45 protein-coding genes and 1 tRNA gene (1 of these 46 running past the window's edge) are annotated in these 57,671 nt (G+C 42.7%); 21 read left to right on the forward strand and 25 right to left on the reverse strand.

Features of this window, described 5'->3' with window-relative positions; translation table 11 throughout:
* Positions 1-41 precede the first annotated feature (41 nt).
* Positions 42-440: a hypothetical protein gene (locus ACVBDY_RS14010; RefSeq protein WP_447173800.1), complete on the forward strand. Its 399-nt coding sequence runs from the start codon at positions 42-44 to the stop codon at positions 438-440.
* A 5-nt stretch (positions 441-445) separates the two neighbouring features.
* Entirely contained in the window at positions 446-1,333 is an 888-nt protein-coding gene (locus tag ACVBDY_RS14015) for an IS3 family transposase (protein ID WP_447173799.1), read from the forward strand.
* 98 nt (positions 1,334-1,431) lie between these two features.
* On the opposite strand, the gene ACVBDY_RS14020 is transcribed toward ACVBDY_RS14015, so the two are convergent.
* Together ACVBDY_RS14020 and ACVBDY_RS14025 are read right to left on the reverse strand one after the other, a co-directional pair.
* Positions 1,432-2,082, reverse strand: a complete 651-nt coding sequence (locus ACVBDY_RS14020) for a sterol desaturase family protein (RefSeq protein ID WP_447176091.1) — start codon at positions 2,080-2,082, stop codon at positions 1,432-1,434.
* A gap of 96 nt (positions 2,083-2,178) precedes the next feature.
* Positions 2,179-2,793, reverse strand: coding sequence for a deoxynucleoside kinase (locus ACVBDY_RS14025; protein ID WP_447176092.1), 615 nt, complete (start codon positions 2,791-2,793; stop codon positions 2,179-2,181).
* A 479-nt stretch (positions 2,794-3,272) separates the two neighbouring features.
* Between ACVBDY_RS14025 and ACVBDY_RS14030 the strand changes: the two genes are divergently transcribed.
* Positions 3,273-4,154, forward strand: a complete 882-nt coding sequence (locus ACVBDY_RS14030; RefSeq protein ID WP_447176093.1) for a GLPGLI family protein — start codon at positions 3,273-3,275, stop codon at positions 4,152-4,154.
* 60 nt (positions 4,155-4,214) lie between these two features.
* Positions 4,215-6,890 (forward strand): carboxypeptidase regulatory-like domain-containing protein, encoded by a 2,676-nt coding sequence (locus ACVBDY_RS14035; protein WP_447176094.1) that lies wholly within the window; start codon positions 4,215-4,217, stop codon positions 6,888-6,890.
* Positions 6,891-6,902: 12 nt separating this feature from the next.
* Here the strand turns inward: ACVBDY_RS14035 and ACVBDY_RS14040 are convergent, their stop codons facing one another.
* Positions 6,903-7,505, reverse strand: a complete 603-nt coding sequence (locus ACVBDY_RS14040; protein ID WP_447176095.1) for an FMN-dependent NADH-azoreductase — start codon at positions 7,503-7,505, stop codon at positions 6,903-6,905.
* Positions 7,506-7,615: 110 nt separating this feature from the next.
* Between ACVBDY_RS14040 and ACVBDY_RS14045 the strand changes: the two genes are divergently transcribed.
* The 4 genes from ACVBDY_RS14045 (at position 7,616) to ACVBDY_RS14060 (ending at position 14,957) form a co-directional block, all read left to right on the forward strand.
* The gene (locus tag ACVBDY_RS14045) at positions 7,616-7,966 is read left to right on the forward strand and encodes a winged helix-turn-helix transcriptional regulator (RefSeq protein ID WP_447176096.1); all 351 of its coding nucleotides are present in this window, start codon (positions 7,616-7,618) and stop codon (positions 7,964-7,966) included.
* An 852-nt stretch (positions 7,967-8,818) separates the two neighbouring features.
* Positions 8,819-12,010 carry a SusC/RagA family TonB-linked outer membrane protein gene (locus ACVBDY_RS14050; RefSeq protein ID WP_447176097.1) on the forward strand — a complete coding sequence of 1,064 codons (3,192 nt, stop codon included), beginning with the start codon at positions 8,819-8,821 and terminating at the stop codon, positions 12,008-12,010.
* Between the two features lie 27 nt (positions 12,011-12,037).
* On the forward strand, positions 12,038-13,543 hold the full coding sequence (locus tag ACVBDY_RS14055; RefSeq protein WP_447176098.1) for a RagB/SusD family nutrient uptake outer membrane protein: 1,506 nt from the start codon (positions 12,038-12,040) through the stop codon (positions 13,541-13,543).
* A 79-nt stretch (positions 13,544-13,622) separates the two neighbouring features.
* Positions 13,623-14,957, forward strand: coding sequence for an alpha-L-fucosidase (locus ACVBDY_RS14060; protein WP_447176099.1), 1,335 nt, complete (start codon positions 13,623-13,625; stop codon positions 14,955-14,957).
* Between the two features lie 117 nt (positions 14,958-15,074).
* Here the strand turns inward: ACVBDY_RS14060 and ACVBDY_RS14065 are convergent.
* A tRNA-Phe gene (locus tag ACVBDY_RS14065) sits at positions 15,075-15,147 on the reverse strand.
* 101 nt (positions 15,148-15,248) lie between these two features.
* On the opposite strand from ACVBDY_RS14065, the gene ACVBDY_RS14070 reads away from it, so the two are divergent.
* The 9 genes from ACVBDY_RS14070 to ACVBDY_RS14110 all read left to right on the forward strand — a co-directional run bounded on the left by ACVBDY_RS14070 (position 15,249) and on the right by ACVBDY_RS14110 (position 25,369).
* Positions 15,249-15,980 (forward strand): type III pantothenate kinase, encoded by a 732-nt coding sequence (locus tag ACVBDY_RS14070; protein WP_447176100.1) that lies wholly within the window; start codon positions 15,249-15,251, stop codon positions 15,978-15,980.
* Positions 15,977-17,278 carry a BamG family beta-barrel-assembly machinery protein gene (gene bamG / locus ACVBDY_RS14075; RefSeq protein WP_447176101.1) on the forward strand — a complete coding sequence of 434 codons (1,302 nt, stop codon included), beginning with the start codon at positions 15,977-15,979 and terminating at the stop codon, positions 17,276-17,278. The genes ACVBDY_RS14070 and bamG overlap by 4 nt, the downstream gene beginning before the upstream one ends.
* Before the next feature lie 105 nt (positions 17,279-17,383).
* Positions 17,384-18,676 (forward strand): hypothetical protein, encoded by a 1,293-nt coding sequence (locus ACVBDY_RS14080; RefSeq protein WP_447176102.1) that lies wholly within the window; start codon positions 17,384-17,386, stop codon positions 18,674-18,676.
* A gap of 8 nt (positions 18,677-18,684) precedes the next feature.
* Positions 18,685-19,302: an LPS export ABC transporter periplasmic protein LptC gene (gene lptC, locus ACVBDY_RS14085; RefSeq protein WP_447176103.1), complete on the forward strand. Its 618-nt coding sequence runs from the start codon at positions 18,685-18,687 to the stop codon at positions 19,300-19,302.
* Between the two features lie 366 nt (positions 19,303-19,668).
* Positions 19,669-20,943, forward strand: a complete 1,275-nt coding sequence (locus ACVBDY_RS14090) for a hemolysin family protein (RefSeq protein ID WP_447176104.1) — start codon at positions 19,669-19,671, stop codon at positions 20,941-20,943.
* A 163-nt stretch (positions 20,944-21,106) separates the two neighbouring features.
* Positions 21,107-23,218, forward strand: a complete 2,112-nt coding sequence (locus ACVBDY_RS14095; RefSeq protein ID WP_447176105.1) for a peptidylprolyl isomerase — start codon at positions 21,107-21,109, stop codon at positions 23,216-23,218.
* A gap of 176 nt (positions 23,219-23,394) precedes the next feature.
* Positions 23,395-23,754, forward strand: coding sequence for a BlaI/MecI/CopY family transcriptional regulator (locus ACVBDY_RS14100; protein ID WP_447176106.1), 360 nt, complete (start codon positions 23,395-23,397; stop codon positions 23,752-23,754).
* The gene (locus tag ACVBDY_RS14105) at positions 23,754-25,154 is read left to right on the forward strand and encodes a M56 family metallopeptidase (protein WP_447176107.1); all 1,401 of its coding nucleotides are present in this window, start codon (positions 23,754-23,756) and stop codon (positions 25,152-25,154) included. Before ACVBDY_RS14100 ends, ACVBDY_RS14105 begins: the two co-directional genes overlap by 1 nt.
* Positions 25,155-25,216: 62 nt before the next feature.
* Positions 25,217-25,369 carry an SsrA-binding protein gene (locus ACVBDY_RS14110; protein ID WP_447176108.1) on the forward strand — a complete coding sequence of 51 codons (153 nt, stop codon included), beginning with the start codon at positions 25,217-25,219 and terminating at the stop codon, positions 25,367-25,369.
* On the opposite strand, the gene ACVBDY_RS14115 is transcribed toward ACVBDY_RS14110, so the two are convergent.
* Together ACVBDY_RS14115 and ACVBDY_RS14120 are read right to left on the reverse strand one after the other, a co-directional pair.
* The gene (locus tag ACVBDY_RS14115) at positions 25,366-26,316 is read right to left on the reverse strand and encodes a GYDIA family GHMP kinase (protein WP_447176109.1); all 951 of its coding nucleotides are present in this window, start codon (positions 26,314-26,316) and stop codon (positions 25,366-25,368) included. The genes ACVBDY_RS14110 and ACVBDY_RS14115 overlap by 4 nt on opposite strands.
* Before the next feature lie 70 nt (positions 26,317-26,386).
* Positions 26,387-27,706, reverse strand: a complete 1,320-nt coding sequence (locus ACVBDY_RS14120; protein WP_447176110.1) for a hydroxymethylglutaryl-CoA reductase, degradative — start codon at positions 27,704-27,706, stop codon at positions 26,387-26,389.
* Positions 27,707-27,952: 246 nt separating this feature from the next.
* On the opposite strand from ACVBDY_RS14120, the gene ACVBDY_RS14125 reads away from it, so the two are divergent.
* The gene (locus ACVBDY_RS14125; RefSeq protein WP_447176111.1) at positions 27,953-30,118 is read left to right on the forward strand and encodes a S9 family peptidase; all 2,166 of its coding nucleotides are present in this window, start codon (positions 27,953-27,955) and stop codon (positions 30,116-30,118) included.
* A gap of 18 nt (positions 30,119-30,136) precedes the next feature.
* Entirely contained in the window at positions 30,137-31,501 is a 1,365-nt protein-coding gene (locus ACVBDY_RS14130; RefSeq protein ID WP_447176112.1) for a peptide MFS transporter, read from the forward strand.
* 2 nt (positions 31,502-31,503) lie between these two features.
* On the opposite strand, the gene ACVBDY_RS14135 is transcribed toward ACVBDY_RS14130, so the two are convergent.
* The 5 genes from ACVBDY_RS14135 to surE form a co-directional block, all read right to left on the reverse strand.
* Entirely contained in the window at positions 31,504-33,540 is a 2,037-nt protein-coding gene (locus ACVBDY_RS14135; protein WP_447176113.1) for a ComEC/Rec2 family competence protein, read from the reverse strand.
* A 44-nt stretch (positions 33,541-33,584) separates the two neighbouring features.
* Complete coding sequence (locus ACVBDY_RS14140) at positions 33,585-34,079, reverse strand: C40 family peptidase (protein ID WP_447176114.1); 495 nt, start codon at positions 34,077-34,079, stop codon at positions 33,585-33,587.
* Between the two features lie 133 nt (positions 34,080-34,212).
* A complete protein-coding gene (gene lpxB / locus ACVBDY_RS14145; protein WP_447176115.1) occupies positions 34,213-35,334 on the reverse strand; it encodes a lipid-A-disaccharide synthase in 1,122 nt (373 codons plus the stop codon).
* 93 nt (positions 35,335-35,427) lie between these two features.
* Positions 35,428-35,709, reverse strand: coding sequence for a hypothetical protein (locus tag ACVBDY_RS14150; protein ID WP_447176116.1), 282 nt, complete (start codon positions 35,707-35,709; stop codon positions 35,428-35,430).
* On the reverse strand, positions 35,702-36,478 hold the full coding sequence (surE, locus tag ACVBDY_RS14155; RefSeq protein WP_447176117.1) for a 5'/3'-nucleotidase SurE: 777 nt from the start codon (positions 36,476-36,478) through the stop codon (positions 35,702-35,704). The genes ACVBDY_RS14150 and surE overlap by 8 nt, the downstream gene beginning before the upstream one ends.
* Positions 36,479-36,864: 386 nt before the next feature.
* On the opposite strand from surE, the gene ACVBDY_RS14160 reads away from it, so the two are divergent.
* Entirely contained in the window at positions 36,865-39,000 is a 2,136-nt protein-coding gene (locus ACVBDY_RS14160; protein WP_447176118.1) for a carboxy terminal-processing peptidase, read from the forward strand.
* Between the two features lie 252 nt (positions 39,001-39,252).
* Here ACVBDY_RS14160 and ACVBDY_RS14165 read toward each other — a convergent pair whose 3' ends face one another.
* The gene (locus ACVBDY_RS14165) at positions 39,253-39,381 is read right to left on the reverse strand and encodes a hypothetical protein (protein ID WP_447176119.1); all 129 of its coding nucleotides are present in this window, start codon (positions 39,379-39,381) and stop codon (positions 39,253-39,255) included.
* 532 nt (positions 39,382-39,913) lie between these two features.
* Between ACVBDY_RS14165 and ACVBDY_RS14170 the strand changes: the two genes are divergently transcribed.
* Positions 39,914-40,102 carry a hypothetical protein gene (locus ACVBDY_RS14170; RefSeq protein ID WP_447176120.1) on the forward strand — a complete coding sequence of 63 codons (189 nt, stop codon included), beginning with the start codon at positions 39,914-39,916 and terminating at the stop codon, positions 40,100-40,102.
* 126 nt (positions 40,103-40,228) lie between these two features.
* Here ACVBDY_RS14170 and rodA read toward each other — a convergent pair whose 3' ends face one another.
* The 13 genes from rodA to ACVBDY_RS14235 all read right to left on the reverse strand — a co-directional run.
* Positions 40,229-41,533 carry a rod shape-determining protein RodA gene (rodA, locus tag ACVBDY_RS14175; protein WP_447176121.1) on the reverse strand — a complete coding sequence of 435 codons (1,305 nt, stop codon included), beginning with the start codon at positions 41,531-41,533 and terminating at the stop codon, positions 40,229-40,231.
* Positions 41,526-43,388, reverse strand: coding sequence for a penicillin-binding protein 2 (gene mrdA / locus ACVBDY_RS14180; RefSeq protein WP_447176122.1), 1,863 nt, complete (start codon positions 43,386-43,388; stop codon positions 41,526-41,528). The genes rodA and mrdA overlap by 8 nt, the downstream gene beginning before the upstream one ends.
* A 498-nt stretch (positions 43,389-43,886) precedes the next feature.
* Positions 43,887-44,717 (reverse strand): rod shape-determining protein MreC, encoded by an 831-nt coding sequence (mreC, locus tag ACVBDY_RS14185; RefSeq protein ID WP_447176123.1) that lies wholly within the window; start codon positions 44,715-44,717, stop codon positions 43,887-43,889.
* 10 nt (positions 44,718-44,727) lie between these two features.
* On the reverse strand, positions 44,728-45,756 hold the full coding sequence (locus ACVBDY_RS14190; RefSeq protein WP_447176124.1) for a rod shape-determining protein: 1,029 nt from the start codon (positions 45,754-45,756) through the stop codon (positions 44,728-44,730).
* A 183-nt stretch (positions 45,757-45,939) separates the two neighbouring features.
* On the reverse strand, positions 45,940-47,466 hold the full coding sequence (gene purH / locus ACVBDY_RS14195) for a bifunctional phosphoribosylaminoimidazolecarboxamide formyltransferase/IMP cyclohydrolase (protein WP_447176125.1): 1,527 nt from the start codon (positions 47,464-47,466) through the stop codon (positions 45,940-45,942).
* A 326-nt stretch (positions 47,467-47,792) separates the two neighbouring features.
* Entirely contained in the window at positions 47,793-49,358 is a 1,566-nt protein-coding gene (locus tag ACVBDY_RS14200) for a hypothetical protein (protein WP_447176126.1), read from the reverse strand.
* Positions 49,359-49,482: 124 nt separating this feature from the next.
* On the reverse strand, positions 49,483-50,994 hold the full coding sequence (locus ACVBDY_RS14205; protein ID WP_447176127.1) for a hypothetical protein: 1,512 nt from the start codon (positions 50,992-50,994) through the stop codon (positions 49,483-49,485).
* Entirely contained in the window at positions 50,987-51,574 is a 588-nt protein-coding gene (locus tag ACVBDY_RS14210) for a hypothetical protein (protein ID WP_447176128.1), read from the reverse strand. Before ACVBDY_RS14210 ends, ACVBDY_RS14205 begins: the two co-directional genes overlap by 8 nt.
* A 6-nt stretch (positions 51,575-51,580) precedes the next feature.
* Positions 51,581-52,510, reverse strand: a complete 930-nt coding sequence (locus ACVBDY_RS14215; RefSeq protein WP_447176129.1) for a hypothetical protein — start codon at positions 52,508-52,510, stop codon at positions 51,581-51,583.
* 14 nt (positions 52,511-52,524) lie between these two features.
* A complete protein-coding gene (locus ACVBDY_RS14220) occupies positions 52,525-54,360 on the reverse strand; it encodes a type VI secretion system Vgr family protein (protein ID WP_447176130.1) in 1,836 nt (611 codons plus the stop codon).
* Between the two features lie 634 nt (positions 54,361-54,994).
* A complete protein-coding gene (locus ACVBDY_RS14225; RefSeq protein WP_447176131.1) occupies positions 54,995-56,359 on the reverse strand; it encodes a DUF5458 family protein in 1,365 nt (454 codons plus the stop codon).
* A gap of 8 nt (positions 56,360-56,367) precedes the next feature.
* Positions 56,368-56,829, reverse strand: coding sequence for a type VI secretion system contractile sheath small subunit (locus tag ACVBDY_RS14230; protein ID WP_447176132.1), 462 nt, complete (start codon positions 56,827-56,829; stop codon positions 56,368-56,370).
* Positions 56,830-56,884: 55 nt separating this feature from the next.
* Positions 56,885-57,671 carry the 3' portion of a PKD domain-containing protein gene (locus tag ACVBDY_RS14235; protein ID WP_447176133.1) on the reverse strand. 254 nt of this gene lie beyond the right edge of the window, so only the last 787 of its 1,041 coding nucleotides appear in the window; its start codon lies beyond the right edge, outside the window; it ends in the stop codon at positions 56,885-56,887.

The following is a 57,671-nucleotide window of genomic DNA, read 5'->3' on the forward strand; positions in this document are numbered from 1 at the left end:
TGTCTCGTCCTGAAATAGCGTTACACTAAAATGAAAGTGTAATGAAAAAAGAACCACAGACGACTTATGTAAAGCGCACACAGAAAGACTATACGATGTCTTTTAAACTTCGAGTAGTGGGCGAAATAGAGCGCGGAGAGCTTACCCGATCACAAGCGTTAAGCAAATATGGGATTCAGGCTAAATCGACTATAGTGGATTGGTTGAAAAAATATGGTAATTTTGATTGGGATAATCAAAGTTATAACCCCATGCCCAAGAGTCCAGAACAACGAATCATCGAGTTAGAGCAAAAAATAAAGCTCTTAGAAAAACAGAAAGCCCGTGCAGAGCATATCGCCGAACGAGCAGACAAAAAGGCTATTTTGTTCGATATGATGATAGAGCTTGCTGAAAAAGAATATAACATTCCTATCAGAAAAAACTCCAAACCCAAGTAATCGATATGTTTAGGGCATATTATGATGAAAGTATCTCATCGACCTGTGAGTTACTTGGGGTCAGCAGGCAGGTGTATTACAGAGCAATTACATCCAGAAAAAAACGGCAAGCCACGGCCGAAAAAGTCCTCGAACTGGTCAAAGAGGTCCGTATGGAACTTCCTAAGGTTGGAACAAGGAAGCTGTACCATATCTTACAAGACCCCTTACAAGATCTGTCCGTAGGGAGGGATCGTTTATTTGCTATACTTAAGGCTAATCATTTGTTGATAAAGCACAAGCGAAGTTACCATATAACCACCAACTCGCACCATCGCTTCAAAAAGCATAAAAACCTGATCGAAGATAAGGTTATTGATAGACCAGAACAACTATGGGTAGCGGATATTACCTATATAGGAACCAGGCAAAACCCCATGTATTTATCGCTTATCACAGATGCATATTCCAAAAAGATTGTTGGATACTCCCTATCCAATACCTTGGAAACAGATAGCTCTGTTAAAGCATTAAAATTTGCTATTAAAAACAGAAGTTACCCTAAAAAGCGATTAATACATCATTCCGACAGAGGTTTTCAATATTGCAGTAAAGAGTACCAGAAAATATTGGCGAAAAACCACATAAAATGCAGTATGACTGAATCCTATGACCCTTATCAAAATGCTGTTGCCGAACGTATCAATGGTATTTTAAAGCAGGAGTTCTTGATCGATATCCAAAAGTTAGATATCAATACCGTGAAACAAATCGTGAAACAAAGTATCGCTATTTACAACGCAAAAAGACCACATCTGTCATGTGCTATGAACACGCCAGAAGACATGCACAAACAAAATGAAGTAAAAATAAAATCGTACAAAAAGAAAATATCCCATCAAACGATCGTTTGATGGGATATTTAGTATTTTTAATCCTGTTAATCCTGTAACGCTTTTTTAGGACGCTACACTATTCGGACATTCGGGTATCCGTGACTTTTAAAAAATTACTATAATCTGTTCACTTCCGCATTTTCTCCCGGATTTCTGGGCATGGTACCGAAAATATGGTCCCATAACGGAGAAGACACGCCAAAGGCCCTGTCCGGCTCCCTGTAATGGTGGATGGAGTGGTGGTACCAAAGTATTTTAAGGAAGTTGTTTGGAACCTTAAATGCGTGTACCGAATAATGAACGGTAAGATAGGCGTTATATCCTATGAGGAATCCTGCAAGGAAACCAAAAGCGTAATCTCCCATCATTGCCCTGTAAAGTACAAAAAACACGGTGGCAATAATAAGACTGAGTACGGGAGGCATGGCCAGCCTGGACTTGTCTTTCGGATAATCGTGGTGTACACCGTGCATGGTGTATGCTATTTTTTTTCGCTTTTCCGTAGTAGCCGGCATATGATAAAAATAGCGGTGCATGAGATACTCTACAAACGTAAAGAATACAGCGCCTGCCATAAAGAGCAATATCATTTCCGGGACCTGGAACCCTTTTTCTACGATTCCGTAGTAAATGAGTACCGCGGCAATCACTGTAAATATGATCAGCGGCATGGAAATATGTGTGTGCGTCAGCTTTTCCAGGACAGGATTGTTAAACAGTTTTGCAGAACCTTTGTTTTTGGGACGTTTGTACTTTGTCGATTCCATAGAAATAAGATTGAAAAGTTATTCATCTGTTGGTTATCGGTCTGTATACAAAACAGCAACATCTGTGGAAATCCTGTAAAAACTGATAACCAATTCCTAAAATAAGCCGTTGAGTTCGGCATCGATCTTTTGGATGACATTACCGAGATCTTCAGGGCTATCTACAAAATTAAGCTTATCTACATCAATAATCAAAAATTTTCCCTTATCATAAATATGTGCCCATGCTTCATAGCGTTCATTGAGCCTGCTGAGGTAATCGATAGATATGGAGTTCTCATATTCCCGCCCTCTTTTATGGATCTGGCTTACGAGGTTTGGAATGGAACTTCTCAGATAAATAAGCAGGTCTGGTGGCTGTACCAGGTTTTCCATGAGCTCAAATAACGACTGGTAATTTTCAAAATCCCGATTGGTCATCAGCCCCATGGCATACAGGTTTGGTGCAAAAATATAAGCATCTTCGTATATGGTCCTGTCCTGGATGATGGTCTTGCCACTTTCCCTTATCTGCAATATCTGCCGGAACCGACTGTTAAGAAAGTAGATCTGGAGATTAAAACTCCAACGTTCCATTTGCGTATAAAAATCGTCGAGGTAAGGATTGTCCACTACATCCTCGAACTGTGCCTCCCATCTGAAATGCTTGGCTAACAATTTGGTCAAAGTGGTCTTTCCGGCACCAATGTTCCCGGCTATGGCAATGTGCATAGTATGATAATAATTGAGTGATAAATATTTTTCTAATGTAAATATACAAGTTATCCTTGTTCGGATAAAATATTTTTGGCCGGGTTCCGGTATAAATATATCGCAACGTCTGCGGTTTAATCTCGTCCTTAAGTATATAAGAAAGCGAATTTGAAAATGTTAAAAAATGACATCTGCTCCTGATTTGTGCATAATGATGTGTTCAAAAAAGAGATTTCCCGCATTCTTTATTATATAGTAACGAAGCCGGTTCCGGTTTTCGTACCCGAACTAAAAACAGTGTTGGAGATAGTGATAACCGGTTGGTCTGCAAAACTTACGCTTTGGTATAGGGATGCCGGTGATTGATCTATTTTATTTTCAAAGGGAAATACAAGCATTTAAATTTACTTTAAAAGACAACCACATACCTCTTCGGAACACCTTTTTGCGTAGCAGCTATGGACAGTACCGGAATCATTAATAAAAAAAGAAAACAGATGAAAAAAATGAAAGAAATAACGGTTACGGGTTTATTATTAGTAGGTCTGTTATGTCCCGTTTCCGCTCAGGATTTCCAGGGAAAAGCAATCTATGAGAGCAAAACCAACGTAGATATGGACTTTGAAGGTATGGATATGTCCGAAGAGGAGAAGAAGAGAATAATGGAAAGGATGAAACAGAATCTTGAAAAAACCTTTATCCTGGATTTTAATCGTACGGAATCATTATATAAAGAAGAAGAACAATTAGAACGACCCGTAGCGGAAAGGGGAGTTATGGGTATGGCGGTTTTTGCAGGTCCGGGAGGAGGGGGGATTTACTACAAAGACGTGAAGAATTCAACGTATTGCAACCAGGTAGAAGTGTTCGGGAAAATATTTCGTGTAAAAGATTCCCTGCCCGGCTTACAATGGAAACTGGAGAATGAAACCAGGAAGATCGGAGAATACACCTGCTATAAGGCTACAGCCATAAGAAAAGTATCCCTGCCCGAATTTTCAGTGCGACCGGCGAAGAGAAAGAAAAGGGAAAAACCGGCAGATTCGCATGAAGAGTCTTCCGGGGCAGCGGATAGGGAGATTGTTATAACAGCATGGTATGCCCCGGAAATTCCTGTCAACCTGGGTCCCGGAGAATATTGGGGACTTCCGGGACTTATCCTGAAAGTAAGTACCGAAAGGACTACCATCACATGTTCGAGGATAGTATTGAACCTACAGGATAAAGAGAAAATAGAAGCTCCTAAAAAAGGGAAAGAGGTCTCTCAATCTGAATTTGATGAGATCATGCGAAAAAAAATGGAAGAAATAAAGGAAATGCACCGGGGTGAAGGAGGAAACCGGAGCGATGGTGGTAGAGTTTTCCGTATCGGTGGATAGATCGATCCGGATGGAGGGATTCTTCCGACACCTTATTATGTTTAAATAGTGATTACGGCTATGAAATACTACATATATTTTTTCCTGGGATGTTTTTGTGTTCCTTCTGTTTGTGCGCAGTCGGTTGCACTGGGGGGGACTGTAAAGGATAGTACCGGTGTTTTTCTGGAAATGGCCAATGTGGTAGCCATAAACCGGGAGACACAGAATCTCGATGCTTTCGGGGTGACAAATAGTGAAGGCAGATACCGGTTACAGCTGAACCGTGGAAAGACCTATGATGTCAAGGTGAGTTATTTGGGAATGAAAACGGAAGAGTTCACCATAACCGCACAGAAAGACATTTTTAAAGAAATTGTTCTTCTGTCCAGGGCCGATCGTTTGGATGAAGTTGAGGTTACTTACGAAATGCCGGTCACCGTAAAAGGAGATACTATAATATATAATGCGGATGCTTTTAATAAGGGAACGGAGAAAAAGCTGAAGGACGTACTGAAAAACCTCCCTGGTGTTGAAATAACTTCAGACGGAGAAATAGAAGTGGAAGGCAAAAAGGTGGGAAGGGTAAAAGTGGAAGGTAAGGATTTCTTTGAAGGCGATTCCAAGCTGGCGGCAGAGAATATTCCTGCTAATGCGGTGGATAAGGTCGAAGTATTGCGCAATTTTAATGAAGTTTCCCAGATGAAAGGATTGACCAATGACGACGATAATATTGCGCTCAATATTAAGCTGAAGGAAGGGAAAAAGAACTTCTGGTTTGGCGAGATTATGGCAGGGGCAGGTCCGGATGAACGCTATCTGGTCCATCCCAAGTTGTTTTATTACAGTCCGGAATACAGCCTGAATATCATTGCGGACCTAAACAATATCGGGGAGTTGCCGTTCACTATGCGGGACTATTTTAATTTTACAGGTGGGTTCCGGACTTTCAATCAAAGGGGAGGTACCAATTTTAATCTGTCGTCCAATGACCTGGGGCTGTCGCTTATGCAGAATAACCGGGCCAAGGAAATAGATACTAAATTCGGAGCTTTCAATTTTAGTTATTCCCCAACCGGTGCCTGGGATGTGGGTGGCTTTGCTATTTATTCCTATTCGGATACGAAAATGCAGACCGATGCGTCGCGAACTTTTATAGAATCCGGAGAGACGGAACATACCTCAACCGGAACCGATCAGAAAAGTAAGCTGGGACTGGCCAAGCTGAATTCCGTTTACAAGCCCAATGCGGACCTGCAGATAGATTATGATATTTTACTGAAAATGTCAGATCAGGAGGAGGTCATGGATCGGGTGTCTGTTTCGGATGTTACCGATGACATCCGGGAATACAAAGAACAGACCCCGCTTACTCTTACGCAGAGCGCCAATATATATTATACCCTGAACAAAAAAAACATTTTTACGGCAGAGATGAGACATATGTATCAAAACGAAGATCCGTTCTACAATGCGATACGTGATCTACAGCCTTTTCAGGGAGTGTTGCCTTTTGACGACGGACAGAGCGAGTACAATATTAACCAGGAACGATTGGTAAAGACCAACAGGGTCGATGCCATGATAGATCATTACCTGATAACCGGAAAGAAAAGCCATTTCAATTTTACTTTTGGGGCTACCTATAGCCACCAGGATTTTAATTCGGATATTTTTCAAATCCTTGATGACGGTGCCATGATGCCGTTGGAAGGGGAAAGTTATGCCAATGATGTTACGTATGACTTTTCGGATGTTTTTCTCGGGTTTCATTATAAGCTGGTAGCGGGCATATTCACACTAAATCCCGGTTTTACCCTGCATAGCTACAGGACGGAAAATAAACAATCGGGTTCATCTGTAACCGATAGTCCGTTTGCGGTGCTACCGGATGTCTATATAAATCTTCAGTTTAAAAAATCGGAAAATCTTAGGTTTAATTATGGCATAACCAGGGAATTTACCGACATCAACAAGCTGGCGCAGGGGTATGTTTTTAATAATTATAATGCCATATACAGTGGTAACAGGGAATTGGAGAGCGCCCTGTACCATAATCTTTCCCTGAATTATTTCAGCTTTAATATGTTTAACTTCACCAATATTTTTGCCGGCCTGTCCTATAATAAACGCATAAATGCTTTGAAGAGCAGTGGAAGTATAGAGGGAATTAACCAGGTGAGTACAACTATAAATTCCGGTTTTGAGGATGATGTGTTTACTGCATCGGGCCGGTATGAAAAACGATGGAATCACTACAAGGCTTCGCTGCGGGCAAACCTATCCTATTCCAGGTTTAACAATATAGTGAATGCAGAGAGACGGATTTCCGAATCGTTTACACAGGATTATCAGTTCAGTATGGCGACCAATTTCCGGGACATCCCCAATGTGGAACTGGGATATGGCTTTAACCGGAATAACTATGACAACGGGGGGAACGCGACAACATATTTTACGGACAAGCCCTTTGTACGGATGGATGCCGCCTTTTTAAAAGGATTTATTTTTACTGCCGATTATACCTACAACCACTACAGGGACAAGGAAAAAACGGTGAAGAACGAATATACTTTTCTGAATGCCGATCTTTCGTATCAGAAAAAAGATAGTCCGTGGGAATATAGTGTGGGAGTGACTAACATATTGAATAACGGAGAGCTGAACCAGGATAGTTTTGATGAACTTTATTTTAATAGTTCCAGGTACCTGGTTCAGCCCCGTTATACGATAATGAAGATAAAGTACAACCTGTAATTGCCGGACGAATTATATGATTTCCGCAGTTTCCAGCGCTTTTTCCAGGGCAACTGCCCTTGTGGTTTCCATTGCGGTCCCCTCGGCACGAAAGATCTCAATGTCTGTCATGCCCAGAAAACCGAGAACGGCTTTCAGGTAACCCGGAATAAAATCATACCCCTGGTTTGGCCCTTCGGTATAAACGCCGCCGGAAGCGAGCGCGATGTAAACTTTTTTACCTTTTATCAGTCCTTCCGGTCCGTTTTCCGTGTAGCGGAAGGTTATTCCGGCCCTTGCAACATGATCAATCCATGCTTTTAACTGTGAAGGAATGTTGAAGTTGTACATAGGGACGTCCAATACCAGGGTGTCCGCTTCAAAAAGTTCCCGAACCGATCTTTCGGATTGTTGTATGGCCCGGATGTCTTCGGAAGTACGATCTTCCTCAGGGGTGAAAAATGCGGTTACCGTTTCGGTCTGCATATGCGGAAAGCTTTCTCGGACCAGGTCCCTTTCTTTAACCCGTATTTCGGGATATGCTTCTTTTAATCTTTCTATAATGGCATTTCCCAGTCGGGTGCTATAGGAGTTTTCTCCCTGGAGACCGGATTTAATGTGCAATATATTTTTCATGTTTGTAAAGTTTATTCAAAAGTATGTATCTTTACTTTACAATTGTGAGTAGTATACCAAAGGTTAGTAGTAACCTTTAGGTTACTTGATGTAATTTTATGTGATAAATCATGAAAACAACCATTTCCAAAGAAACCTGTCAAAAACGATTAAAAGGTATTGACGATGCCTTGTATGCCATTGGTGGAAAATGGCGGCTGAAGATCATCATTGCACTAAAGGAAGACTGTACCAGGTTTAATGAGATACAGCGGACCATTGGCATTTCAGCAAAAATGCTTTCGGTAGAATTAAAAGAGCTGGAACTCAACGGCTTTTTAAAGCGCGAAGTACATACCGGACCCCCCGTAGTTGTGGAATATAAAATAACCGAATACAGCGATTCCCTTGAAGATGTTCTGCAAGCCCTGAGCGACTGGGGAGAAAAGCACAGGGAAAAGATAAGGCAGGAGCGTTCCTGAAAGCACATTGTGCCTGATCCTGATAACCATATTTTGCCAACAAGAAACCCGCTCAAACTTCAAGCGGGTTTCTTGTGGTGGGACTTCCGGGATTATTGTGGAACCCATTTATAGAAGAATCGATGCTTTTTTAAGCAGATCAACATTTCGAAGACACTTTTATCAAAAAATAAAACCGATCTGTTTTCCTGTTTTTTTACCAGATACCTCCTCTTGTTTTTGCATTCTACCTATATTTTAAAGCGTTAAAATTAATTATACGCAAATATTGTACAATATTTTATTAATTATGTACAATTTTAACATGAATTAACTATATATTTTTACCCTGAGATATTGATATGGCCTATCTGATATTTGAATTTTACCGATTTGATTTAAAAGATATAATAACTTAAAAGCTATTTTTTCTTTTGATCCGTGTAAGTGTGAAGCTCTCTTCCGGGAGTGTGGAATCAATTTAAAAACAGTGGTCTTATAGATAAAAAGCCGATAAAATTATACGGTATACCCCCCTTTTTCGTATAACATAGATTCTTTTTGCGAGCCTGATCCGAATAAGAGCACGTCATGATTTGTGATTTGTTTCAATAAGGAGCACTATAGAGTGTACGATAACAATACATATCAGAGGAAAATGCTCAGCAAGGGTGACGATCAAAGGTACTCATAATCCTAAAGGATACTCTATCAATGCAGCCTGCTCTCGAACCTCGGGGGCAGAGAGGATACGAATAAAACAGCCGAAAGTCTTTTAATTACAGTCGGATGCTAAGTGATTGTTAGCTATAACCTAACATGTTTACGCGTGTAATTGACCTGAAAAATTATCCCACTAAAACTATTTTACTTATGAAAACTGAATTAATGGAAAACTGCAATTCCTTTTTGAAAAAAGTGGTCTTGTTTTTTATCAGATTATTTTTTCTCTGGAGTTGCCCTTTAGTATTTACTTTAGCTCCCCAAAGTGTTTTTTCGAAAGATGTAAACAGTATAACTCACACAGAACGGATTGACGAGGATTTGGAATTAAGTCTTTTGCAGGTTGAGGTGAACGGTACTGTTACCGACACCGAAGGAATACCTGTGGCAGGGGCCAGTGTTTTGGAAAAAGGAACGTCTAATGGCACACAGACCGATTTTGATGGCAATTTTTCCTTGGAGGTGACGGATGAAAATGCTGTTTTGGTCATTTCGTATATCGGGCTCACCACCAGGGAAATTCCTGTGAAAGGGGAAAACAATATTACAGTGGCCCTGAAAGAAGATGTGGCCAAATTGGATGAAGTGGTGGTGGTTGGGTATGGGTCACAAAAAAAATCGGACCTCACCGGCTCCGTAGGAACTGTAAAATCGGACGACCTGAAAGAACGTCCGGCTTCATCCTTAAACCAGGGTTTATCCGGGCGGATTACCGGGGTTAATGTCTCCTCAAATTCAGGAAGGCCGGGCGGTAGGGCTAATATTCGTATACGCGGATCTAGTTCAATCAGTGTATCCAACGATCCCCTGTATGTAGTTGACGGGGTTATCCTTAATGCCGTAGGCCTCCAGAACGGGAGTAGTCCTATCGATTATCTCAACCCGAATGATATCGCATCTATCGAAGTATTAAAAGATGCGTCATCTACGGCTATCTACGGTGCAAGGGGAGCCAATGGGGTTATCCTTGTGACGACCAAAAAGGGCTCTTCTCAAGGAGGGAGAGTGACATATGATGCAGATTTTAGTGTAGGGGTAACCCCGAGGCATTTACCCGTATTAAACGCCGAAGAATTTCTAAAGGTCGAGGAAATCATTTATGCGAATGCTGAAAAGTATGATCCTGTGGGCTGGGCAACAGGAACAAAATATACTGATCCCAGGACCAAGAGGACAAACCCCTTGCTCTTTGATGCTAACGGAAATCCATTGTACGATACCGATTGGCAGGACGAAGCCTTCCGGAAAGCATTTACACAAAATCATCAATTAGGCTTTACTAATGGAAACGAAAACGGCAATTATGGTGTATTCCTGAATTATCGTAACGAAGAGGGCGTTGTGTATGGTTCATGGCAAAAAAGATATTCGGGGCGGTTTACATTTGATTCCAATATTAAAAGTTGGCTTAAAGTAGGGGGAGTTTTAGGATATACCGATCAGAACGAGAAACAAATCGATCAATTAGGCGGAGGAGGTATTACAACGATGCGGCAGGTGCTGGAAGCATTGCCGATTATTCCCGTGCGGTATGAAGATGGCTCCTGGGCCAGCAACCGGGATTACCCGGGAATGGAAGGAGGCGACAACCCTATCCGGGTGGCAGATGAACGCTTATATTATCTCCGGACACAAACCATATTAGGTAACGTATATGCCAATATACATCTAACGGATGATCTGGAATTCCGTTCCATGATAGGAGCTAATATGATTAATCAGCGGACAGACTATTTTGCGGCGGCAGGCTTGCAGTATATTTCTAACCTTGGCAATGCTTCCGTTACTAACAATCGTTACAATTCATGGCAGTTTGAAAATTATTTAACCTATAACAAAAATATTTCCGACAATCATTCAATCAATGCCATGCTGGGTTTATCATGGCAACATATAGATCAGTTCGAAAACCTGGCCAGGTCCGAAGGCTTTTCTGATACCTATTACGAGTTCAATAACCTTGGAGCGGGTACTACCGCTTTAACCCCCGCATCTAATAAAACCGCTTATGGTTTGAATTCGTATTTCACCCGTCTGAACTATTCATTTAAAGATAAGTATCTGGTGACATTTACCGGCCGGATCGATGGGTCTTCTAAATTCGGTGAGGACAATCGGTATGCCTTTTTTCCATCTGCTGCACTTGCATGGAAAGTCATTGAAGAGCCGTTTATGAGTAAACAAACAATCATATCTAACCTGAAATTACGAACCAGCTATGGTGTAACCGGGAACTCCGAACTTCCCGCTTATCGTGCCCTGGCAGGTCTGGGTAATTACGAGGTTATTTTTAACGGAGCACGAGAAGTTGGTGTAGGAAAAGGACGTATAGCGAATAATGAACTGCAATGGGAAAAGACCAACCAAATAGATGTTGGTATAGAATTGGGACTTTTTTCAAACCGGGTGAATATGGAGCTCGATCTGTATAGAAGAAAAGTAAATGATATGCTGTTGGATACCCCGATTCCGCGCAGCAGCGGATATAGCAGCATATTTTCCAATATTGGAAGTATGGAAAACAAAGGGGTGGAATTTACGCTGAATACAATTAATATAGATCAGGGAGACTTCTCCTGGAATACCACCTTTAATATTTCAATCAACGAGAATAAGGTGTTGGCGCTTTCCGGCGGCAGTGATATATATTCCGGCTCTACAGTGATCCGGGAAGGGGAACCGGTGGGATCTTTCTTCGGAAGAGTGCACCTGGGAACCTGGTCTACTGCGGAAGCCGAAGAAGCCAAAAAGTACAATATGTTACCGGGAGATGTAAAATATAAAGATTTAAACGGGGATGGCAAGATTAACGATCTCGACAGGGATGTCATCGGAAAAGGTGTCCCGGACGGCTATGGGACATTGCTCAATACATTCAGGTACAAAAACTGGTCGTTAACCGTAGATCTGCAATTTATGTACGGTAATGATGTGCTTGACAGGAGTATTCACTCGGCAGAGGACCGGCAGGGCATAGCCAACAGTTATAAAACTGTTTTAAACGCATGGACAGAAGACAACCAGAACACACCTATTGCGCAAATCAGGCCTATTAATGCGTACTATACGACCAATGACGATAGTCATAAAGTAACAGATGCTTCGTTTATCCGGGGAAGAAACCTGCTTTTGGCATATAGATTTCCCTCTGATATCGCTTCAAAAATAAAACTAAGCAGCTTACGGATTTACGGATCTGTGCAGAACTTCTTTGTAACGACAAAATACAAAGGATATGATCCTGAGGTGTCTAATGGCAATTTTGCTTTCAGCCAGGGATTCGGATTATACGATTATCCTCGTCCCAGGGTATTTATGTTGGGAATTAATGCCACACTTTAAATGAACACTTATTTAAAATCCAGAAAAATGAAAAAAAGAATCTATATAAACGTTTGGATAGTTTTTGGAACGGTATTATTGGGGTTGACCGGCTGTTCCGATTTTCTTGATGAAGAAGATCCCAGTAACTTTACCGTTGATAAATACTTTACCAAGCCTCAGCATGCCAGGAGCTCGGTAAATGCCATTTATGCCAAGATGCGCGATCCGATGAACAGTGGTTTCGGCGGTGCTGCCTGGTCCATGCTGGAATTTGCCACAGGCCTGGCGGGTACCGATTTGGGACAGGCTGTAGACAGTTATTTTGTTAAGGATTTAAATAATACTTCCGACAACAGTTACAGTCTCACTTATTGGACATCATATTACGAAGGAATCGCCAATGCAAACCTATCCATTCAAAAGATCCCGGGTATAACGATGGACGAAAAAGAGAAAAAACAGCTTTTGGGTGAGGCCTATTTTTTAAGAGCATGGTACTATTTCAACCTGGTCAGGATATTCGGACATGTTCCTCTCATTACCGAACCGGTGGCCGCAGTCCAATCAGATAATTTAAAACCTTCCCAGGCCGGCCCCGAAGAAGTCTATGCCCTCATTGTAGAAGACCTTAAAACAGCAGAAAGCGCAGGGCTTTCCTGGTCAGATTCTTCCGGAAGGGTAAGTCTCGGAGCAGTAAAATCGCTATTGGCTAAAGTATATCTTACTATGGCCGGATATCCTTTACAAAAAGGGAATGCATATTATGCCCTGGCAGCCCAAAAAGCCGGGGAAGTAATCGAATCGGGCGAGTTTAAGCTTTTTGACAACTATGATGCCCTGCACGACCCTGCCTATAAAAATATAGAAGAGCATATTTTAATGATTCAATACCAAAGCCAGATACTTCCATCAAACTGGCAGGTATTTATCATACCTTACAATAAAAATATTTCCGCATATTCTTCCGAAACCGGGGGGATTTACGCCACCCAGGATTTTGTGAAGTCTTATGCTCCCGATGATCTACGGGCCGGGGAAGATCAGTTCTTTTTTACTAAGTTTACACACCAGGACGACAGAAGTAAAGAAGTAGATCTGGGAGGATATTTTATCTACAAGCATCTCGATCTTGAAGCCCAACTTTCCACGGGGAACAGTAATCTGAACTGGCCACTGATACGGTATGCCGATGTATTGCTTATGTATGCCGAAGCTTCCAATGAAGTCAATGGTCCTACAACCGCTGCCTACGATGCCTTGAATGCCACCCGCCACAGGGCCGGATTATCCGATTTGGACAATCTTCCCAAAGACCAGTTCAGGGAAGCGGTGTGGAAAGAACGGTGGTACGAGCTATGCTTTGAGAATATGACCTGGTTTGATATGGTGCGTTTGCGGAAAGTATTTAATGTGAGTACCAAACAGTTTGACAATTTTGAAGGTCATAGCTTTTCATACGGACCGACCCTGGGAGAACGGGAACTCTTATTTCCTATTCCTACTTCCGAAATACTTAATAATTCCAACCTGGTTCAGAATATGGGATATTAAGCGTGTAACCATCAAACTATCAGGAAGAAACGTTAATGGAGAGAGTAGACGAAACAATTGTTAACTTTAATTTTTTTATATGAAAACGATAAAAGCACTTTTCCTTTTTTTATTGTGCAACACCATAATGGCACAGGAAAATTATGTTCCCACAGAAGAAAACCTTGAAGCCCGTGAATGGTTTCAGGATGCTAAATTCGGAATGTTCATCCATTGGGGGGTGTACAGTATTCTGGGGGATGGGGAATGGGTAATGCACCACCAGGATATCCCGGTGGACAGGTATGAATTATTGCCTTCCTTTTTCAATCCACAGCACTTTGATGCCAAAGAAATGGTGAGTTTAGCCAAAGAAGCAGGGATGAAATATATCACCATTACCACCAAACACCACGACGGTTTTGCCATGTACGACTCCAAAGTATCCGATTACAACATTGTAAAAGCAACACCGTATGGAAAGGATATTTTTAGGATGCTGGAGCAGGAATGTGAAAAACAGGGAATAAAACTCTTTGCCTACTATTCACAATTGGACTGGCATCATCCCGATTATTATCCCAGGGGATGGACAGGCCGGAAAACCGGCCGGCCTGAATCCGGAAATTGGGAAACCTATCTGGAATACCAGGATGCCCAGATCAAAGAATTGGCAGAAAACTACAACATAGCCGGTTTTTGGTTCGACGGCTGGTGGGACCAGGCCCCTCATAAAAAGGACTGGCACAAGGAAGTGGAGTATAGAATTAAAGGTGCCGATTGGAAATTGGGGAGGACCTATAAAATGATCCACGATATAAACCCGGCTTTGCTGATAGGCAATAATCATCATGAATTGCCTATAGAAGGCGAGGACTTTCAAATGTTTGAAAAAGACCTGCCCGGTAAGAACACTACAGGTTTTGGAGGAGCGGCTATCGGTTTATTACCACTGGAAACCTGTGAGACCATTAATCATTCATGGGGATTTAATTTACAGGATGGCAAGCATAAATCCATAAAAACCCTGATCCGATACCTGGTAAAGGCAGCGGGGAACAATGCTAATTTTTTACTGAACGTGGGCCCCATGCCCAACGGGGATATTCAACAAGAACACAAAGAACGGTTAAAAGCAATAGGGGCATGGATTAAAACTAATGGCGAAACTATTTACGGCACCCGGAAAGGCCCTGTAAATACGGAAGACAAAATGATCTCTACCCAAAAAGGGCAAACAGTATATTTGCATATATTAGATATGGAAGGAGAAGAAGTGGCTATCGACGATTTTGACCAAAAAATAAAAAAAGCGGTCATGTTCAACGATAGGTCTCCTGTAAAGTATCGGTTCAAAAAGGGGGTATTGTATGTAACCATTCCGATAGAAAAACAAAATGACATAGATATCATAGTGGAGATCATCCTTAAATAACCAAATTACTTTTCACACCAGGAAAAGCTGGAAATTCATTTTAGTGTAACGCTATTTCAGGACGAGACATATTCTACAAACAAAAAAACCGCTTGAATTTCAAGCGGTTTTTTGCGGTGGTACCTCCAGGAATCGAACCAGGGACACATGGATTTTCAGTCCATTGCTCTACCAACTGAGCTAAGGTACCGGCTGCTTTATTGCGGGTGCAAATATAGGTGCAAAATTAAATTTTCCAAAACAAAATTGGAAAAAAAACTGTTTTGTAAATTTACGTCCTTATTTTTGATTATGACTATAGCCGTAGATGCCGGAAATACCTTCGTGAAAATTGCTGTTTTTCAATCAGATGTTTTGTTGTATTCCGAAAAATTCCTGTCCGGTGATTTTTTGAAAAAAAATTTGGAGTTACTCAAAAAATACAGTGCGGTAACCGATATTATTGTCGCTTCGGTCGCAAATGTTTTCGAAAAGGACCTGGAGCAATTGCAAAAGATCGTAAAAGTTCATAAGATTGGAGCATTGACCGTATTGCCTTTTGAAAACAGGTACGCCACTCCCCGGACGCTGGGGGCGGACCGGGTGGCTCTTGTTAGTGCTGCATACCGTGAATATCCCGGGCAGAATGTGCTGGTTGTAGATTCCGGTACCTGTATTACATATGATTTTTTGAACGTACGCGGACAGTATCTCGGCGGGGCTATTTCGCCCGGAATACAAATGCGGTATAAAGCATTACATACGTTTACGGCGAGATTGCCGTTAATCGATTCTACCAGGCTGGAAGATTTTATAGGGGATTCGACGGCATCGAGTATATCTTCAGGAGTATTGAATGGTGTTGTAAATGAAATAGATGGAGTTATTGGTCAATACAAGGAACGATTTGAACATTTAACAGTTATTTTAACGGGTGGCGACCTTGATTTTTTGTCAAAACAATTAAAAAGTAGCATATTTGCGAATTCAAATTTCCTCCTGAAAGGGCTGAATTATATTTTGGAACTCAATAAGAACCAATGATCAGAAAGATATTTATTGTTTTAGTATTATGTGTTGTTACCGCCGGTTATGCGCAAAGAGGATCTTCGTCACCTTACTCTTTTTATGGTATCGGGGACCAAAGGTTCAAAGGAACAACGGAAAACCAGTCTATGGGGGGTATCAGTATGTATTCCGATAGTATTCATCTCAATCTCAATAACCCCGCAGCATACAGTGATCTCCAGCTGACCGTATATACCGGGGGGGGAGCTTATACCAATCTCAACCTGAAGAACGAAACCCAGAAAGAAAGCACATCCAATGCTTATCTGGATTACCTGGCTCTCGGATTTCCCGTGATACGGGGTAAACTGGGGGTAGGATTCGGACTTATGCCCTATACCTCGGTAGGATACAACCTGGAACAGCGGGGAGAAACTACACTGAACCAGTATAATGGAGAAGGAGGAACGAACCGGGTATATGTTTCGGCCGGATACAAGCTTACCGATAATTTCAGTATCGGGGCCTCAGCCAATTATAGTTTTGGGAAAATAGAGAACGAATACCGCAGGATTGTGCAGGATATAGAACGCCCGACCCTGGAAAACAATACTTCAGAGCTCGGTGGTTTTGATTTTAAACTGGCGTTGAACTATAAGAAAAAGTTGAACAACAATCTTGTACTTCGTTCATCCCTGACGTATTCACCGGAAGCCACATTAACTTCCGATAATAGCCGTACCCTTTCCGTTGTCACTGTAGACCCTACCAGCGGGGCTATTATAGGAGGTGAAATACGCGATGTGGATCTGGAAGCTTTGGGACTTCGCCAGGTAGATCTTACTATTCCGCAAAAAGCTTCGGTTGGTGTGGGAGTAGGGAAAGATTATAAGTGGTTTGCCGGCGCGGAATATGAATGGAAGAAAAACGGAGATTTTAATAATCCGTTTGTTTCGGTGGCCGGTGTAAGTTATGAAGATGCTACCAGGTTTTCTGCTGGAGGCTTTTTTATACCGGATTATAGTTCTTTTACAAGCTACTGGAAAAGAATCGTTTATAGGTTAGGTGTGCGCTATGAAGAGACCGGTCTGCTGGTGAAAGATATACCATTGAACGACTTTGGCATATCTTTTGGTTTAGGTTTACCGTTAGGCGCCCCGGTTCCTACGACGAATTCCTTGCAATATGCAGGTTTGTTTTCCAATGTTAACGTAGGTTTTGAACTCGGTAGAAGAGGAACAACAACCTATGGAAGAATCCAGGAAGACTATTTTAAAGTGAGTATCAGTTTATCGCTGAACGATAAATGGTTTGTAAAAAGAAAGTATGATTAACCACAAATAAATTCTAAAAAGATGAAAAAGAAGGGTATATTATTTTTATTTGGTTTGGTTGGGGGAGCCGGCTTTGCGTTCGCACAGGCGCAGAACCCGGAGTGTATGACAAATTTGTCCGTATTCGGGGAACACGCTAAAGTAAAGAATTATGACGCGGCTTATGAGCCCTGGAAGATGGTGTTCGACAATTGTCCGGAAATACATCCGGCAACCTATGTTTACGGAGAGCGTATTTTAAAAGACAAAATAAGCAATTCTTCGGGAGAGGAGCACAACGGATACATCAATACGCTGATGTCCATGTATGATAAAGAATTACAATATTTTCCGAAGCGATACAGTAAGGCAGATGTACTGGCAAAAAAAGCCTTGCTGATGTATGATGAAAAAACAGGTACAAACCAGGAGATCTACGGACTTTTGGATGATGCTTTCCAGAATGACAGGACCAATTTCAGTAATCCTAAAGCACTTTACCTTTACTTTTCCCTCATGGTCGATGAGTACAATGCAGGGAACAAAGATCTGCAGGAAGTTTTCGACACCTATGATGCGGTAAACGAACGTATAGATGAGGAGATGGCGGGGCTGTCTAAAATACTTGATGAGTATGTTGAAAAAGAAGAAGCCGGGGAAACGTTGGGCGCCAAAGACAAGCAGAAATTCGGCAATGCCAAGATCAATACGGAATCTTATGGTAAGATAAGCAGTAGTATCGATTCCAAACTCGGAGACCTGGCAGACTGTGATAACCTGATCCCTTTGCTGGAAAAGAACTTCGATGCTAAAAAGACCGATGCGCAGTGGTTGAAAAGGTCCGCAGCGAGAATGGATGGTAAAGAATGTTCTGATGATCCTATGTTTATCAAGTTGGTTGAAGCTTTACACCAGGTAGAGCCTTCTTCCAGGTCTGCATATTATCTTGGAGTACTTAATGATAAGAAAAAGAATTCTGCCGAAGCTTTGAAATACTATAATGAAGCTGTAAGCCTTGAAAAAGATTCTTACAAAAAAGCCGATATACTTTTCAAGATTGGTGTAAAATATAAAAATGCAGGTCAGAGTACAACGGCTTACAAATATTTTAAGCAAGTGTTGGATGCGCAACCTTCTAACGGAAAAGCGTATTTACAGATAGCTACGCTTTATGGTAATAGTGCCAATCAATGTGGTAATACCACTTTTGAAAAAAGGGCGGTATACTGGAAAGCGGCACAAATGGCAAGAAAAGCTGCTGAAGTAGATCCTTCCGTAAAATCTCACGCAGCCCAGACTGCTGCAAGTTACGAAGGTAGAGCACCCAGCAAGCAGGATATCTTTAGTTCCGGTATGGCTGGAAAAACTATTCAGTTCAATTGCTGGGTAGGTGGTAGCGTAACAGTTCCTAACCTGTAAACCATAAAGTGAAACAAAGGTTTAATCATATTTTTATAAACATTGTCACAGTTGCTGCTGTGGCAATGTTTTTTTCATGCGATTCCAGTTTTGAAGACATTCGTAAAATAGATGCTTCCGAACGCTTTCCGGGCGGGATTTCCGAAAATTTTCGTCTTATCTATACGGATTCCGCTCTTATCAAAGCCACCCTTACCAGTCCGTTAAGTGAAGATTACTCCAATCAGGAATTTCCTTACCAGGAATTTCCCAAAGGGCTCAAAGTAGATTTTTTTGATAAAGAAAAGAACAAAAGCACCGTCATTGCCGACTATGGTATCATATACCAGGCCACAGATATGAGTGATCTTCGTGGGAATGTAGTACTGCTTACCCACGACGGAAAGAAACTGGAGACATTACAACTCTATTGGGACCAGAAAAACCAATGGGTTTTTACCCGGGAGAAATTTACTTTTACCAATCCGGAAGACGGCACTATAATGAACGGGGAAGGGATTGAGTTTAGCCAGGATTTTGAGAACGGACGCGGTCAGATAAGGGCATATAAAGTTGATGGTGTTAAAGATATAGAGGTTCAGGAAGAAGAACCCGGAGCAGAACAGCAAACAGAGATTAAAGAATAAATACACAATCAGGATATTTCGTAACCCACGTTTTTCCTGTACAATGGTCCACTTTGTGTATCTTTGTGGAAACGCTGTGTATTTTTTATACATTAGCCTGTAAGGAAATCAGAAAGACCGAAATGAAGTTTTTTAGAATAAGTGAAATAATTTACCTGGTAGTAGCTATTTTATCTGTTATAGAAACTATAAGAAGATGGAATGCAGATAGGAATATGGCCTATATTTTTATCATTTTTGCCGCAGTATCCGTCTTCATGTTTTTTTTTCGGAGACATTACCGTAAGAAATTCGAACAACGTAGAAAGGACGATAGATAATTATCAATAAAAGTTCCGGGATATCGGGGCAGTGTGATTTGTGTTTATGGACTATTCCATTATGATCATTGTAGTATCCTTATTATTTTCCGCTTTTTTTTCGGGGATGGAAATTGCTTATGTGTCTTCTAATAAGATACATATAGAACTGGAGAAAAAGCAGGAGGGCTTGCTTGCCAGGGTGCTTACCCGGCTTACGGCCAAACCTTCGAAGTTTATAGCCACCATGCTGGTGGGGAATAATATAGTGCTGGTTATTTACGGTTTTTACATGGGGGAGCTTATTATTAACAAGCTGTACCCGGACCACATGAATGCCGGGGAATTGCCGCTGCGGATTATTTTTGTACAGACACTGATTTCAACCCTGGTGATACTGGTCACTGGAGAATTTCTTCCCAAAGTGTTCTTTCAGGTGTATGCGAACAAGTTGCTGCGGATATTTGCCTTTCCCGCATACGTTTTTTACATGCTTTTCTCCTTTATTTCGGAACTGGTTATCCGGGTGTCCGATTTTATCCTGCGTACTTTTTTCAAGACCAAGGGAGATGAAGTACAGCTCACTTTCAGTAAAGTGGAGCTGGGCGATTATATTTCGGAACAAATGGAGTCCATGGAAGATGAAGATGAGATCGATACGGAAATCCAGATATTTCAGAACGCCCTGGAATTCTCCGATGTAAAGGCCAGGGAAGTAATGGTGCCGCGAACAGAGATTGTGGCTGTGGAACTTCACGAATCCCCCAAAAACCTGGTAAGGATTTTTACGGAAACAGGGTATTCCAAGATACTTATTTACAAAGACACCATAGATAATATAATAGGTTACGTGCACTCTTTTGAGTTGTTTAAAAAACCGAAGGGGATCAAAAATGTAATGCTTCCCGTAGAGTTTATTCCGGAAACCATGCTGATCAATGATATACTCAGTACGCTCACCAAAAAGAGAAAGAGTATAGCCGTAGTGCTCGACGAGTATGGAGGGACATCCGGTATTCTCACTATAGAAGATATTGTAGAAGAACTTTTCGGGGAAATAGAAGACGAGCATGATACTATAGCTTTATATGAGGAAAAGATCGGGGAGAAAGAATTTAAGTTTTCCGCACGCCTCGAAGTAGATTATATTAACGAAGAATATAAACTCAACCTTCCGGAAAGCGAAAATTATGAAACCCTCGGAGGACTTATAGTTAATCATATCGGTGAAATTCCCGAAAAAGGGGAGGAGGTTATCATAGGGGATTATCGTTTTGCCATATTGGATGTCGGCAGTACCAAAATAAACCTTGTGGAACTCAAAATTGTAGAAGAGGAGTAATTATTATTCCGGGATTTTGTCTGTGGACCCATTGGGATTGTTACGGGTTTTAACTTTTATGCATCAGCTTTCGTGTTAACTTCCAATAAAAAAGAATACCGGGTTTTAATTATTGTAAAAAATTGGTATTTTCGCCAACTGAATTTTATAACTTTAACGACAAATGGCAGTTCTTGAAAAAATAAGAAAGCGCTCACTGATACTTATCCTTGTTATCGGTCTTGCATTATTTTCTTTCGTTATTTCCGACCTTTTCCGAAATGGCGGAGGAATCAACAGCAATACCTCTTCCATAGGAGAAGTGAACGGAGAAGCATTGCCCAGGGCGGATTTTGCGGATGAGGTAGAATATTTTTCACGTCAGTATGGTGAAAGAGCATCCACCGTACAGGTGGTTAACCAGGTATGGGAAAGACAAGTTCGGAGCAAGTTGCTCGATCAACAATGCGAAGAACTGGGAATACATATAGAAAAAGACCAGATCATCAATGTTGTAAAGGCGAATCCCGCTTTTGCCCAGGATTCCACATTTCTTAACGATGCCGGAGTTTTCGACGAGGGAAAATTCATTGAGTTTATTGCTGATCTCAGGCTGAACAATCCTGCCGCTTACGAACAATGGAAATTACAGGAGGACGCTCTTATCAAGTCCTCTATGGAGCAGACGTACTTTAACCTGGTAAAAGCCGGTGTAGGAGCTACCGTTAAAGAAGGAGAGTTGGCTTATAAACTGGAGAATGACAAAGTAGACATTAAATATGTTAGGGTGCCTTACAATTCTGTGGCGGATAGCCTGGTAAGCGTATCTGCAGGTGAGGTACAGAAATACATAGACGAACATCCGGAAGAATACAAAGACGAGGCCTCAAGAGATATACAATATGTGTTTTTTGAAGAGAAACCTTCCGAAGAAGATGAATCCGAGATCAGGAACAGCATATCCGCTTTGCTCGATAGTCGCGTAGAATATAATAACACTACGGAGAAAAGTGATACCCTGCCAGGATTCCGTACGGTGGCTAATGTGGAAGATTTTGTAAATGCCAATTCCGATATTCCTTTCGATTCTACTTATGTAGCTAAAAAAGACTTGCCCTCTGCTGTTGCGGACACACTGTTTAACCTTGAGGTAGGACAGGTATACGGGCCCTACAAAGAAGGGAATTACTACAAGCTTTCCAGGATGCTCGGTAAAAAATCAGGAGGAAGTGTAAAGGCCAGCCATATTCTTATACAATACGAAGGTGGTATGAGGGCCAACCCTGATGTAACCAGAAGTAAAGAAGAAGCGGAAGCGAAGGCTAAGGAAGTGCTTGCGGAAGCTCAGAAAAGCGGTGTTGACTTTGCACAACTGGCCAGGGAAAACTCAGACGGACCTACAGCTTCCCAAGGCGGAGATCTGGGATATTTTGTCAAAGGTAGAATGGTTAAGGAGTTTGACGATTTTGTATTTGCCAACCCTGTAGGGAAAATAGATATGGTAGAGACCGATTTCGGTTATCATGTGATTAAAGTAGAAGACAAGCAGGATGTAGTACAGATAGCTACCATAGCCAGGGAAGTGGAGCCGTCACAAAATACGATAAACGATCTCTTTACCGAAGCGACCAAGTTTGAAATGGAAGCCCTGGATAAAAACTTTACTGATGTAGCCAAAGAAATGGATTACCGCATTCGTCCGGTTAATAATCTGAAATCAATGGATGAGTTGTTACCCGGTATTGGTAGCCAGAGAGCCGTAGTGCAATGGGCGTTTAACGGAGAGACAGGCACGGGAGATGTAAAACGATTTGATATACCCACCGGATACATTATTGCACAGCTGACCAACAAAAGAAAAGAAGGAGTTGCCAAGGCGAAAGATGTCTCTGCTCTGGTAACACCAATATTGAGAAAACAAAAGAAAGCTGAACTCATTCGTGAAAAAAGTAACACTTCTTCACTGGAGGAATTTGCTAAATCCAATAAAGTGACTGTGGCTACTGCTACAGGCCTGAACATGAAATCACCTACCATTTCCGGTGCCGGAAGAGAACCTAAAGTAGTCGGAACCGCATTTGCATTGGAAGATGGAGCAACTTCGGGAGTGATAGAAGGACGTGACGGAGCTTATATGGTAACTGTAATTAAAAAGTCTGAGGCACCTGCCCTGGATAATTACAGCACCTATGCCAACACCTTGAAATCGACTAACAGGAACACGGTTAACAATCAGCTCCTTACTGCTCTGAAAGAAGCAGCTGAAATAAAAGATAACAGGGCACTGTTCTACTAAGAACAACATAATAGCAAATAATATAAAAAACCCCCGGGCAGATTCATAGCCGGGGGTTTTTGTTTGCTTTTTTTACATAAAACTATTTTTTTAGTTCGTAAACTGTTTTTATAGTTGTTAAACTAAAAAAATAGTTTATATTTGTTTCATCCATCAGTAAGATAAAGACTAAGGCTATGCAAAAACTTACGAATAAAGAGGAGGAAGTGATGAAAATGCTCTGGAAGCTGGAAAAAGCATTTGTCAAAGATATCCTTGCAGAGTTCAGGGAAGAGAAACCTCATTATAATACCCTGTCCACGATGATACGGAACCTGGAGGATAAAGGCTATGTGAGCCATATAGCCTATGGTAATACACACCAGTATTACCCGGTGGTAGAAAAGGAGGAATACCGGAAGAGATTTATTCACAACGCCATTACCGATTACTTTAATAATTCGTATAAAAATCTGGTGTCTTTCTTTGCGGAGGAAGATAAGATAAGCGTCGAAGAGTTGAAAGAGATTATAAACCGGGTAGAAAATAAAAAGTAATGGAAACATTTCTGATCTATACGGCAAAAAGTGCGGGATTTATAACGCTTTTCTATGGATGCTACCGGTTGTTCCTGCACCGGGAGACATTCTTTCGGTGGAACCGCTTTTTTTTATTGTCAGGAGTGTTGCTGTCTCTCGTATTGCCTTTCTGGATCATAACAAGGACCATAGAAGCTGTCCGGATGACTTCTCTTCCCGATGAGAACGCAGAAAATATAGTTTCCGATACCATCCCCAGGGAGATTGATATGTGGAATATGGTCTTTTGGATCTATATTTCCGGTGTAGCTCTCTTTACCGTGAGGTTGATTGTACAACTGCTTTCCCTGAGAAAATGCCTGTCCTCCTGCAAAAGAAGAAAAGAAGGAAACATAATGATCATGGAGACCATTAGAGAGATAAGTCCTTTCTCCTTTTTTAACTTTCTGGTGTATAACCCCGGAATGCATCCCGATAGAAAGGAATTGGAAGCGATATTACTCCATGAAAAAGTACATATAAGGCAGTTGCATTCCCTGGATGTTATACTGGTCCATGTATTTACGGTGTTTCAATGGTGTAATCCGGTTGTGTGGTTGTACCAAAAAGCAGTTGTAAGAAACCTGGAATACCTGGCAGACCGTTCCGCTGCCGGAACAGACAAGAAAGATAAGAAAGACTATCAGCTATTGTTACTCCGGCAGACAACAGTATATAAAGAGCATATGGCATTGACCAATACATTTTTTAATTCATCAATCAAAAATCGAATAGTTATGTTACACACAAGTCATTCAAACCAAAAACAATTGTGGAAATACGGGATTGTAATCCCCGTGCTAACCTTATTTCTGTTTGCCGTAAATACCCGGGAGGTAGCGGCGCAGGGAGAAAATGATAAAGAACTAAATATTGATGTCAGCATAGATAAGAATGCTACGGATAATTATTTAGAAGCAAAATCAAAAGCACTGAAGTCCTCTCATGGTATTGAATTGGAATTTAAGCGTATTAAGAGAAATTCCCTGGGAGAGATTATAGCGATCTCTTCAACATTTAAAAAAGGGGCATCTACAGGATCTTGGGCAGTTTCCGGAGATAAATCTATAAAACCTTTTCATTTCTTCGTAGACAGTTCTGATGAATTCGGGTATGCAACTATAGAGAAAACCGAAGTCTATGGGTTAACGGTTCCCGCCTCTCAAGTTGTTGAGGGAATAAATGTTAGAAATACGAAAAATACCCCCCCTCCGTTATATGTTATAGACGGTGAGGTCAAGGATAAAGATTTTGATATGAATTCTGTTTCACCTTCTTCAATTACTGCAATTCATGTATTAAAAGGCGGAAATGCTAAGAAGAAATACGGAAAAGACGGCGTTAACGGAGTTATTGAAATAACGACTATGAAAGAATAGGTCTGAATAGCATATTTTTATTAAAAACCGCATTAGTGTGGTTTTTTTAATATATTGTAGGTATGAAAAAGAGTTTTTTCAAACTTCTGGCTAAGCTGAACAAACTGTTCCTACCTTCTTTCAGTAAGCGGCAACTGGATATTGCCAAAGCCCAAAAGTGGCAACTGGCCATTATAGGGTGGCGGGCCTACGTAACGAAAAATGCCGTGGATTAATTTTCGGGATTCCCGGAAGATTTTTCCGGGTGGATTACCATGTCGGTATAAGGGATCACAGTGTTGTATCCTTTGCCTTTGAAATATGTACCGGGATGGTTATGGGAGGCGACCATGATAAAATCTCCTCCCCATGCCCCGAGGCTCTTCATTGCCCCGGGAAAGTCAGGGAAAAGCTTTTCCTTTACCGTCGGAAGTTCTACTAACGAAGCTATGATCTGTTCGTGGCGTACCAGAAGAGATTCAAATTCTTCCTGTTCCCGGCATACCAGAAGCCGGTCGGTAATTTTAGAAATTTCCCATATTGCTTTCTCGTTCGTACTTCTGTTTTTATATCTTCTGATGCCTTCCCTGCTGTCCTGCTTCTGGTTGAGGTGCACAAAGAACAGGTTACGCTTAAAAGGAGGATCAAAAAGTACGGGAATGACTTCCGGACCCTTCTGCTCTACCTTGTATAGAATGGGTGAACTATGCCTGGCACAGGCGATGTCATATCCGCTTCCTGTAAAGGTTCGCCACAGTAGCTCAAAAGGGTCTATACAGGCCCATGCGGCCAGGTTACTGACCAATGTGGAAGAAGATCCCAGTCCCCAGTCGCGGGGAAAACCGAGTTTTGCGGTTACGGTAAACCCTTCGGTACTGTTTAAAAATCCAGGATTCATTTCTTTGGCTACCCGGAGCAGTTCGGTCAGTCTTTGAATGGTTCCGTCTTTTCTATGGGCATTGTGATCAGCCAGGTCAATATCCGCTTTAATGTCAAAAGTATAAGAAAACCAGGTATGCCCTTTTTCGTCCTTGCTTGTCCAGGACAGTTTCCCCGTATCTCCTTTTTCTACAGCGAGAGATTGTCCGTAGGCAGTAGGAACGGCCAGACATCGTGCCCCGTCCAGGACCACATATTCTCCGGTGAGCAATAGTTTTCCGTTACTGTAAAAATATCTTTCCACGATGCGAGGTGATCTTATACCGTTGTACACTTCCGGGAATACCGGTATGTGCTTTCATTAGAGTCTTTTGTCATGCTTTTTCCCGTAGGCGGTAAAACGCTTCCGTTACCGAGCGGTGTGTAGCGGTCTTGTCTTTAAAATACCGGACAAAATATTCTTTTTCTTCTTCGGTGGCATGCAATTGATTGAGTATGTTCAGCAAGTGCATTTTCATATGTCCTTTCTGAATTCCCGTAGTTACCAGAGAACGTATTGCGGCAAAATTCTGCGCCAGTCCCGCTACGGCCACAATCTGCATCAACTCCGGTGCGGAAGGATTGCCCAGCATCTCCAGGGACAGCTTTACCAGGGGATGCAGGCTGGTAAGTCCGCCCACGGTACCCAGGGCCAGGGGAATTTCTATTTCAAACAGGAATACCCCATCCCTTACCGAAGCCTGTGTAAGACTGGTGTATTTACCATCTTTTGCCGCGTAGGCATGGACACCGGCCTCTACGGCCCGGAAATCATTCCCCGTGGCCAGGACTACGGCATCAATACCATTCATTATCCCTTTGTTATGAGTCACGGCCCGGTAAGGTTCTATTCTCGCTATTTCCACGGCCCGGACAAACTTATCTGCGAACTCCTGCGGGGGCATGTTGTCTTCGTTAAGCGCATCCACGTTACAGGATACCGTTGCCTTAACCCTGCAATCCGGAACATAGTTGGAGAGGATACTCATTATGATCTGTATATCCTTTTCTTCTGCTCCGAAATCCGGATATTTCAATGCGCCTTCCCTGAAGGTTTGAGCAAACTGTTCCAGGCAGGAATTGATAAAGTTGGCCCCCATCGCATCCAGGGTATTAAAGGTGCAGTGTAGCTGGTAATAGTTTTCGAGTTCGTCGGTTTTATCCCGGAGTTCGATATGGATAATGCCACCGCCCCTTTTTTTCATGTTTCCCGTAATGGCTTCGGTGTCTCTGAAAAGTTCGGGCTTAATATGTGAAAAATAATTCCGTAACGTATCGGTATTTCCCTTGTAGATAAAGTGTACCTGTCCTATCTTTTCCGTTGCAATGACTTCTGCTTTAAACCCGCCTCTTTGAGACCAGAACTTGGCAGTTTTTCCGGCAGCGGCAACCACCGAACTCTCTTCTATGGCCATTGGTATGGTGTAAAGCCTGTCGTTGATCAGGAAATTTGGGGCTATGCCCAGGGGGAGATAATAGTTGGTAATGGTATTTTCTATAAATTCATCATGGAGCTTCTGTAGCTTTTCATCATCGTTCCAGTATTTTTTAAAAATAGCGACAGCCTTTTCCGGGTTTGCAAAATAGGCTTTGGCAAGCCAGTCTATTTTCTGGTTTTTGGTGAGTCTGGAAAATCCTTCAACAGGTTGCTTCATCTTAATATACACAAAATTATGACACGCGGAAGCCGGATTCGGACAGTAATCCCCGATTGCCGTGCCCCTGTATGATCTATCGCGCAAAGATACTAAAGAAATCCGGGTATTCCGTGTGTTAATATTTACTTCCGAAAGACGAAAAACCTTGAAATGTCACAGTTTAACTGAAAAAGTTTATATTTTCGCAAAAAAAACAGTATACTTGGCAGATTTTTTTGTTTGCTGATAATAATTTAAACCTTAATGAAAAAATATTTCATCTTGTCCGTTTTACTTGCAGGATTGACAACTTCGCTTACTGCACAGGATCGTCAAATTACTTTAAAGGAAATCTGGAATGGTGCTTTTAGCACGGAAGGTATGGATGTTCTCCATTCCATGAAAAACGGAAAACAGTATTCTATTTTGAATATGGACCGTCAGTCCAAAGTGATATCCGTAGATAAATATGATTATAATACCCTGGAAAAGATAGAGACCATAGTGTCGACCAAAGACCTTGAAGATATCCCTTACTTTACTTCCTATACTTTCAGCGATGATGAATCCAGAGTATTGCTGGCCACAGATGTGGAACCTGTATATCGCCATTCGAAATTAGGCATATATTATATGTACGATATAGAGCGTAAGAAAACCCGGAAAATTTCAGACAATAAAATTCAGGAGCCCACTTTTTCACCGGACGGTAATAAAGTGGCTTTTGTTTATAAGAACAATATCTATATAAAAGACCTTGTGTCGGGAGAAACCGAACAGATCACTTCAGATGGTGAAAAAAACAAGATAATAAACGGTGTGACCGATTGGGTTTATGAAGAAGAATTTGCTTTTGTCAGGGCTTTCGAATGGAATGCAGACGGAACGGATATAGCGTATATCAAATTCGATGAAAGTGAAGTGCCGGAGTTTTCTATGGATATTTACGGTAACGAACTTTATCCTGTACAACAGGAATTCAAATATCCGAAAGCAGGGGAGAACAATGCCAAAGTATCCCTGTTTGTTTATGATCTGGAAGGAGGGGATACCAAAGAAGTTAAACTGGAAAACGCTTATTATATTCCCAGGATAAAATGGACCAGTGATGCGGATGTATTAAGTGCCCAGGTGCTTAACCGTCACCAGAACAACCTGGAGCTGGTTTTCTATAGTGTGAAAAAAGCTTCTGTCAAAGTAGCGCTTAGCGAAAAAGATGAAGCATACATAGATATTACGGACAATCTTACTTTTCTCAAAGACAACAGTTTTATCTGGACAAGTGAGAAGGATGGATACAATCATATCTATCATTATGGGAAGGATGGGAAACTGATTCGTCAGGTCACTAAAGGGCCATGGGAAGTCACCAATTATTACGGTTATGATGCCAAAACCGGTCGTATTTTTTACCAGTCTGTAGAAAACGGTTCTATAAACAGGGATGTATATGCGATTGAACTGAACGGCAAAGGCAAGCAACGGCTTTCTTCTCAGGAAGGCACAAACAGCGCTACTTTCAGTGCTGACTTCAGTTATTTTATCAACGCTTACTCCAGCGTGTCCGTACCGCCGCGCTATACACTTAACAATGCAAAAAACGGTAAGGAAATTAAAGAGATTGTAAACAATGACGTGTTGTTACAGAAACTGGCAAATTACAATCTGTCCGAAAAGGAGTTTTCTACGATCCATATCAATGGTTATGACCTGAACATGTGGATGATTAAACCCACGGATTTCGACCCGAATAAAAAATATCCGCTTTTTATGTTCCAATACAGTGGTCCCGGATCGCAACAGGTAGCCAACCGATGGGGAGGAGCCAATGATTATTGGTACCAGATGCTTGCTGAACAAGGGTATGTTGTGGCCTGTATAGATGGACGCGGAACCGGATTTAAAGGTGCGGATTTCAAAAAGATGACCTATAAGGAACTAGGCAAATACGAAGTAGAAGACCAGATAGAAGCGGCGAGGGAACTCGGTAAAGAGTCTTATGTCGATGCGGAAAGGATAGGGATATGGGGCTGGAGTTACGGTGGCTTCATGTCTTCTAACTGTATCCTTAAGGGCAATGATGTATTTAAAATGGCCATAGCGGTAGCTCCGGTAACCAACTGGCGGTTTTACGATACCATTTATACCGAGAGATATATGCGTACCCCCCAGGAAAACGCTTCGGGCTATGACGATAATTCACCGATAAATCACGTGGAAAAGCTCACAGGAGCTTATCTCCTCGTTCATGGCACGGCAGACGACAATGTACATGTACAGAATACCATGCGTATGGTAGAAGCCCTCGTGCAGGCCAATAAACAGTTTGACTGGGCTATCTACCCGGATAAAAATCACGGTATTTACGGGGGAAATACGCGGCTTCATCTTTACACAAAAATGACGAACTTTATTAAAGAAAATCTATAGAAACATAAATATACTTTCATGGCAATGACATCCAAACCAGCACATCAAAGGGAACTTTTCGGACACCCGGCGGGATTGTACATCTTATTTTTTACGGAAATGTGGGAACGCTTCAGTTACTATGGTATGCGGGCACTGTTCACCCTGTTCCTGGTAGCCGAGACCACTTCCAAAAACCCCGGTTTTGGCTGGACAAACGGGGAGGCACTTTCGTTGTACGGATGGTATACCATGTTAGTTTATGTCTCGTCTATCCCGGGAGGCTGGCTGGCAGACAGGATACTCGGTCAAAAAAAGACCGTGATGCTCGGTGGAGCGCTGCTATGTGTAGGGCATACTATCCTGGCACTTAATTCCGAAATATCTTTTTATGTCGGTTGCTTCTTTGTTATATTGGGAGTAGGTTGCCTGAAACCCAATATATCTTCTATGGTAGGAGGCCTGTATAAGCCCAAGGACGAGCGAAGGGATCTCGGCTTCTATATCTTTTATATGGGGATTAACATAGGAGGCTTTACGGCGCCTATCATCTGTGGATACGTAGGAGAAAAAATAAACTGGCACTACGGATTCGGACTGGCTGCCATAGGAATGTTCCTGGGACAGATCGTATATGTGTGGGGGCAAAAATATCTAAAAGGAGTAGGGGACCTTATATCCGCAAAGAATGAAAAGGATAGGGAAATACTTGAGAAACCACTCACGTCAGTGGAAAAAGACAGGGTAAAGGTGTTACTGCTTTCTTTCCTGCTTATTATACTTTTCTGGGCCGCATTTGAGCAGGCAGGTGGGTTAATGAACCTATATGCACAGCAAAAAACGGATAGGAATTTCTTCGGAATGGGAGTGATCCCCGCCTCTGTTTTCCAGTCGGTCAACTCTTTCTTTATTATAACCCTGGCAACACTGGTAGGGCTGTTTTGGTTTAAGTGGAGACGGAAGGGAAAGGAATCCTCTTCCTTGTTTAAGATGGCAATTGGAATAATTGTCATGGCGCTTGGTTTTGGTTTCATGAGTGCTGCCGCAACAGAATACCAGAATACCGGTTCTTCAGCTATGTACTGGCTGATCCTGGCCTACCTTTTTCATACCATTGGAGAATTATGCGCATCACCGGTTTCTCTCTCGTTTATAACCAAACTGGCCCCTTTAAAATATGCTTCCATAATAATGGGACTTTATTGGGCAGCTACCGGATTTGGTAATTACGCGGCAAGTAAACTTGGCGTACTGGCGCAGTCTTTGGGGGACTTTGAAGTGTTTACCGGAATTATGATCATATGGACGCTTATCGGTATTGTAGTCATTCTGTTATTGAAACCATTAAAAAGGCTTACACATGGTGCCGAGGATGGAGAAGGTGCTATTGTGGTCGAAGTGTAAAACTAATCCTTACTTAAAATATAAGCTCCCTTTTCATATGTGCTGTGAAAAGGGAGTTTTTCTTTTTTACAGGTTGCCTGCCATTGCCGGATGTAAGACTTATAGTTACTGCCATCCGCTATGATCATTTCCGGATGATATACCTGTATTGTTCTTTCCAGGTTGATTTTCGGTGAATTTCCCAGGAGTATATAACGGGGTTTGAGTTCCGGCATCGGGGGTACTTCTTCACTGTTAATGTACAATAAACGTTTACCGTATATCTCATACAAGTTTTGTATGTTTTCTGCTTTTATATGGCCTATTCTTTCCGAGACTGCATAGGGACGTATGATATTGTCGTTTACTATATCATTTTCCGGAGCAGGAGCGTATAGGGTAAGTTCATTTCCATACTGTCGGGCAATACGGGTATCCCGGTTTTTGTGAAGGATAACCCATTGTTCCCGGACGGAGGTCTCATAACAATTATAGAAAATGGATAGTTGTATGCACAGAACGGATAACAGTAAGGCCGATGCCCTTCGGAAAGTAGTTTTTTGAAGACATAAAAAGAGGAATATGAGGAAGAGATAAAACAATACGAGCAATTTACCGTCGAAGGAAATATCGCGAAAAATAAAACTTTCCTGCCGGGCGATCCAGGACACCACCCGGTTCATGGAGATAATGATGAATGCATAGGCTTCGGCAAGGAATGGGGGGAGGCTGTGCAAAAGAGCAAGAGCTATTATAAAGATTCCTCCGCCGAGGATAATACCGAGTGCCGGGACAATAAGAAGATTGGACAGGAAAAATAAACCGGGAAACTGGTGAAAGTAATACAGGCTCAAAGGTAAAACACCCAGTTGTGCTGCCAGCGATACCGTGGTCAGTTTCCATAAAAAGTCCGCCGCTTTCCATTTCGGTCTCCACCACGTGTATAGTAAAGGCTGTATCCACACAATAGCGAAGACAGCCGTATAACTGAGTTGAAATCCTACATCAAACAGAAAATCGGGCTTTATAAGAAGAAGAAAAAACATGGAAACCAGCAATACGTTACCGATGTTTGTATTCCGCCTGAGCTGCATAGCCAGAGCGACAAACGAAAACATGCATACAGCTCGTACCACAGATGCTGACATTCCCGCAATAAAGGCAAAGGCCCACAATGTAGAAAGAGTGAGTATCAGGCTGAAAAAAACACCGTATTTCAATCGTCTGAGAGGACGGAGCAGGAAATGTAGCATAAAGAGAATAATACCTACATGAAGGCCGGATATGGCCAGGATATGCAACGCGCCGGCAGCAGCATAGTCCTCATAGATGTCTTCGGGAATATCCTGTTTCTGTCCCAATAGAAGAGCCCGGATAACCGCAATGGATTCTTCCGGAAAAGAATATTGCTCCAGGGCTTTCGATATTTTATTCCGTATTTGCTCCGCATATGTATACAAGTTTTCCCCCGACCCGGGTATACGGTATAATTCTCCGGGTTTTAAGGAAAGGTTGTGGTATACATATTGCCTTCGAAGGTAATTTTTATAATGGAACTGATGGGGGTTACGTGGTGGAAGAATATCATGGAAAGTCGTTTTTGCACAATATTCGCTGCCTGCAACCAGTTCTTTTGTCGTGCTGTCGCGGCTTAGGTGAAGAAGGACTTTTCCGGAAGCTTTAAATCCGTTGACCTTCCTGATGTTGGCAATATATCTGTAGGAGTAGTTGTTCGGTTTCAATGTCTTCCGGGGTGTAAAAAAGATCTCGGCTTCCCCTTTTGTATAATGAGTATAATGATCCGATTTAAGTTCCGGTTTTTCCGAGCTAGCTACCAATACGCCAATACCAAAGGTAAGGCCTAAAGCAGTGATGCTGAAATATTGGATAGCTGGAAATCCCGGTCGGGAAGAATAATAATACGACAGGCATAAAAGCAGCAGCAGGATAGCTATGGAACCGTATATAATAGCCCGGGGAATGTCGGTATAAAAACCCGTTAAGATTCCGGCTATGAGAAAAACGAGCAATTTTAAAATGTTGGAATTCCGTAATTGCATGTTTAAAAATACAAAAAAACATGTAAAATAACAGGGAAGATATGCTAGAGGACACGTCTGGCCTCGGTAAAGGCATGATTCCAGTATCCTTCTTTCAGGGAAGAAATAAGAACTCCCCTGGAGGTGGTGGAGTGGATAAAACGAATCTCCTGACCTTTTATATCAACCACAAGACCTACGTGATTTATCCTGTTCTTCCTTCCGGTTTTAAAGAAGAGAAGATCACCTTTGCGGACTTCTTTGAGCTTGACTTTTTCGCCCTGTGTTGCCATCATGTAAGAAGCGCGTTGCAATGCTATATCGTGCTCCTGGAAAGACGTGTATACCAGGCCGGAACAATCCATACCCTTCCGGGTTGTACCTCCGTAGCGGTATCTGGTGCCGTTGTAGGAAATTGCGGTTTCTATGATCTTATTTGCCTGGGCATTGCCTTTGGCCGGGGGAGGAGTTTCTGCCGATTCACTGCCCGGCCATGCCTCTACATCTACAGTGCGGTTGGGGGGTGCCCCTTCAATCGTAACAGATCTTGGTGTCTCCAAAACCGACTTTTTGGATTTACACGCACACAGGGATAAAAGCAGACAGATGGTAAAATAAGCTCGCCGCATGAACAGAAACTGGTTTAGGCTAAAGTAATAAAAAAAGTGTTTCCCCCGGCAGCGGGATGTTAAACTAGTCATTTCGGATAGCAGCAATAATAAGACGGGCAGTCTGTTCGCTTGCCCCTCTTCCCCCCAGTTTCTTTTCCAGGTCGTGATAATCACTGAATATCTGTCTGCGTTTTTTGCCGTCCAGAATTTTTGCGAGTTCTTCTCTCAGGCGATTGCGGTTGAGCTCTCCCTGGATGAGTTCGGTAACCACTTCTTTATCCATAACGAGATTTACCAGGGATATAAATTTCAATGTTATGATCCTCTTTGCGATCTGGTAAGAAAACCAGTTGCCCTTATAGCACACGATTTCCGGAACTTTGAACAAGGCGGTTTCCAATGTTGCTGTGCCGCTGGTGACCAGGGCTGCCGTGGCAACACTCAGCAGGTTGTATGTTTTGTTGCGGATAAGACTTATGCTGGAATTTTTAATAAAAGGATCGTAAAACTCGGCATCCTGTCCCGGCGCCCCTGCAATGACAAACTGGTAATCCGGGAATAAGGGGGGCATTTCCAGCATTACGGAAAGCATTTTTCGTATTTCCTGTTTCCGGCTTCCCGGTAACAGGGCGATGATAGGTTTTTCCGGCTCCAGCTTGTATATTTTCCGAAACTCGGCTTCGTTTACCTTGGGATATTGGGCTATGGCATCAATAAGCGGGTGGCCGACAAAATGCACCGGATACTGGTGTTTTTTTTCATAAAAATCCTTTTCAAAAGGGAGGATAACATACATTTGATCAATGTCTCTTTTGATGGCTTTTATCCGGTTCTCTTTCCAGGCCCATAGTTGTGGCGAAATGTAATAGTGGGTCTGGTATCCCGCCTCTTTTGCCCATTTGGCGATCCGCATATTAAACCCCGGGTAATCCACAAAAATAATGACATTGGGTGCAAAAGAAGCAATGTCCCTTTTACAAAAGGCAATGTTTTTAAAGATGGTCCTTATATTCATCAGTACCTCGGCAAAGCCCATAAAGGCCAAATCTTTGTAATGCCGGACCAAAGTGCCGCCTACAGCCTGCATAAGATCCCCTCCCCAGAAGCGAAAATCCGCGTTTGGGTCCTGTTCTTTCAGGGCTTTCATAAGGTTGGAGGCATGCAGGTCACCCGAAGCCTCACCGGCAATGATGTAATATTTCATTTGACTGATCCTTTTTTAACGCTGCGGTGCAAACCGTTTTGTATATTCTTTATTTTTTATCCCTTTTTATTCGGTTAATGCCATTTCACTATATCAGGATATTTTGTAAATGAGGGTAATTACGGCTGTGAAAATAGTGGCCAGCAACACGCCCTTTGCCCTGTGGTCCCTTCTTATTTTTAAAAAACCGAAAAAGGCTACCAGGTTGAGTAATGCCCCAAGTGCCAGTATACTGCCAAAATGACCTACCTGGAATGCGTCTTTTAATGTCTGTTCGATTCCTGCCTTGGAAAACAGCAAAATATAAAGCAGAGAGCCGAATATATTCGCTATGATCCCCACGGCAAACCCTATAGCTATTTCTTTTTTAATCATTCAGATCCCAGGTGTTTAAAGTTTGTATGGCATGGTGAGCGGTGAGATCGAACTGTACGGGGACTATGGAAATATAACCATTGGCCAATGCCCATTCGTCCGTATCTTCCCCTTTGTCCTCATTGATGAATTTTCCGGTAAGCCAGTAATACTCCCGGCCCTGCGGATTGGTGCGTTTATCAAATTCCTCCACCCATCTCGCGTTGGCCTGGCGGCATATTTTTATGCCTTTGATGTCTTCTTTTTTTAGTTTCGGGAAGTTGACATTTAATACCACTCCTTTAGACAGGCCGTTGCTCAGTGCATTCACGGTTATGGTTTTGACATATTCTTTGATCGTTTCAAAGTCGGCATCCCAGGAATAATCACACAGGGAAAAGCCAATGGCCGGAATACCTTCAATACCGGCTTCTACTGCCGCACTCATCGTACCTGAATAAATGACATTTACAGAAGAATTGGAGCCATGATTAATGCCGCTTACACAAATATCGGGTTTCTTTTTTAGTAATTCGTTTACCGCCAGCTTCACACAATCTACAGGGGTCCCCGAACAACTGTATTCCTCGGTGACCTGGTCATCTATATTGATCTTATTACAAAAAAGGGTAGCATCTATGGTAACCGCATGTCCCTTTCCCGATTGCGGGCTTTCGGGGGCCACGACTATAACATCTCCCACTTCCTTCATAACCTCTATCAGTGCCCTTATGCCTGGCGCAGCTATGCCGTCGTCGTTGGTTACCAGTATCAGGGGTCTCTTTTTCATAGTGCCTTATCGTTAAAATATGTTGCTAAAATAAGCATTTATCCTTAGGTCTTTTTGAAACTCGTCTTTACTTTTTTAGAGCAGCTACTCCCGGAAACTTTTTCACTTTCTGCTTTTTCAGATAGACAAAACAGATCGGAATAAGATGACTGTATTATGGAGACGTTATCCGTTTAACAAAAAATTAGTATCATTGTAGCTAACTGGCATGGTTTTTTCAGTAATTTAGAGGTTCCAAAGAAATAACCGGGACGGACGCTATGGGATTTGCCGTTCATTTCTGCAAAAGGGAAACTTGGTTTCCCGGGGAGAAAAAGATAATTGTGGAGAGGCCCCCTGTAAGTGCGGTTTGATTTTGCGTTCCGGAATTCAAAAAAAGTTGACAGATGAAAAGAAATTTTGTGTATGTACTGGCAGCATTACTTATATCAGTAGCTTCCTGTAGTTTTACGAATACGAATAAAACATTCGATAACCCGGATAAAGATAAGCTTCTTATACAGCTTATTTCCTATGTACTGGAAAAAGGTCATTACGATCCTAAAGAGATGGACGATACTTTTTCCGAAAAGGTATTTGACCAGTATATTTCAATGCTGGACCCTTCTAAACGCTATTTCCTGAAAGCGGATATAGAAGAATTTGAACAGTATCGCGACCAGATTGACGATCAGATCCGTGATTCGGAAATTACCTTTTTTGACCTGGTACAACAGCGTCTGGTGCAACGTATGAAGGAAGGACAGGAGATATACAAGGAAATTCTGAAAAAACCTTTTGACTTTTCCGAAGATGAAGATATCGATATGGATTATGAGAACCTGTCCTTTGCAGCTTCCGAAGAAGAACTCGGGGAAAGGTGGCAGAAATACCTGAAATTTTCCACACTTTCCGGTTATGTGACCAGGCTGGAAGATGAAGAAAATAAAAAAGAGGAGGATTCCGGGTATAATATGAAATCCGAAGCCGAACTGGAGCAGGAAGCAAGAGAGTCAACCAAAAAAATGCAGGATGAATTTTATGACTTGATTGACGATCTGGAGCGCAAAGACTGGTTTGTGATGTATCTGAACGCGATTGTAACAGAATTTGACCCGCATACCTATTATTTTGGTCCGGAGGAAAAAGACCGTTTTGATACCAGTATGTCCGGGAAATTTGAAGGCATCGGTGCAAGGCTGCAAAGAAAGAACGACAGGATCAAGATCGTGGAAGTGATTTCCGGAGGTCCCGCCTGGCGCGGTAATGAAATAGAAGTAGGAGATGAGATAGTACGTGTGGCACAGGGCGATGAAGAGCCCGTTGATGTTATCGGCATGCGTCTTGATGATGCCGTAAAACTTATCAAAGGACCTAAAGGTTCGGAAGTGAGGCTTACATTGAAGAAAGTTGACGGTACTACAGAAGTCATATCCATTGTTCGTGATGTCGTAGAACTGGAAGAATCTTATGCGAAATCCTCTACCGTAGAAAAAGACGGCAAGACATTTGGTATTATCAACCTGCCTAAATTCTATATAGATTTTGATAACTATGATGACCGTAACGCGGCATCGGATGTAGAAAAAGAAATAGAAAGGCTTAAAGAACAGGGAATGCAGGGACTGGTTCTGGACCTTCGGGGTAATGGCGGAGGTTCTCTGAAAACCGTTGTGGATATGGCCGGATTCTTTATCGAGAAGGGGCCTATAGTACAGGTGAAGTCCTCCGGCAAAAGAAAAGAAGTTCTATCCGATACGGATGAGCGTGTACAATGGGACGGACCGTTGGTAATCCTTGTCAATGAATTGTCGGCTTCGGCTTCCGAAATATTGGCGGCAGCCATGCAGGATTATAAAAGGGCGGTGATTATAGGGAGCAAACAAACATATGGAAAGGGTACTGTGCAGAATGTGGTGGACCTGAACCAGTTCCTGGGACAGAAAAACGATTTTGGAGATGTCGGGGCGCTCAAAATTACCACTCAGAAGTTCTATCGTATCAACGGAGGTTCTACACAGCTGGAAGGTGTAAAAAGCGATATAACCGTGCCGGACAGGTATAGCTATATTGATATAGGAGAGAAAGACCAGGAAAATCCGTTACCATGGGACAAAATAGATCCGGCCGATTACAGGACTTGGGATGGTTATGTAAACTATGAATACACCCTGAAACGAAGTAAGGAAAGGATGAGCAAAAACCAGCAGCTTGCCCTTATTGACGATAATGCCAAATGGGTGAAGAAAAAGCAGGACGAAAACAAATACCCGCTGAATTATGAAGCATACAGGAAAGCGGTAGATAAAGATGAAGAAGTAGCGAAACGTTTCGATGTCCTGTCTGATTATAAGACCGATCTGACCTTCCGTTCTCCACCCTATGAGGAAAATTTAATGGCTCAGGATACGGTCTTGCGGGACAAGCGTGAGCGCTGGCACGAAAATCTGGCCAAAGATGTATATGTGGAAGAAGCATTGAATGTTCTTGAAGACCTGCAGGCAGGCCAGGTAAAGAAAAGAGTAGCTAATATCCGCGATTAACGGAACGGCAAAACCAAAGAAAGTTATGATCAGAATAAAAGGAACCCCGGAATTTTTCGGGGTTTTTTACATTTGATAGTTTGAGTTTCCCGTCAGAATTATTGTAAGATGGTTTCCGGCTTATTGAACCAACTTAAACTTTTTGGGTTGAAGCAAAAAAGTTTTATGAACTGTCGAAGTTTTATTCTCCAAAATCTTCTCTTTCAGTGCGATGCTGGTAGATATGTAACCGTTAAACGGGAGGCATCACTGCTAACCTCCGGGCAACTTCGGGATGGGCAGTTTCCCTGCAAAGAAACGCCTGCCTTTGCCACCGGACCGGCATATCGTATTCCCTGCCGGATGATCCGGGGCCTGTTTTTGCCATTTAAGGGATTGCATATACACCGAACCGGTTTTGGGTAGCGGTTAACCCATTCCCTTTAGGGGTCAACGTAACCCGGTTAGCCGCTTAAGCAATTGCGGGTGATTTCACAAGCAACCCGTTTAGCGGTCAACCGAACTCCTTCCGCCGCTTACCCATTCCCTTTAGGGGTCAACGTAACCCGGTTAGCCGCTTAAGCAATTGCGGGTGATTTCACAAGCAACCCGTTTAGCGGTCAACCGAACTCCTTCCGCCGCTTACCCATTCCCTTTAGCGGTCAATGTAACCCGGTTAACCGCTTAAGCAATTGCGGGTGACTTCACAAGCAATCCGTTTAGCGGTCAACCAAACTTCTTCCGCCGCTTACCTATTCCCTTTGGCGGTCAACGTAACCCGGTTAGCCGCTTAAGCAATTGCGGGTGATTTCACAAGCAACCGGGTTAGCGGCTAAAGGGAATGGGTTTGCTGCTAACCGGACCCCTTCCGGCGTCAAAGGGATTGTGTTTATGGCCGTTTTCCGGACATTAAAGCAGAAAGAAACGGAGGTGTATGGAAAAGAAATACGCTTATCATGAGTACCCCGGTCTTCTGAAGATAAGCAGAGCTTTAAAAACCTTCTGTACCTTTCGGGAGGAATACCTTGAATACCAATTCAGATCGTCACATCATAAAAAAATAGTGAAAGCTATGGGGTACAGGGAGTTCAAAGAACGCATATTCTTTTTTAGCGGACATTAGTGAAATAACCTATTAACGTAACAACCGGCAAAGTTAAGGCTGTAGAAACTAAGGTAGCTGCGCCGGATCCGGATATCGGGAGCAGGGTTTTAAACTTTACCCCGATAATAAGTTTAAAACAGTTTGTCAATGGAATTCCGTTAAGTCCTCCCATTCGTTGATCTGGTTGGCATCCAGTTTTACAAAAACAAATAAAAGAAGTGTAAAGGCCCAGAGTCCAGAGCCTCCATAACTAAAGAACGGCAGAGGAATGCCCACCGTAGGGAGTAACCCGATAACCATACCGATATTTATCGTAAAATGGAAAAAAAGAATTGCAGCCACCCCGTACCCGTATATACGGCTGAATTTGGATTTTTGCCGTTCTGCCAGAAACAAAAGGCGTAACAGCAGAAAAGTAAATAGTAATATTACCGCGGCACTTCCAATGAAGCCCCATTCTTCTCCTACGGTACTAAAAATATAATCCGTATGTTGTTCCGGAACAAAGCCTCCTTTGGTACGGGTGCCTTCCAGGAATCCTTTTCCGGAGAAACCGCCGGAAGATATAGCAGATTCTGATTGGTACGTATTATATCCTATCGATTTTCTGATCTCCCTGAGCTTTTCAGGGTCGTGTTCAAGTTTTAACCACAGGTTTATCCGGTCGCGATGATGTTGTTTAAAAATATTATCAAAAGTAAATCTCACGCTGGAAGTTACTACTATGGTAATGAGGAGGAGAGTGATGAACGGAAGCAGGGAGACCATCTTCTTTTTTCTTTTTCTCCACAGATAATACAGGGTGAGGAAAAGAAAAACCGCTACACAGACCCATATGACTCCGAATATCAATGTGGTTACAAACAAGGTAACAAGGCCCAGGCCGGAAAGAAGATATATGGAAGGGAGCCCTTCGCGATACATTACGGGCAGGAATGCCAGAAATACCATAGCACTTCCCGGATCGGGCTGTAAAAGGATAAAAAATATAGGGAGGGCAATGATAAGAAAAGCTTTTAACTGGTATTTCAGATATTTGATGTTGGTTTGCGAATCACTCAGGTATTCGGCCAATGCTAGGGCAGTCCCGGTTTTGGCAAATTCAGCCGGTTGTATGCTCATAAATCCCAGATCGTACCATGCCGTCTGCCCGGCAATGGTCTTACCGAAGATAAAAACCCCTGCCAGAGATACTACGGAGAGCAAATAAATAATTCCCGAGAATTTTTGATAGAACTTGGCATCTATGGCCAGGATAAGTGTTATGAATAAGCTGCTGAGCCCTATAAACGTAAGCTGCTTTCCGTAGTATGTGGAAAAATCGAATATGGAAGTGCCGGTACCTTCGGTAATACTGCTGGAATAAATATTGACCCAACCTATGAACACCAGGAGAAAGTATAAAATTACCGTCAACCAGTCTATTTTACTTATAAAGGAATTATTCATTAATCCTAAAAGGTTTACCGCTGTATGGTTTAGCGTATTCTTCTTTTAAACTTGCTTCGAGCATGCGTTTTTCCAGGTCTTTTCTTGTAACTTCTCCCCTGAGGTATTTTTCAATCATAATAGAGGCAATGGGGCCTGCATATCTGGATCCCCAGTATCCGTTTTCCACGAAGACCGCAATGGCTATTTGAGGGTTTTCCACCGGGGCAAAGGCAACAAAGATGGAGTGGTCCGTAAGCTGTGTCCTTTTACCATCAATACGGGTAAAGTTCTCCGCCGTGCCGGTTTTGCCGGCGATATCAATACCGGGTACCTGGAAGGATCTTGCCGTACCGTTTCGGTATACTTCGGCCATCCCCTCTATTACAGGGCTAAAGTATTTTGAATCTATGGTAGAATATTTTTTTTCCGTAAATTTTTTATCCGGTATGGGCCGGTTTTCCACACTTTTGAGGATATGAGGGGTGTAATAATAACCTTTATTGGCAATAACAGCAGTAAAATTGGCAAGTTGTATGGGAGTGGTCAGTATTTCCCCCTGTCCTATGGCATTGGATAGGTTGGTAGTGGAATACCACCGGTGTTTGCCGTACACACGGTCATACCATTTTACATCAGGTATCCTACCCGCTTTACCGATAGGCAGGTCGTACCCGAGATAATCCCCGAGGCCAAAGCTGTTCATATGTTTTTCCCATGCAGTCATTCCTTCGGCCGAGGTCGGGTATTTGTCTATAATACGGCGATATACATTGGCAAAATAACCATTACAGGATAGTGCCACTCCACGGACAAGATCTCGTGATCCGCCCCCGCAATGACATCCCATTAACCTTCTTCCCTTATAGTAGTAACCGTTTTGACAGGCAATGTGTGTAGAAGGTTCTATAACACCTTCCTGTAATGCCGCGAGAGCATTAAGAGCCTTAAACGGTGATCCTGGCGGGTACATGGCCAGCAGGCTGCGGTCATATAGCGGATTGGCTATAGAGTCGTAATACAATTGTGTATAATTTCTGGAACGTTGTCTTCCTACCAGGAGAGAGGGATCGTAACTCGGAGCGGTCACCAGGGCCAGAATTTCGCCGGTCTTAGGGTTCAGCGCGACAATACCACCGCGTTTGTTGACCATCAGTTCTTCTCCGTAGGTCTGAAGATCTATATCGATAGTTAACTGTATATCCTTACCCTGTTCCGGAAGGGTGTCGTATGTACCGTTTTTGTAAGGACCTATATCCCGGTTAAAACGGTCTTTTTGAATATATTTTATTCCTTTTCTTCCGCGGAGGACATCCTCGTAATACTCTTCAACGCCTTGTATTCCTATGAGTTCTCCCGATTGGTAGTTAGGGTTGTTCCTAAGATCGTATTCGCTTACTTCCCGGATATAACCGAAAATATTGGCTCCGTGGTCTGTCTGGTAATGGCGCAGGGAACGTTTTTGAATGTAAAATCCCTCATATTTACGCATTTTCTCCTGCAGGGCTGCATATTCTTCTTTGGAAAGCTGAGGCACAAATACCGAAGGAAGCCTGGGAGAATAGATATAGGCCTTTTGGTACTTCCGGATAAAATCTTCTTTGGTTATATTGAGTAACGAGCAGAACTCCAGGGTGTCCAAAGGAATGACTTCCCTGGGGATAACCATAACGTCGTAAGAGGGTTGGTTGGCAACCAACAGCTTTCCGTTCCGGTCATAAATGTATCCGCGCTCGGGATAGTCGAAAACCTGTTTTATTGCGGTATCATTGAGCGGACTGTCCTTATTTCCCCATATTAACTGCAAATAGGAAAGCCTCCCTATGTAGATAAGGGCAATAAAGATGATAATGGATGAAAGTAATAGTTTTCTCATTGATTTTTAGTCCTGAACAACGGGATTAACAAAAAACAAAGTACCAGGGTAAAGGCCCCGGATAATAACGTTTTTTTTAAGGTTGTAAGTATATGTGTAAAACTAAAAATCTCTAAGGAAAAAAGTATGATATGATGTGTTAAAATCATAATAAACAAGTACATGAACCGCTGTCCGAGGTTAGTATTGTTTATTTTCAGGGTTTGATACTCATAGGCACTTCCGAAAGAAAAACGTAATACTACCGGGCGTATATAAGCAATACAAAGCGATGAAGCCGCATGAATACCGCCGCTATCACTGAAAATATCAACACATAGTCCCATTAGGAATGCAAGGAACAGGAAAAGAGCGCGGTTTTCATTTTTAAGGGGATAGAGCAGAATAAACAATACATATATATAAGGATTTATATATCCCAGAAAGTGGATATGGTTACATATAAGTACCTGCGCCAGTATCAGCACTATAAATCTTATACCATTTGCCAACGTATTGTTATTCATTTACCGATTGCTCTAATTCGAGTATTTCTTCCTTGTTAGTATTTTCAATGATATAAACATGGTCCAGGTTGCGCATGTCATTAAAGAGTTGCACATTGATAATATAATAATTCTCGGAAATATCCAACGCAAAGTTTTTTATGGTTCCTATAGGGATACCTTTCGGGAAGATCATAGACATGCCTCCTGTGATTATCGTGTCTCCCTCTTGCAGTGGGGCTATGCGGGAAATATCAATGAGCTGAACGGTATTTTCCGATATTCCGTCCCATTGCAACGTGCCGAAATGTCCTGTGCTTTTAAGCTGGGCATTGATGCGGGTAAGGGTATTTAATACAGATTGAACTGTGGCGTAATGGCGGGATGTATTATCGATAATTCCCACAATACCGTTCGAGGTAATGACTCCCATATCCTGGGCAATACCATTTTCTTCGCCCTCATCTATGGTGAGATAGTTTTTTGGGGAATGATAACTGTTTTTTATGACCGAGGCGTCCCGTACCACATACCCTGGGTTTTCAGGAAGAATGATGGAATCTTGCAGAATGGAATCAGGGTAGGGGTTAGCCCGGTTGAATAACAAGGAGCGGAGCCTTTTGTTCTCTTCGACCAGTTGATGATTATACCTTTTAAGCCCGAAATAATCTGAAATATGACTTGCGGTTTCGTAAATACCACCGGTAACCCAGTTGGCAGAATTGATAAACTTGCTTTTGTGGTAACTGTGCGACTGGATGGTCATAAACAGGGAAAATGACAGCAAAACAAAGAAAAGAAAGAAGAACCTGTTCTTTAAAAAAAAATTAATTATGTTTTGCATAGCATTCTACCTATCTTACCAGGATACTTTTAAATCTTCCGATATTTTTCAGGGCTATTCCGGTACCTCTGACTACAGCGCGAAGCGGGTCTTCGGCAATGTATACGGGCAAATCCGTTTTTTGGGAGAGCCTCTTGTCCAGTCCTCTTAGCATAGAACCACCCCCGGCCAGGTATATTCCGGTATTGTATATATCGGCGGCAAGTTCGGGTGGGGTTTGTGACAGCGTTTCCATTACGGCGTCTTCTATACGAAGAATGGATTTATCCAAAGCCTTGGCGATTTCCCGGTAAGAAACCTGTACCTGTTTCGGTTTTCCGGTTAAAAGGTCCCGCCCCTGCACACTCATTTCTTCCGGCGGGGTTTCCAGGTCTTCGGTTGCGGAGCCTATTTGTATTTTGATGTTCTCTGCGGTCGCTTCACCTACGTATAAATTGTGTTGTGTACGCATGTAGTACACAATGTCATTGGTAAATACATCCCCCGCGATTTTTACGGATTTATCACATACAATACCGCCCAGGGCGATTACTGCAATTTCGGTAGTACCTCCTCCTATATCCACAATCATGTTCCCTTTCGGTTCCATAATGTCGATGCCGATACCTATAGCCGCAGCCATAGGTTCGTGGATGAGGTAAACTTCTTTACCGTTTACTCTTTCCGCCGATTCTTTTACCGCACGCATCTCCACTTCGGTAATACCGGAAGGAATGCAGATAACCATACGTAAGGCCGGTTGAAATAATTTGCGCTTCAACGCCGGGATGTTCTTAATGAACATATTTATCATTTTTTCCGAAGCGTCGAAGTCGGCAATAACCCCATCTTTCAGGGGGCGTATTGTTTTGATATTTTCATGGGTCTTTCCCTGCATCAGGTTGGCTTCCTGGCCTACAGCTATAATTTTTCCCGATATCCGGTCTCTGGCAACTATGGAGGGGCTGTCCACAACAACTTTGTCATTATGGATAATCAGCGTATTTGCCGTACCGAGGTCCATTGCGATTTCCTCTGTTAAAAAGTCAAAAAATCCCATGTATTCGTATAATTAGTCAGTTCGTTCGTTTTAAAACGGTTATTACCAGGCGGACATCTTTCAAATGTAACAATACTTTAGCACATTTTATTCCCTTTAACCCTATAAAGTATTCTGAGGTGCCGGAATAGTCCTGAACACATGCCGGGCAATCTTCGCTTTATAACGAAAAACAGGGTGTAATTAGTGTTTAAAATGTCTCGTTCCTGTAAATACCATAGCTATTTCATGCTCATTGCAGTAGTCTATGCTCAGTTGGTCTTTTATAGATCCTCCCGGTTGTATCACGGCTTTTATACCGGCTTTATCCGCTATTTCCACACAATCGGGGAATGGGAAGAAAGCATCGCTGGCCATAACAGCTCCATTGAGGTCAAAGTCAAAAGACCTTGCTTTTTCAATAGCTTGCGTCAGGGCATCTACCCGGCTTGTCTGGCCCGTGCCACTGGCACAAAGCTGACGGTTCTTGGCGAGGACAATGGTGTTGGATTTGGTGTGTTTGCATATTTTTGAAGCAAAGAGCAAATCTTCTAACTCCTTATCCGTGGGTTTATTGTTTGTTTGGTAAGTTAAATCCTCAAGAGTATCGGTTTTGGCATTTTTTTCCTGAACCAATAGTCCGTTCAAACAAGTCCGAACCTGTGTTTTTGCCAGTTCGGCATTTTTTTGAACGAGAATTATCCGGTTCTTTTTCTGTTTGAGTACCTCCAGGGCTTCTTCGGAATACGAGGGAGCAATAACCACTTCACAGAAAAGGCTGCTGATTTCATTGGCGGTTTCCGTATCTATTTCTGTATTGGCGATGAGAATACCACCAAAGGCGGAGATAGGGTCTCCTGCAAGAGCATCGAGATATGCTTCTTTTAATGTGTTCCTGGTAGCTACACCACAGGCATTATTGTGTTTTAATATGGCAAAAGTAGGCGCTTCTCCCCTGAATTCTTCCATGAGATTAACGGCGGCATCCACATCGAGAAGGTTATTGTATGACAATTCCTTACCGTGGAGCTTATCGAACATGGCATCCAGTTCGCCGAAGAAGTAACCTTTCTGATGCGGGTTCTCTCCGTAACGCAGTTCCTGTCCTTTTGTTTGGCTGGTTTTAAAAACCAGTTCTTCTTCGTTGAAATAATTGAATATAGCCGTATCGTAATGGGAAGAAACATTGAATGCCTTTGCAGCGAAACGCTTACGGTCTGCAAGTGTGGTATTACCGTTACCATCGGAAATGACCGTTAAAAAGTCGTTGTAGTCTTCCATAGATGCGACGCAGAGTACATCCTTGAAGTTTTTTGCGGCAGCCCGTATCAGGGAAATACCGCCGATGTCTATTTTTTCGATAATATCTTGTTCGGAAGCGCCACTGGCTACTGTCTTTTCAAAAGGGTAGAGATCTACGATAACAATATCTATCTGGGGGATTTCATAAGATGTCAGTTCTGTCTGGTCGGTTTCGTTGTCCTGTCGGTTGAGGATACCGCCAAATACTTTGGGATGTAGTGTTTTTACCCTGCCTCCCAGAATAGAAGGATAACCGGTTACGTCTTCTACGGGAACGACATTTACGCCAAGGTCGCGTATAAATTTTTCCGTACCCCCGGTGGAATAAATGGTAATGCCAAGATCATTTAGTTTTTGGATAATGGGCTCCAGACCCTCTTTACTGAAAACAGAAATTAAAGCGGATGTAGCTTCTTTTGTGGTACTCATACTGCTGTGTTGTTAACGCTTGATACTTTTCGAAAAAATGATAGCCGGAATGTTCTGAATTTCTACGGAATCCCTCTTTTTGTACCCGGGGTATCCCGGTAAAACCATAAAATAAGAAAAAAACATCCCGATCAGATGCCGGATTAAAACAAACCGGCTTAATTTGACTGCAAAAGTAGTTTTTTTGTAGCAATGATTTGACCGTCACAGGGAAAAATGTTGGAAAAGTACCGGAAACGGGGAAATACATAAGGGCAGGCGCTGTTTTTGTACCTGCCCTTTTAAAGAAGATAAGAGGGGCGGGGTCCCGAAAATGCCTTTCGGGCTTAATGTTCTTTTGACATGATACTTATACCGTTGGACATGTCGGCTGCTGCGGCGTCTGCGGCTATCTGCATGGTTTTTTCGCTGAAATAGTTGGTAACGAACGGAAGTGCCAGTCCTGTAATACTGATCCCAGCCATACGATTGTTGGCCTGGATAGTGGCCCGGTTGTTGTTAAGGGCGGATTGATGCTGTCCCAGGGTATTCCGCTGGTTTTGTTGATTTCGTTGCAAGACATCCCTGGCATTTTGATATAATAGTGCCCTGTTTGCCCCTTTTACTCTTTCTTTCTTTTTGCCATCTTCGGAGCGGCGTGAAAAAATCCTTTGAGCTTCCGGCCCATAGGCACCTCGTTGTATTGCTTTCAAGACCTGGCGTCCATACGGATTTTTTTTGCCGGCGAAGGATTTGGTGACCCGGGCCCGTTCTAGGGCTTTGTCGATAGCTGCAATCTGGGCGCTTAACCGTGCAATTTCCCGTGTGGATCCACTAACCTTCCGTAGGTTCTCCATTTGTTTTAAGAGGTGTTCCATGACTTTATTCATCCGATCAAAGGGGTTTTTGAGGTTCCACGAGGATTCTGTTGTATCAGGTAAAAAATCGATGTCATCAACCATGTCTATTGCTGGTCCTACAGGTGCCGGGATGGAGTCCACTACGGGGTCCCAGGCAGGGTTGTGATCAGACATTTGATTCATGTTGTCCACTATGTCTACTGTTGTTCCTGCCGGTGCGGGAAGCCCGAACGAGGGGTTTTCCAGAAGGAGGCCGGGGTCCTCCCAGAGAATATCAACTTCCCCTGCCATATTGTTGTAATAAGGGTTGTTGTCATTGTCATATCCTTCTCGCATATGTCGTTGTTGCAGTCCGAGGAGGGGTTGCAGTATGACTGCTGAAAAGGCTCCCCCGTATAGTACGGATTGAGTGAGTTTATTTACAGCAGCAGCAGCTCCCCCGGCTGTACCCCCGGTAAAACCTGCTGCCATACCGCCGATAAAGGAAGTCACTGCTGTAAGGGTGATCTCCCCCCGGTTCATCCACCCGATATCCGAAGCGGCCTCTGCGGCTGCCGATTCACTGATGAAGGGGAGCAGGAAGCCTCCTTCCTTGCAGGAGATCATGGATTGCTTGGTCACGGCGGCATGCCCGTTGAAGGTAACCAGCAGATGGGGATTCAGCCAGGACGATTCGTCAAAGCTTATCATTTCGCTACAGGTGGGTTTGGGCTGAAGCATATTAAAAAGGCCGATCCCGACGCAAATGAGAGCTATTGCTCCTCCGACTATCCATCCTGCTACGGGTATGACGGCAATAGTGGCAGCCATGGCCATTCCGGCTATGATCCCGCCGCCAAAGGCTATACTCCCGAAGCCACTGCTCCAACCGGTTTTACAGGAGAACTGTCCGTCCAGTTTGCGGTCTGCTTCGGTCAATAAAGGTTTGTCCTGGCCTTTGAAGCGTACGGTAAACTCTGCCCGGCGATCCGGGTTGGTCAGTAACTTGCCGTAGTTGGTTGCAGAATTAAAGGTACATACGGTAAATACCTTTTCCGGTAGATAACTACTCATGATAAATTTGGAGTTTACAGGTTACTCCAAATTTAGGCTGCCGATGTTACGTGAAGTTTAGGGGTGTAATAAGGAATTGTTGGGTTAAAGTTAAGTTTGAAGAAAGAATGATTTGTGTTAATTTCTAATGATCTTGTGCTACTATACTAATGCCATTGGCCATATCTGCCATAGCGGCATCTGCAGCTGCCTTAAACGTTTTTTCACTCAGCCAGGTACTTACAAAAGGCACACTTAATGCGGGAATATTACCAAAGAGCCCCAAACCTGCATTAGCAAACACCCTGTTTAGCCCTTTCGATTTTTCCTTTTGTTGTTTTTCCGAGTCACTGTTTTTTTCATCTAATGTGGTAGTCGCATTCTCCCTGGTATTTTTATAGCTATTTGGGTTATTCTTCCCTTTTCCGGATGCATTAGTAAAAAAGTTTTTTACCTCAGGGCCATAAGCCCCACTTCGGGCCTGTTGGAAAATTATTTTTGCATACGGATTATTTTTCTGAGCAAGGCCTATTGGTTTCCCTGTTTTAGGGTTTATTTTTTTTGCTTCGGCGAGAGCCCTGTCAATAGCTGCAATTTGAGCATTAAGCCTTGCAATCTCTCCTTGAGAACCTGCTATACCTTTTATGGCTTCCCTTCGTTCCTTTAAACCTCTGTTTATTCCCTTGAATTTATCCGTAAGTCCTTTAGGGTTCCAGGGATCGGTTATATCGTCGGCTTCTACATCAGTATGATTTAATAAGACCTCTTTAGTTGGCTTGTTCGGCACAGGAAAGGGGTCGATAAAGGGAAAGTCAGAAGAAAACGGATTTATATCTGTATCTTCTACTTTTTCACCGGTAATGGTGTCATAAATAGGATTATCACCATTGCCACTGCCATAATGTTCTCTAAGCAGACCTGTTTCTTTAGATAATGCCATTCCAATAGGGATACCGAATGCCATTCCGTAAGCAGTAAATTCTAAAATTTCTTTGGATGCCGCTTTTGTTCCTGCAAACCTTCCCGTACCTACGGCCGCGCCTCCGACCGAACCTGCAGCCCACCCGGATAACACCCCGGCCAAAAAGCTGGCACCTATTTCCGCGCCAACCTGCCATCTATTCGTACTTGCAATTTCTGATGCGGCTTCCGCGGCGGCGGCTTCATTCATAAATGGCAGTAACATGCCTCCTTCTTTACAAACTATCATAGATTGCTTGGTTACCGCATAAAAGCCGTCAAAAGCTACTGAGGAATGTTCGTTTGTCCAAAAGGATTCCTGATAGCCGATCATGTCACTACATGAAGGTTTGCTAAAAAAACTAATGAGGCCCCAGGCAAGACATCCAAGAGCAATGAGCCCTCCTACAACCCATCCGGCGAAAGGAATGGCAACTACTGTCGCTGCGATGGCCAATCCTACCATGATGCCGCCGCCAAAAGCTGCCGTGCCTATACCACTGCTCCAGTTTGTTTTACAAGCGAACTGGCCGTCTAATTTTTTATCGGCCATGGTTAGTAGTGGTTTGTCTTTAGACTTGAACAATACTGTATATTTGGTCCTGACATCGGGATCCTTTAATAACTTTCCATAACCACCATCTAAATTGTGTGTACATACGGCAAATACTTTTTCCGGCAAATAGCTACTACTCATGATAATTCGGGTTTTTGTATTCTACATATTTTATACCCTGCCAGTTGTGTGTCCATATAGAGAAGGGCACATCGCCTTCCACAAACCCCAGTTTCTTCTGGCAATACAGGCAAAACGCATCTAACTGCTCTTTTCCGGTATGGTTTATGGCAGAGGTGAGGTTGATCTTTTTGTCCCTGAAAAATAATTCCGCCTGTATATCCCCTTTTCTGTTAGAATGGTGGAGGGTCCGGACAGCCTTGAGATCGTCTATGGGCCTGATATATTCGTCAACATCGTTATAAATGACCTTTACACTGTCTTTGCTTATAAAAAAACGAACGCTTTTTTTGATATATTTTTTTTGTATCAGACGAATACCCACAAAAAACAGGGCAAGCACCAGGACAAAACTATAAGACGATTGTATTATCCGGAGGACGTCTCCCAAAAATACCTTGATCCCGAAAAATGATATGATCACCACGATCCCCCACAATATGTACCATTTACCTATCTGGATGGTCATGACGTTGTTAAGGGTAAAGCCTGCGGCGTACTTCTCGTTTTCACTTTCTGTATGAGATAGGGCTGTGTTCATTTTGTCCTATAATTTTCGCATTTTAAACTCGCAAAAGCTCTCTACATTGTCTTTTATCGCTTCACTCCATATCAGCCTCGCTTCGTTGACAAGGCGGGTGACCGGGTCTACTTCGTAGGTCTGCCTGAATTCGAGCTTGTATTCCGTAAAGTTGTACTTGATTTGCGGTTTGTAGTACTGATCGTGTTTTTTGACGATCTGCTCCAGCAATTCATCGTTGAGCTTTGCAGACCCGACTTTTCTCAGTTTTAGGATATGGTCGTCTTCCTTTAATATATCGCACCTGAAATCCATCGGGATGATAGTGTCCGGCAACAGTATGGAGCGATACAAAAATTCCTGCTGCTGGACCACTGAGTTGTCGTTAGATGTAAGCTGCCAGTCAAAAATGGCTGAATAGAACATTTCCCTGCGGTACTCCTCTTCCGAGTCGTGAGAAAGGGAAAACTGCCGGTTTCCCGACTTTATGATCTCCTCGAGGCCTTTTTCGTTGGTATCTCTCATCTTGGTGATGAATTCCGTTTGGAACTCTTTGGAATTTTTAAAGGCCCTCCACTTTTCTGCCTGCTCCTCTTTGTTTAAAACTTTAGCGATCTTGCCGTCTTCTCCATAATTGAGGGACATGTCGTGGCGAATAGATTCGGTTTTGGTGATAAAGTCAAAAATATTGTTCAGAACGGGAGGGTTCATATTGTAGTAATGGTCTTCTAACTTTACTCTGGCTGTTTTTTTGGCGGGGGAAAGCTGCAGGGAGTATTGGAATTTCTGCTGGGAGTTACTGGTGAGCTTACCGTCTATTTTGGTGGTATTTACCTGCTCGCAGCGATATTTTGCCGAAATATCATGCACAGGCGGTTTTACTGCCGGTCTTTCTTTTTCTTCTACCGGTTTTGAGTATTCTTTATCTCCTGTATAAAAGCTATACTTGTCTGACATGGTTTTGTTGGGGGTTAATTGATGTCTACTTCGGTTCCTTTGATAATGACGCTGCCTCCGTCGGGCTGAATGGTAACATCACCCAAGGGGTCAATAGTAACGACTCCATCACCGCCTAAACTCGTCGTCGTATTTCCTGTAATGGTGTTCGTTTTGCTTTCTAAAGTAATTTTATCTCCCCCTGTTACCTTAATGGACTTACTGTCTATGGTGATCTCCTCTTTCATAATACTTATCTCACTGCTGCCAACTTTTAATTTTACATTGGTATTTCCTTCTATTGTGATATTCCCGGAACAGTCCATAGTAACTTTGGCACTGCCACCACCTACATCAAGGGAAATGTTGGAATTGGCATTTACAACGAGGTTTCCAGCGCCATCGTAGAAGGACGATGCCCCTCCCTGGTCGGAAATAAGGGTAGATCCGTTGTTGTCGTCCATCACGATCTTGTTGCCGCTCCGGCTCTGTATGGCCTTGAGGTTGTTGTTGGGATCGGCATAGCCACTGTTGGCATTTCCGTGCTGAACGCACCCGGTAACATAAGGCATTTCGGCATTGCCGCTCTGAAAGTCCACCATAACCGTTTCCCCGATTTCAGGAATGAAGTGAAACCCTTTCCCCGAACCTCCGTTTGGTGTGGAGAGGGGAATCCAGTCTGTAGTCTGCGCATTTTCTTTCTGCCAGGCCATTTGTACTTTTATGCGTCCGAGTCCCCTGGGGTCATTATTATCCATAATTGTGGCGGGCTGACTTTCGCACCTGGGGTAATTGCCTGGATCGGAATAGGGGGAGATGTTTACCGCTACAGGAACACCCTTAAATGAGTTCTCATAGTCTCCGGTATCTGTGCAGTGGTGTGTAGTGGCTATTATCCTGAACGATCCGGTGATATTACCGTTTTCGTCCAGTATCTTTACCAGTGCACCCGGGCGTAATGCCGGGTTTTCGCTTTTACCGTAGACAAACAACATATTGGCCACCTTTTTCCGGAAGTTCAATTGCGCGTAATGGTCCATATCTGTCTGGCCGCTCCCTTCGTTTACCAGGAAATTGTGTTGTACGATGGTTTCTTTGTCAAATACCCTGGCTGAAGATTTTATCAGTTCTCCGGTAATACCGTTTATGGAGTTTTCCAGGGAACGGGTGGAACTATAGTGCGATGCACCTTCGGAAAGGTCATTGCCGTGGTACTTGAAGCGCGTAGGTTGCAGTGTCATCTCCAGGTCGAATTCCACCAGGTTATAACCGTAATACAACTCAATCTCTTCCTGGCTGTCTTCCCGACCTATAACAAGTTGAACGCCATTGTAGTAAAACCATTCCCCCTGCCTGGAGCACATGCGTTTTAAAAAATCGTAGTCGCTTTCGTTGTATTGTGCGATATAAGGGTAACTCTGGTTTTGAGCAGGTTTTGTGCTTATTTTAAGCATATCACTGTCATATAGCCTGGTGGTATTGTGCGTGATATGAACAAAGTCTTTTTTCAGATAAGAGAAGGATTCTGGGCCATTGTCCATTAGAATAGTGGGACTGTGCGCCATAAACTGGATACGTTTCCCGTCGTGTTCATCCGAATTTTTTGATTTTACCCTGGTCACTACTCCTTTAAAGTATCCTGTGCTGGTAGAAAACATTCCGTCGGTGGCCTGCATGGTAACCAATATTTTCTCCCCGATCAGTTTTTGGTAATTTCCATGCAATTCCGGATTTTGAAGATAGATCTCATCTTCCCGGCATTCTATGGTAAGTTCGTGATGGTCATCAATGTTCTGTGTAAGTTCCATGCGAAGAAAACTCATCATTCGCAGTTCTCCTATTTTTATACTTAGATCGGTTTGTAATGCCATGATAGTCTGATTTTAAGTTGTATATTGTTTTTAATCAGCCCCGAACAATGTTTCAGGTGTGTTTCCGCCAGGTGTACAGTTTTCTTCTCTGGTGATGCCGGATCTCCAGGTGTATTTGTCACCGGGAAAAGAAGCTTCGGACACCGTATGTGATGTCACAGATCTCTAATAGAAAAGGAAAGTCCATAGCACATATATAGGTTTATATTGTTTTTCTGTTCTCTTTACGGGGAGGGAAAAGAGTTGTTCTCTGTCAGATAGGGATGTCTGGTTATAAGGTCAGGGCATATTTACCGGATGTATTTTATTTTTCCGGTAAAGAACGGGCGTATCGAAGAATTTGCGATAAAGGTTGTGCCGGATATCGGGGGGATGTCCTGTCGAACCGGCCGGGACGAAAGTTGTTGTTAAAAATATCATGTTGCGTAAGCAGATTTAAGGGTAAAAGAAATGAAACACCGAAATTTATAAAAAAATATGCATTAAAAGTAAGAAAAAGAGACTGTTAATCAAAGAAGAGGGCAGAGATATTTGAAAGGAAAGTGTTTTTTTACGTTAGGATAAAGATTAGATAACATAAAAACGCCGGTTTGTGCCGGCGTTTTTATGAATAGTATTGTATTGTTATGACGGGTTACTGCTCAGCATATTCGGTATCCCATTCAGTACCGTCGTCGCCTTTTTGTCCGTCCATTTTGATCAGGAAGTTTTTGGCGGGGAAGTACGGTTTCAAACGAATATCCAGGAAAATCCTGTCTTTCTGGTTCGGGTCCTGTTCGAACTTGGTAATGTCGAAATCTTCGATGAGTTTGTCCGGTCCGGATACACTGTCCAGGAATTTGATCACCTGGTTGAGTATTTGTTTACGGGTTTTGGCATTGAAGTTTTCAAAAGCCCTCCGGTTAAGGAAGTCCATCATTACTTTGGTCACATAGTCGAATACCCGTACTACGGAATACGTTTGCAATCCGAGGTTATCTCCGTTAAACAGTGTTTTACCGGAGAATGCCATTACTTTGTTGTACTCGTTTACCATAGGAACAAGTCCGAGGTGTTCCAGGTCGGCAATTTCACTTTTCTTAAGGTCGAATTTAACCCCGTCCACTTCGTTTATGCCACCGAATTTTTTACCGGCAGTGATCTGTGACATGAGGGTGTTGTATATTTTTCCTGCCAAGGCTGTGGAAGGGGGGAGATACAGGTGGTCTTCTTCGTCTATTTCCTCGTTTTTACCTCGTCCTACGAGCCAGTTACAGGTCATAATTACGTTAGATCGGTATATGTCTCCTCCCGTAAGATTGGCCATTTCGAACATTTCGATCACATCATCCGGTTCATCCAGGTGCTGGAAATCGGTAACGAGCATCACTTTGTTGTTGTGGGCTATTTTGGCCCATTTTTCCAGTACTTTGTTGGAGCCGAGATAACCCGGGACCACCAGAAGGGAATAGTTATTTCTCAGATCGAGGCGGTCGTAATTGTTTACCAGTTCCTCTTCGATATGATCTATAAATCTTGTGTTGTCCAGGTCCTTGAGCTGATCGAGTTCTGCATTTATAATAGCAACGTTCTTTACTTTACTCTCTTCGGTATTTTTAAAGAACAAGGCCAGGGTACGATAAGACTCTTCGAGTTCTTTGGTTTCGTTTACAGCCGATGCAAGGTTCTTTTTAAGCGTTTTTTCAGCCAGTTCTGCCTTTTCCTGGGAGTCGTTAACCAGGTCTACCAGGTTATCGGATGATTTCAGGGATTCCGCCCACAATTTTAAGACCCTTTTCAGGTTTTGTCTCTCCGCTTTTTTTCCCGCTTCATTGAGGAATATATTTCTTCTCGCTTTTCTGTCCGGGCTTAAATTCTGTACACCTTCAATAGCACTTTCCAGCAGGTCGAAACCTCCGAACTGGATAAACGATTCCAGTTTTTGCTCCAGACTTACCTTTTTGCCTTCTTTTACCTGCTCCTTTACTGCTGAAGGGGTTGTTTCTTTTTGGTTCTTCATGAGTAGATCTATTTATCGGTTTCTTCAATTTCCCGGACCAATGCCTCAATGGTTTCGATAATGGACTTTTTGGCTTCCGGATCCTGGAGTGCGAGCTTCAGAACCTTGTTGGTCTTCAGCTGTTTTATCATTTTGTTATATTGTTCTTTTTTCGTCTGCAGGTCGGTAAGGAATTCACTTTGTTCGGTAATTCCTTTTGCAGAGAAATCGGAAACGTTTTTAAATTTTAATTCTTCCCGTACGGTCATTCCCTGTTCGTCTTCAAAGTTGACGTTCATTTTCGGAGAAAAATGTTCGAAAATTTCATCCATATTTTTAAGACCGGTCACTACTTCCGGGCGTACCGGAGTATTGGGGGTCAGTTTCTGGGCTATCAGTGTTTTGTTCTGAGGAATGTCAACAATGCTCTCTTCTCCTTCCGGTTTTACCTCATTTCCTCCTATTCCATAACTATTTGAAAGATTTGCCATAACGTTAATTTTAGTTAAATATAATAAAAATTACTTATCGAGTATACTTTTCTGATCAAAACAGGCCTTTTCGCTTATAATCCACGATGATCAGGCTTACACAGTTGTTTTCTTTGTTGCGTACCATGGATACGCTTTTCAGTTCTATTTTCTTCCCCCGGATACTGTTGTTTAGGTAGTGAACGGAAACGACCTCGTCTTTCAATTGTACGGATGGAAGGTGGTCTTTGCAAAAGTACCGGACAAAGTTGTTGAAAGAAAGCTTGTCCTCTGCAATACCTGCGATCAACCCTGCAAGTTTAGCTTCATCGAGTTCGGGGACTTCTATAACTTCTTCCGGTTTTTTGCTTTTTCTTACCGTCGTGGCCGGTTTTTCTTCCAGTTCTGACGCAGGTGCTTCCGGTATGCGGTCCAGAAAATCGTTTACCACACTGGTCCTGGTTTCGCGCATGATCTCTGCTCTTGAAATGGGGGTATTCTCTATCCTGGCCGGTAAAACGGTGATCTTGCGGAAACCTACATATTTAATGTCGTCATTTACAAAAAGGGACACCGTTTTTTCCCCTGTGTTTTTATAGGTGTATGAAGGGTTTTTGTCTATGGCGTCTATTTTTTCTCCTTCGCCGAAACGCCATTCCCAGGATTTGGCATGCGAGGTGCTGTCCGTAAATGAAACAGGCTCGTTTACATAAGCAATTTTAGGAGCATAAAATCGGGGTAATAAAGTGGAGTCGATAATATCCTCTGCGGGTTTTATGTCCACAAGCTTAGTGATATTACAGTTTTTGTTTACCCATAGGTTCACCAGGTATTTCCCCGGTTCCTTATATTGGTGTACTACT

The sequence above is a fragment of the Sinomicrobium halophytocola genome (assembly GCF_052983395.1).

Coding starts and splice junctions, on each gene's coding strand:
- ACVBDY_RS14010 (WP_447173800.1), top strand. CDS start 42: ATGAAAAAAGAACCACAGACGACTTATGTAAAGCGCACACAGAAAGAC.
- ACVBDY_RS14015 (WP_447173799.1), top strand. CDS start 446: ATGTTTAGGGCATATTATGATGAAAGTATCTCATCGACCTGTGAGTTA.
- ACVBDY_RS14020 (WP_447176091.1), bottom strand. CDS start 2,082: ATGGAATCGACAAAGTACAAACGTCCCAAAAACAAAGGTTCTGCAAAA.
- ACVBDY_RS14025 (WP_447176092.1), bottom strand. CDS start 2,793: ATGCACATTGCCATAGCCGGGAACATTGGTGCCGGAAAGACCACTTTG.
- ACVBDY_RS14030 (WP_447176093.1), top strand. CDS start 3,273: ATGAAAAAAATGAAAGAAATAACGGTTACGGGTTTATTATTAGTAGGT.
- ACVBDY_RS14035 (WP_447176094.1), top strand. CDS start 4,215: ATGAAATACTACATATATTTTTTCCTGGGATGTTTTTGTGTTCCTTCT.
- ACVBDY_RS14040 (WP_447176095.1), bottom strand. CDS start 7,505: ATGAAAAATATATTGCACATTAAATCCGGTCTCCAGGGAGAAAACTCC.
- ACVBDY_RS14045 (WP_447176096.1), top strand. CDS start 7,616: ATGAAAACAACCATTTCCAAAGAAACCTGTCAAAAACGATTAAAAGGT.
- ACVBDY_RS14050 (WP_447176097.1), top strand. CDS start 8,819: ATGAAAACTGAATTAATGGAAAACTGCAATTCCTTTTTGAAAAAAGTG.
- ACVBDY_RS14055 (WP_447176098.1), top strand. CDS start 12,038: ATGAAAAAAAGAATCTATATAAACGTTTGGATAGTTTTTGGAACGGTA.
- ACVBDY_RS14060 (WP_447176099.1), top strand. CDS start 13,623: ATGAAAACGATAAAAGCACTTTTCCTTTTTTTATTGTGCAACACCATA.
- ACVBDY_RS14070 (WP_447176100.1), top strand. CDS start 15,249: ATGACTATAGCCGTAGATGCCGGAAATACCTTCGTGAAAATTGCTGTT.
- bamG (WP_447176101.1), top strand. CDS start 15,977: ATGATCAGAAAGATATTTATTGTTTTAGTATTATGTGTTGTTACCGCC.
- ACVBDY_RS14080 (WP_447176102.1), top strand. CDS start 17,384: ATGACAAATTTGTCCGTATTCGGGGAACACGCTAAAGTAAAGAATTAT.
- ACVBDY_RS14090 (WP_447176104.1), top strand. CDS start 19,669: ATGGACTATTCCATTATGATCATTGTAGTATCCTTATTATTTTCCGCT.
- ACVBDY_RS14095 (WP_447176105.1), top strand. CDS start 21,107: ATGGCAGTTCTTGAAAAAATAAGAAAGCGCTCACTGATACTTATCCTT.
- ACVBDY_RS14100 (WP_447176106.1), top strand. CDS start 23,395: ATGCAAAAACTTACGAATAAAGAGGAGGAAGTGATGAAAATGCTCTGG.
- ACVBDY_RS14105 (WP_447176107.1), top strand. CDS start 23,754: ATGGAAACATTTCTGATCTATACGGCAAAAAGTGCGGGATTTATAACG.
- ACVBDY_RS14110 (WP_447176108.1), top strand. CDS start 25,217: ATGAAAAAGAGTTTTTTCAAACTTCTGGCTAAGCTGAACAAACTGTTC.
- ACVBDY_RS14120 (WP_447176110.1), bottom strand. CDS start 27,706: ATGAAGCAACCTGTTGAAGGATTTTCCAGACTCACCAAAAACCAGAAA.
- ACVBDY_RS14125 (WP_447176111.1), top strand. CDS start 27,953: ATGAAAAAATATTTCATCTTGTCCGTTTTACTTGCAGGATTGACAACT.
- ACVBDY_RS14130 (WP_447176112.1), top strand. CDS start 30,137: ATGGCAATGACATCCAAACCAGCACATCAAAGGGAACTTTTCGGACAC.
- ACVBDY_RS14135 (WP_447176113.1), bottom strand. CDS start 33,540: ATGCAATTACGGAATTCCAACATTTTAAAATTGCTCGTTTTTCTCATA.
- lpxB (WP_447176115.1), bottom strand. CDS start 35,334: ATGAAATATTACATCATTGCCGGTGAGGCTTCGGGTGACCTGCATGCC.
- ACVBDY_RS14150 (WP_447176116.1), bottom strand. CDS start 35,709: ATGATTAAAAAAGAAATAGCTATAGGGTTTGCCGTGGGGATCATAGCG.
- surE (WP_447176117.1), bottom strand. CDS start 36,478: ATGAAAAAGAGACCCCTGATACTGGTAACCAACGACGACGGCATAGCT.
- ACVBDY_RS14160 (WP_447176118.1), top strand. CDS start 36,865: ATGAAAAGAAATTTTGTGTATGTACTGGCAGCATTACTTATATCAGTA.
- ACVBDY_RS14165 (WP_447176119.1), bottom strand. CDS start 39,381: ATGCAATCCCTTAAATGGCAAAAACAGGCCCCGGATCATCCGGCAGGG.
- ACVBDY_RS14170 (WP_447176120.1), top strand. CDS start 39,914: ATGGAAAAGAAATACGCTTATCATGAGTACCCCGGTCTTCTGAAGATA.
- rodA (WP_447176121.1), bottom strand. CDS start 41,533: ATGAATAATTCCTTTATAAGTAAAATAGACTGGTTGACGGTAATTTTA.
- mrdA (WP_447176122.1), bottom strand. CDS start 43,388: ATGAGAAAACTATTACTTTCATCCATTATCATCTTTATTGCCCTTATC.
- mreC (WP_447176123.1), bottom strand. CDS start 44,717: ATGCAAAACATAATTAATTTTTTTTTAAAGAACAGGTTCTTCTTTCTT.
- ACVBDY_RS14190 (WP_447176124.1), bottom strand. CDS start 45,756: ATGGGATTTTTTGACTTTTTAACAGAGGAAATCGCAATGGACCTCGGT.
- purH (WP_447176125.1), bottom strand. CDS start 47,466: ATGAGTACCACAAAAGAAGCTACATCCGCTTTAATTTCTGTTTTCAGT.
- ACVBDY_RS14200 (WP_447176126.1), bottom strand. CDS start 49,358: ATGAGTAGTTATCTACCGGAAAAGGTATTTACCGTATGTACCTTTAAT.
- ACVBDY_RS14205 (WP_447176127.1), bottom strand. CDS start 50,994: ATGAGTAGTAGCTATTTGCCGGAAAAAGTATTTGCCGTATGTACACAC.
- ACVBDY_RS14210 (WP_447176128.1), bottom strand. CDS start 51,574: ATGAACACAGCCCTATCTCATACAGAAAGTGAAAACGAGAAGTACGCC.
- ACVBDY_RS14215 (WP_447176129.1), bottom strand. CDS start 52,510: ATGTCAGACAAGTATAGCTTTTATACAGGAGATAAAGAATACTCAAAA.
- ACVBDY_RS14220 (WP_447176130.1), bottom strand. CDS start 54,360: ATGGCATTACAAACCGATCTAAGTATAAAAATAGGAGAACTGCGAATG.
- ACVBDY_RS14225 (WP_447176131.1), bottom strand. CDS start 56,359: ATGAAGAACCAAAAAGAAACAACCCCTTCAGCAGTAAAGGAGCAGGTA.
- ACVBDY_RS14230 (WP_447176132.1), bottom strand. CDS start 56,829: ATGGCAAATCTTTCAAATAGTTATGGAATAGGAGGAAATGAGGTAAAA.